Source organism: Lactobacillus sp. M0393 (assembly GCF_016102025.1).
In the GTDB taxonomy this organism is placed as follows: domain Bacteria; phylum Bacillota; class Bacilli; order Lactobacillales; family Lactobacillaceae; genus Lactobacillus; species Lactobacillus melliventris.
Genome location: NZ_JACFPK010000002.1, coordinates 202,569 through 260,239, shown reverse-complemented (window position 1 = coordinate 260,239; position 57,671 = coordinate 202,569). Strand labels below are relative to the sequence as shown.

Annotated in this window: 50 protein-coding genes and 1 other RNA gene (2 of these 51 cut by a window edge); 38 read left to right on the top strand and 13 right to left on the bottom strand. The window is 34.9% G+C overall.

Annotated elements, in window-relative coordinates; genetic code table 11:
- The 12 genes from pepT to H3R29_RS02525 all read left to right on the top strand — a co-directional run.
- A protein-coding gene (gene pepT, locus H3R29_RS02580) for a peptidase T (protein WP_198202501.1) crosses the window boundary here: on the top strand, positions 1–374 show its final stretch. It extends 868 nt beyond the left edge of the window; the window shows 374 of its 1,242 coding nt (coding positions 869–1,242); its start codon lies beyond the left edge, outside the window; its stop codon occupies positions 372–374.
- A 332-nt stretch (positions 375–706) separates the two neighbouring features.
- On the top strand, positions 707–1,594 hold the full coding sequence (locus H3R29_RS02575) for an ABC transporter ATP-binding protein (protein ID WP_198202500.1): 888 nt from the start codon (positions 707–709) through the stop codon (positions 1,592–1,594).
- A 5-nt stretch (positions 1,595–1,599) separates the two neighbouring features.
- Positions 1,600–2,355: an ABC transporter permease gene (locus H3R29_RS02570; protein ID WP_198202499.1), complete on the top strand. Its 756-nt coding sequence runs from the start codon at positions 1,600–1,602 to the stop codon at positions 2,353–2,355.
- A gap of 18 nt (positions 2,356–2,373) precedes the next feature.
- The gene (locus H3R29_RS02565) at positions 2,374–3,138 is read left to right on the top strand and encodes an ABC transporter permease (protein ID WP_198202498.1); all 765 of its coding nucleotides are present in this window, start codon (positions 2,374–2,376) and stop codon (positions 3,136–3,138) included.
- A gap of 76 nt (positions 3,139–3,214) precedes the next feature.
- A complete protein-coding gene (locus H3R29_RS02560; RefSeq protein WP_198202497.1) occupies positions 3,215–3,568 on the top strand; it encodes a GntR family transcriptional regulator in 354 nt (117 codons plus the stop codon).
- Positions 3,569–3,578: 10 nt separating this feature from the next.
- Positions 3,579–4,283 (top strand): ATP-binding cassette domain-containing protein, encoded by a 705-nt coding sequence (locus tag H3R29_RS02555; protein WP_198202496.1) that lies wholly within the window; start codon positions 3,579–3,581, stop codon positions 4,281–4,283.
- Positions 4,283–5,092, top strand: a complete 810-nt coding sequence (locus H3R29_RS02550) for a hypothetical protein (protein ID WP_198202495.1) — start codon at positions 4,283–4,285, stop codon at positions 5,090–5,092. The genes H3R29_RS02555 and H3R29_RS02550 overlap by 1 nt, the downstream gene beginning before the upstream one ends.
- A 43-nt stretch (positions 5,093–5,135) precedes the next feature.
- Positions 5,136–5,963, top strand: a complete 828-nt coding sequence (locus H3R29_RS02545; protein ID WP_198202494.1) for a hypothetical protein — start codon at positions 5,136–5,138, stop codon at positions 5,961–5,963.
- Positions 5,964–6,040: 77 nt separating this feature from the next.
- Positions 6,041–6,880, top strand: a complete 840-nt coding sequence (locus H3R29_RS02540) for a hypothetical protein (RefSeq protein WP_198202493.1) — start codon at positions 6,041–6,043, stop codon at positions 6,878–6,880.
- 140 nt (positions 6,881–7,020) lie between these two features.
- Positions 7,021–7,386, top strand: a complete 366-nt coding sequence (locus H3R29_RS02535; RefSeq protein ID WP_038522688.1) for a GntR family transcriptional regulator — start codon at positions 7,021–7,023, stop codon at positions 7,384–7,386.
- Positions 7,386–8,093 (top strand): ATP-binding cassette domain-containing protein, encoded by a 708-nt coding sequence (locus H3R29_RS02530; protein ID WP_198202492.1) that lies wholly within the window; start codon positions 7,386–7,388, stop codon positions 8,091–8,093. Before H3R29_RS02535 ends, H3R29_RS02530 begins: the two co-directional genes overlap by 1 nt.
- Positions 8,093–8,932, top strand: a complete 840-nt coding sequence (locus tag H3R29_RS02525) for a hypothetical protein (protein ID WP_198202491.1) — start codon at positions 8,093–8,095, stop codon at positions 8,930–8,932. Before H3R29_RS02530 ends, H3R29_RS02525 begins: the two co-directional genes overlap by 1 nt.
- Before the next feature lie 259 nt (positions 8,933–9,191).
- On the opposite strand, the gene H3R29_RS02520 is transcribed toward H3R29_RS02525, so the two are convergent.
- A complete protein-coding gene (locus tag H3R29_RS02520) occupies positions 9,192–9,383 on the bottom strand; it encodes an LBP_cg2779 family protein (RefSeq protein ID WP_046324857.1) in 192 nt (63 codons plus the stop codon).
- A gap of 62 nt (positions 9,384–9,445) precedes the next feature.
- Complete coding sequence (lepB, locus tag H3R29_RS02515) at positions 9,446–10,024, bottom strand: signal peptidase I (RefSeq protein ID WP_110446101.1); 579 nt, start codon at positions 10,022–10,024, stop codon at positions 9,446–9,448.
- A gap of 84 nt (positions 10,025–10,108) precedes the next feature.
- On the opposite strand from lepB, the gene H3R29_RS02510 reads away from it, so the two are divergent.
- Genes H3R29_RS02510 through H3R29_RS02495 form a run of 4 tightly spaced genes read left to right on the top strand, consistent with a single transcriptional unit; the run spans position 10,109 to position 13,998 of the window.
- Entirely contained in the window at positions 10,109–10,864 is a 756-nt protein-coding gene (locus tag H3R29_RS02510; RefSeq protein WP_198202490.1) for an SAM-dependent methyltransferase, read from the top strand.
- Entirely contained in the window at positions 10,854–11,819 is a 966-nt protein-coding gene (locus tag H3R29_RS02505; RefSeq protein ID WP_122026080.1) for a hypothetical protein, read from the top strand. Before H3R29_RS02510 ends, H3R29_RS02505 begins: the two co-directional genes overlap by 11 nt.
- Positions 11,812–13,197: an RsmB/NOP family class I SAM-dependent RNA methyltransferase gene (locus H3R29_RS02500; RefSeq protein ID WP_198202489.1), complete on the top strand. Its 1,386-nt coding sequence runs from the start codon at positions 11,812–11,814 to the stop codon at positions 13,195–13,197. The genes H3R29_RS02505 and H3R29_RS02500 overlap by 8 nt, the downstream gene beginning before the upstream one ends.
- 15 nt (positions 13,198–13,212) lie before the next feature.
- Positions 13,213–13,998: an HAD family hydrolase gene (locus tag H3R29_RS02495; protein WP_198202488.1), complete on the top strand. Its 786-nt coding sequence runs from the start codon at positions 13,213–13,215 to the stop codon at positions 13,996–13,998.
- Positions 13,999–14,062: 64 nt separating this feature from the next.
- Here the strand turns inward: H3R29_RS02495 and fni are convergent, their stop codons facing one another.
- From fni to mvk, 4 genes are read right to left on the bottom strand one after another with little or no spacing between them, the layout of a single operon-like run.
- Positions 14,063–15,079, bottom strand: a complete 1,017-nt coding sequence (fni, locus tag H3R29_RS02490; RefSeq protein ID WP_198202487.1) for a type 2 isopentenyl-diphosphate Delta-isomerase — start codon at positions 15,077–15,079, stop codon at positions 14,063–14,065.
- Between the two features lie 9 nt (positions 15,080–15,088).
- Positions 15,089–16,171 carry a phosphomevalonate kinase gene (locus H3R29_RS02485; protein ID WP_122026071.1) on the bottom strand — a complete coding sequence of 361 codons (1,083 nt, stop codon included), beginning with the start codon at positions 16,169–16,171 and terminating at the stop codon, positions 15,089–15,091.
- A 36-nt stretch (positions 16,172–16,207) separates the two neighbouring features.
- Positions 16,208–17,167 (bottom strand): diphosphomevalonate decarboxylase, encoded by a 960-nt coding sequence (gene mvaD / locus H3R29_RS02480; RefSeq protein ID WP_198202486.1) that lies wholly within the window; start codon positions 17,165–17,167, stop codon positions 16,208–16,210.
- 3 nt (positions 17,168–17,170) lie between these two features.
- Positions 17,171–18,079 carry a mevalonate kinase gene (gene mvk, locus H3R29_RS02475; RefSeq protein WP_198202485.1) on the bottom strand — a complete coding sequence of 303 codons (909 nt, stop codon included), beginning with the start codon at positions 18,077–18,079 and terminating at the stop codon, positions 17,171–17,173.
- A 75-nt stretch (positions 18,080–18,154) separates the two neighbouring features.
- Between mvk and H3R29_RS02470 the strand changes: the two genes are divergently transcribed.
- The 8 genes from H3R29_RS02470 to H3R29_RS02435 all read left to right on the top strand — a co-directional run bounded on the left by H3R29_RS02470 (position 18,155) and on the right by H3R29_RS02435 (position 31,528).
- Positions 18,155–21,628, top strand: a complete 3,474-nt coding sequence (locus H3R29_RS02470) for a PD-(D/E)XK nuclease family protein (RefSeq protein ID WP_198202484.1) — start codon at positions 18,155–18,157, stop codon at positions 21,626–21,628.
- 2 nt (positions 21,629–21,630) lie between these two features.
- On the top strand, positions 21,631–25,272 hold the full coding sequence (addA, locus tag H3R29_RS02465; protein WP_198202483.1) for a helicase-exonuclease AddAB subunit AddA: 3,642 nt from the start codon (positions 21,631–21,633) through the stop codon (positions 25,270–25,272).
- A 21-nt stretch (positions 25,273–25,293) separates the two neighbouring features.
- Entirely contained in the window at positions 25,294–28,083 is a 2,790-nt protein-coding gene (locus tag H3R29_RS02460; RefSeq protein ID WP_198202482.1) for a helicase C-terminal domain-containing protein, read from the top strand.
- Positions 28,070–28,552, top strand: coding sequence for a hypothetical protein (locus H3R29_RS02455; RefSeq protein WP_198202481.1), 483 nt, complete (start codon positions 28,070–28,072; stop codon positions 28,550–28,552). The genes H3R29_RS02460 and H3R29_RS02455 overlap by 14 nt, the downstream gene beginning before the upstream one ends.
- A 67-nt stretch (positions 28,553–28,619) precedes the next feature.
- Positions 28,620–29,918: an asparagine--tRNA ligase gene (gene asnS, locus H3R29_RS02450; protein ID WP_046324841.1), complete on the top strand. Its 1,299-nt coding sequence runs from the start codon at positions 28,620–28,622 to the stop codon at positions 29,916–29,918.
- Positions 29,919–29,991: 73 nt separating this feature from the next.
- Entirely contained in the window at positions 29,992–30,633 is a 642-nt protein-coding gene (locus tag H3R29_RS02445; RefSeq protein WP_046324840.1) for a DnaD domain protein, read from the top strand.
- Positions 30,634–31,263: an endonuclease III gene (gene nth, locus H3R29_RS02440; RefSeq protein ID WP_198202480.1), complete on the top strand. Its 630-nt coding sequence runs from the start codon at positions 30,634–30,636 to the stop codon at positions 31,261–31,263.
- Positions 31,264–31,327: 64 nt separating this feature from the next.
- The gene (locus tag H3R29_RS02435; protein ID WP_046324838.1) at positions 31,328–31,528 is read left to right on the top strand and encodes a DUF3923 family protein; all 201 of its coding nucleotides are present in this window, start codon (positions 31,328–31,330) and stop codon (positions 31,526–31,528) included.
- Between the two features lie 38 nt (positions 31,529–31,566).
- On the opposite strand, the gene H3R29_RS02430 is transcribed toward H3R29_RS02435, so the two are convergent.
- Together H3R29_RS02430 and recU are read right to left on the bottom strand one after the other, a co-directional pair.
- Complete coding sequence (locus H3R29_RS02430; protein WP_198202479.1) at positions 31,567–33,933, bottom strand: transglycosylase domain-containing protein; 2,367 nt, start codon at positions 33,931–33,933, stop codon at positions 31,567–31,569.
- Entirely contained in the window at positions 33,923–34,555 is a 633-nt protein-coding gene (recU, locus tag H3R29_RS02425; protein ID WP_046324836.1) for a Holliday junction resolvase RecU, read from the bottom strand. Before recU ends, H3R29_RS02430 begins: the two co-directional genes overlap by 11 nt.
- Positions 34,556–34,624: 69 nt before the next feature.
- Between recU and H3R29_RS02420 the strand changes: the two genes are divergently transcribed.
- The 10 genes from H3R29_RS02420 to H3R29_RS02375 all read left to right on the top strand — a co-directional run bounded on the left by H3R29_RS02420 (position 34,625) and on the right by H3R29_RS02375 (position 46,394).
- Positions 34,625–35,191, top strand: a complete 567-nt coding sequence (locus H3R29_RS02420) for a DUF1273 domain-containing protein (protein ID WP_046324835.1) — start codon at positions 34,625–34,627, stop codon at positions 35,189–35,191.
- 92 nt (positions 35,192–35,283) lie between these two features.
- The gene (locus tag H3R29_RS02415; RefSeq protein ID WP_046324834.1) at positions 35,284–35,724 is read left to right on the top strand and encodes a DivIVA domain-containing protein; all 441 of its coding nucleotides are present in this window, start codon (positions 35,284–35,286) and stop codon (positions 35,722–35,724) included.
- 26 nt (positions 35,725–35,750) lie between these two features.
- Positions 35,751–36,120, top strand: an RNA gene (rnpB, locus tag H3R29_RS02410) — RNase P RNA component class B.
- A 65-nt stretch (positions 36,121–36,185) separates the two neighbouring features.
- Complete coding sequence (locus H3R29_RS02405; protein WP_198202478.1) at positions 36,186–37,319, top strand: class I SAM-dependent RNA methyltransferase; 1,134 nt, start codon at positions 36,186–36,188, stop codon at positions 37,317–37,319.
- On the top strand, positions 37,306–38,535 hold the full coding sequence (locus H3R29_RS02400; RefSeq protein ID WP_198202477.1) for a metallophosphoesterase: 1,230 nt from the start codon (positions 37,306–37,308) through the stop codon (positions 38,533–38,535). Before H3R29_RS02405 ends, H3R29_RS02400 begins: the two co-directional genes overlap by 14 nt.
- A gap of 569 nt (positions 38,536–39,104) precedes the next feature.
- Positions 39,105–40,781 (top strand): formate--tetrahydrofolate ligase, encoded by a 1,677-nt coding sequence (locus H3R29_RS02395; protein WP_198202476.1) that lies wholly within the window; start codon positions 39,105–39,107, stop codon positions 40,779–40,781.
- A gap of 9 nt (positions 40,782–40,790) precedes the next feature.
- Positions 40,791–41,258, top strand: coding sequence for a signal peptidase II (lspA, locus tag H3R29_RS02390; protein ID WP_198202475.1), 468 nt, complete (start codon positions 40,791–40,793; stop codon positions 41,256–41,258).
- A complete protein-coding gene (locus H3R29_RS02385) occupies positions 41,248–42,159 on the top strand; it encodes an RluA family pseudouridine synthase (protein WP_122037578.1) in 912 nt (303 codons plus the stop codon). The genes lspA and H3R29_RS02385 overlap by 11 nt, the downstream gene beginning before the upstream one ends.
- Positions 42,160–43,215, top strand: a complete 1,056-nt coding sequence (locus H3R29_RS02380; protein ID WP_046324826.1) for a carbamoyl phosphate synthase small subunit — start codon at positions 42,160–42,162, stop codon at positions 43,213–43,215. It begins immediately after the preceding gene.
- Positions 43,216–43,217: 2 nt separating this feature from the next.
- Positions 43,218–46,394: a carbamoyl phosphate synthase large subunit gene (locus tag H3R29_RS02375; protein ID WP_198202474.1), complete on the top strand. Its 3,177-nt coding sequence runs from the start codon at positions 43,218–43,220 to the stop codon at positions 46,392–46,394.
- Positions 46,395–46,425: 31 nt separating this feature from the next.
- Here H3R29_RS02375 and H3R29_RS02370 read toward each other — a convergent pair whose 3' ends face one another.
- On the bottom strand, positions 46,426–48,114 hold the full coding sequence (locus tag H3R29_RS02370; RefSeq protein WP_198202473.1) for an NFACT family protein: 1,689 nt from the start codon (positions 48,112–48,114) through the stop codon (positions 46,426–46,428).
- Positions 48,115–48,452: 338 nt separating this feature from the next.
- Between H3R29_RS02370 and H3R29_RS02365 the strand changes: the two genes are divergently transcribed.
- From H3R29_RS02365 to H3R29_RS02355, 3 genes are all read left to right on the top strand, one after another.
- Positions 48,453–48,854, top strand: a complete 402-nt coding sequence (locus H3R29_RS02365; protein WP_198202472.1) for a MarR family winged helix-turn-helix transcriptional regulator — start codon at positions 48,453–48,455, stop codon at positions 48,852–48,854.
- Between the two features lie 88 nt (positions 48,855–48,942).
- Positions 48,943–49,821: a DegV family protein gene (locus tag H3R29_RS02360; RefSeq protein ID WP_198202471.1), complete on the top strand. Its 879-nt coding sequence runs from the start codon at positions 48,943–48,945 to the stop codon at positions 49,819–49,821.
- Positions 49,822–49,869: 48 nt separating this feature from the next.
- The gene (locus H3R29_RS02355) at positions 49,870–50,505 is read left to right on the top strand and encodes an NUDIX hydrolase N-terminal domain-containing protein (RefSeq protein ID WP_198202470.1); all 636 of its coding nucleotides are present in this window, start codon (positions 49,870–49,872) and stop codon (positions 50,503–50,505) included.
- 18 nt (positions 50,506–50,523) lie between these two features.
- Here H3R29_RS02355 and xerS read toward each other — a convergent pair whose 3' ends face one another.
- Entirely contained in the window at positions 50,524–51,609 is a 1,086-nt protein-coding gene (xerS, locus tag H3R29_RS02350; protein ID WP_198202469.1) for a tyrosine recombinase XerS, read from the bottom strand.
- Between the two features lie 1,515 nt (positions 51,610–53,124).
- Here xerS and H3R29_RS02345 point away from each other — a divergent pair.
- The gene (locus tag H3R29_RS02345; RefSeq protein WP_034979176.1) at positions 53,125–53,484 is read left to right on the top strand and encodes a helix-turn-helix domain-containing protein; all 360 of its coding nucleotides are present in this window, start codon (positions 53,125–53,127) and stop codon (positions 53,482–53,484) included.
- Positions 53,485–53,525: 41 nt separating this feature from the next.
- Here the strand turns inward: H3R29_RS02345 and H3R29_RS02340 are convergent, their stop codons facing one another.
- The 3 genes from H3R29_RS02340 to parC form a co-directional block, all read right to left on the bottom strand.
- Positions 53,526–54,455, bottom strand: a complete 930-nt coding sequence (locus tag H3R29_RS02340) for a manganese-dependent inorganic pyrophosphatase (RefSeq protein WP_046324819.1) — start codon at positions 54,453–54,455, stop codon at positions 53,526–53,528.
- A 128-nt stretch (positions 54,456–54,583) separates the two neighbouring features.
- On the bottom strand, positions 54,584–55,519 hold the full coding sequence (locus H3R29_RS02335) for a LysR family transcriptional regulator (RefSeq protein ID WP_198202468.1): 936 nt from the start codon (positions 55,517–55,519) through the stop codon (positions 54,584–54,586).
- A 139-nt stretch (positions 55,520–55,658) separates the two neighbouring features.
- On the bottom strand, positions 55,659–57,671 hold the 3' portion of the coding sequence (gene parC / locus H3R29_RS02330) for a DNA topoisomerase IV subunit A (protein WP_198202467.1). 441 nt of this gene lie beyond the right edge of the window; 2,013 of the gene's 2,454 nt are visible here — the last part of the coding sequence; the start codon falls outside the window, past its right edge; it ends in the stop codon at positions 55,659–55,661.

Below are 57,671 nucleotides of genomic sequence, written 5' to 3'. Positions count from 1 at the left end.
ATGGTCTGGAAGATCGTAAAAATAAAGTTAGATCTATTGTCAATCAAATGAATGAGGATTTCGGGACTGAGAGAATTAAGCTGAACATGAGAGATCAATATTACAATATGGCTGATATTCTTAAAGATCACATGGAAATTGTTAATTTAGCTAGAAAAGCATATAAAGCTGAAGGCTTAACAATTAATGAAGACCCTGTAAGGGGAGGGACAGATGGTTCACTTCTGACTTATAGAGGTTTACCTTGTCCGGATCTTTTCTCTGGTCAAGAAAACATGCATGGCAGGTTTGAATATACCGTTCTGGAGTCCATGGCAAAAGCAGTAGACGTCATGATAAAAATGGTACAAATGAATGCTGCCGCTAATAAGTAGTGAAACAAAAACGGCTCTTTTTAAGGCTGTTTATAAAAAGATTAAAAATTAAAAGCTTGTTCTGATAAAGGAATTTAAGCTTGTAAAAGGTTAGCAAAATTATGCACAGTTATTAAAAATATGCTAACGAGCACCTAAAATCATTATCAAAAATGGTTTTAGGTGCCTTTTTTATTTCTTGTAATATTAACAGGCAAGATGTGGAACATTTAAATTATTCTAAGACTTTTGATTAAAAATAAATTTGCAAAAAAATAAAATTTATTTTATTATACTAGTGTATTACTTATGTAGCTCACTAGTATAATAATTTTTAGTAAGGATGATTAAGAGTGAAAAATATTAATGCACTACAACTGGATAATGTTAGTACATTTGTTGGCAAAACTGTGCTAGTCAAAAATGCTACTTTTGAAGTTAAACCTGGTGAAATAATAGGCTTAATTGGACCAAATGGTGCTGGGAAAACCACCATTATGAAAACCATCTTGGGCTTAATGAAATTCAAAGGAAAAGTTGAAGTTAATGGGCAAGAAGTTTCTGAAAATGATCATCATGCTTTAAACAAGGCAGGTGCATTAATTGAACATCCTGCAATTTACCCATTTCTTACTGGTAAACAAAATTTAACTCTTTATGCTCATGACCAAAAAGATATGGCACATTTGATTTCCGAATTACAAATGGATTCGTATATTAATGATAAGGCAAAAGGGTATTCTCTTGGCATGAAGCAAAAATTAGGCATAGCAATCGCCTTACTAAATCAACCTCAAATTGTAATTCTTGATGAACCAATGAACGGATTGGATATTGAATCAACGATTCGAATAAGAAAATTAATCAAAAGATTTTCTGATCAAGGAACAGCTTTTTTAATCTCAAGTCATATTTTAAGTGAATTACAAAAAGTAATGACGAGAGTTGTCTTAATCTCTGGGGGACAAATTATTTTGAATAAAGAGGTTGCCGATTTTGAAAAAATTAGTCACCAAAAATACCATTTGACTACTGAAAATAATAAACTTGCAAAAAAGATTTTTGCTGCTTACCAGATCACGTTTAAAGCAAAAGAAAACTATTTGATAGTAAGCCAAAAGGATATATACAAAATAGAAGATCTGCTTTTTAACGAAGGTGTTCATTTAAAAGAAATTTTGCCGCTTGAAGCCAACCTTGAACGAATTGTAGTTGATGTCTTGGAAAAGAAAAGGGGATAGACAGAATGCTTATAAGCTTTAAACAGGAAATCTATAAATTAAGGCATGAAAACATTGCTCTGTATGGTCTGATTATTCTCATTGTAACAATGATTTACAACTTTTTTACTAATCCTATTACAAGCCAATCCCTTAGCTACGGATTTGGTGCAATTGAGTGGATTCCTTTAATAGTTATTACCGTAGCATCTGCAATTTTTTCAATGGAATACAAGAATAACACGATTATCATGCTGGAGTATAAGACTTCAAGCAAGTTTCAAATTTACTTTTCCAAGTTTTTGGTTGTATTAGTCTATAGTTTTCTCCTAACAGTGATTGCATTTCTACTTACCTTGATGTTAAGCGTGATCTTTAATACTGGCAGATATGATTGGTTAGCCGTTCATAATGGGCATACTCTTTTAAATGGTCTATTAGCTAACCTGGCAGGAGCATTGATTTATTCCTTTTTTAGCATTGGCTTATCCTTTATGCTCATTATGCTGGTTAAAAATAATTCCGTAGTAGTTTGTTTTGGAATTGGACTAGCATTTTTTGGTGCCAGCTTTTCCAAAGGATTAATGCAAACCTTTCCCCATTTTATAAGTACTATTAAATGGAACTTTTTAAATATGACTTTTATTTCTCAGCAATTATCAAAGCCAAGTCTTAGCTTAAAATCGAACTTATCAAGTCTTGAACTAATTATAGCCAATATCGTTTACGGCATAATTTTTATGGTCTTGGGATACTATCTATTCAAACATCGACGAGTATAAAGAGAGGAGATAACTAAAATGATTTATAGTATTAAACAAGAATTATATAAATTAGTACACCGCAAAATTAGCTGGATTGCAGCTATTATATTATTTTTTCTAATGCTTGTTACCGGTTTCGCTTTAGCAGATGAAAGTAAAAAGCTGATTTTAACATTAACTTTTGATTCTTCTGATTTTATCATGTTTATCCTAGTGATCGTAGGTGCCACATGTTTTTCAATGGAGTTTCAAAACAATACGATTTTGACACTTTTATATAAATCCTCAAATAAAATATATGTTTACTTATCAAAGTATATTGTTTTATTCTTATACAATGTTTTTCTGCATCTGCTAGCTCTTTTTTATACAATTTGTTTGCGCTATACCATATTTAATTACCAAGTTAACTGGTCAGCGTCATATCTATATCATCAGCCAGTATGGCTAAACATGATAACTGCTTCTCTAATAGATTTAGTTACTACAATGTTAATTATTGCTATTGTTTTTTTACTTTCGTGCCTAATTAATAGTAGTGCAATTGTAATTACAGCAAGCCTTCTAGTTACATTCATGGGTCAAAGTATTTCTTCAGACCTAATGAACGGAGGCAAACTGGTAAACATTATGAAATGGAACCCTTTTAATATGGTGGACTTAACCCGGCAATATGGTAATTATGGCATGTATGTTTTAACTACCCACCTTAACAACCAAGAACTTTTAGTAGGTAGTCTAATCTATATCTTTATTTTTATAATTGCTGGCTATTTTATTTTTCGCAGAAAAAGATTTTAAGTAAGTAATTGCATAACTTTTAAGTTTATTGTAATATTATAGTGTATTATAAATGTAATACAGTTAGAGGGGAAATATGAAGTTTAAAGATGATAGGCCGATATATGTTCAAATCCAAGAAAATTTATGTCGCCAAATAATTACCGGAAAACTTAAACCCAGTCAGAAAATTCCCTCTGTCCGTAATTTGGCAACCCATCTAATGGTCAACGTGAACACTATTCAAAAAGCGCTCAAACAAATGACTACATCAGGGCTTTTAATTACTAAAAGAGGAGAGGGTAATTTTGTGACTAATGATAAAAAATTACTGGAAAAAATTAAAAAAGACATTATCAAATCTGAACAAAGTAAATTTGTGCATAATATGAAGGCCTTAGGAGTTTCAGCTCGACAGCTTAATTTAATTTTAACTAAACACTTAAAGTAGGGAGTAAAAAATGGAAAATCTATTGGAAATAAGAGATTTAACTTACAAGAAAAATTTAAAAACAATTTTGGATAACATCAATTTAAATTTACAACCAGGAAAAATTGTAGCCCTTCTAGGTGAGAATGGTGCTGGGAAGACAACTTTAATGCGCATCATCAGTGGCATGGCCAAAAACTATCACGGGACAGTTAATATTTCAGGCGAGAATAATGTTGCAGAAAGAAAAGCACATCTGTCATTTACTGATGGATTAACAGGTTTTGCTAATTCAACGAAAATCAAAGAAATTGTTAAATTTTATGAGGTCATCTATCAAGACTTTGATCAAAATCAATTTGAACAGTTACGTCAGTTTATGAAATTAGATTCAGAGATGCGCTTATCTGAAATGTCCAAAGGAATGAAAGAAAAGTTAATCATTGCCCTGGCATTTTCGCGCAAAGTTGACCTTTATTTATTAGATGAGCCCTTTTCGGGGATAGATGCCATGGCGCGCAAAAAAATAATTAATTCGATCATTTTATGGAAACCGGAAAATTCAACGATTCTTGTTTCAGATCATTTTGTCAACGAAATAGCCAGTATGCTTGATGAAATCGTCATTATTAAAGACAAAACCATTTACACGCACAAATCTACTGAGGAGATCCGCGAGCATCATAAAAGTGTTGAAGATTATTATGAAGGTTTATACGATGCGGAGGAGGAATAATGAACGTTTTCAATCATTTGTTTGAAAAGTTACTGCAGAAAAAAGCCAAAAATGTTTATCTTTTAGTTATTCTGCAATTCATTAGTTCTCTAGCTTCAGCATTCTTTACTTATTTTAGTTTTTATTCTGGCAGATTTCACTTTAATTCGAACAATAATCTCGAGTTTTTACCAGGATGGATGGCACTGTTTGCATCATTAACTTTCTTGTTCGGACCGATTTTGTTCATTTTAACTGTAGTTGAAAATGAACGGTTAAATAGAAATCAAACCTGGCGTTTAGCACCAATCAGTGATGGCAAGTTTTATGTTGCCAATATCTTAAGTTCATTTGTTTCATTGGTTTATTTTGTGCTCTTAGATGTGTTAATTGCAATTTGTTTTTTATTTTTATCAATATTTACTAATTCTAAATTTGGCAAAAATTTACAGATTGAAGTTGATTTAAACAGTACTGCAATTTTTGATTTTATTGGCATTATGTTACTACTAATTCTTACTTGTCTTTTTCTTTACTTTTTGGTTAGTTTTCTTAACTTTTCCAGTCAAGCAATCTTAGACTTTTTACCACATGCATCAAGTCATATTCTAATTTCTTTCGTGCGCATATTTATAATTATCGTCTTGGTAGGATTACTAGTTAGGCTCTATAGTGTCTTTGCAAACTATATTATCAATATACTTTTACTAAGATCTACAGGTCTTGCGGGATTGGAATCCGTTGTATTAATGATGTTTATTATTGATTTAATAATATTTGGCATTAACGTCTTCTTAATCAATCACTTTTTTGAAGCAGGAGAGAAGTAAAACCTAATACTGTTTCATTGTTTTCAAAGGAGAAGGGAAAAGCATGACCTCTTTTAAAAATTTATTTGGCAGATTCTTTGTAGAAAAAGCCAAGAAAGTTTATTCATTTTTAATTATACAATTAGTTGGTGCCTTAGCATTTTCTGTTTTTGGGCTGCTGATTGGTACAGGTGAGTTTGGTGAATTTTTAAATCTTTACACTGAACTTTTACCTGATTGGCTAATGGGTTTTTGTCTATTGAGTGTCTTTTTTATCATTTTCTTTTTTATTTATATGGCTGTCAAAAATGAGCGAATTAATCGGAGTCAAACTTGGCGTTTAACTGCAATCACTGATGAAAAATTTTATATTGCTAATAGTTTAAGCTCGTTTATTACTTTTTTCTATTTCATTTTTCTTGACATTATTGTTGCAGGGATCTTACTAATTGTTTCATTTTTTATGGACAAGGCTTTTCGTAAATCATGCGAAAGAATGTTTAAGCAATTTAGACCAAATTTTGATCTGAATACAATTCGTTTAATTTTTGATATCATGTTACTCTTACTTTTATGTTGCCTTTTCATTTCGTTATTGATCAGCTTTTTAAATTTTTCCAGTAAAGCGATCATGGATTATCTTCCTGTAGCTTCAAACGGATTAATTGTCAAACTATTACATATTTTTATTGTTATCGTAATAGCCTGGCTTTTTACCAAAGTAGAAAAAATTTTTGTCGACCAATTTTTAGGCAGCCTTTTGCATTTTTTAAACTTAAATCCGGCTTACAACAACACTTTACCCTATCTTAATTTAATTGTTGTAGTTGTTAATTTAATAATGTACGTTATTAATATCTGTTTATTTAAGTATTTCTTTGAAGCAGAGTAAATAAAGTAGAGGCATAGTACCAATTTATATCAGTGACAATTTGTCATCGAGCAAAAATAAAAAATAAGGGGTCCCAAATGACAGAATTTAGCAGACTATTTAATAGACTATTTAAAATTAAAATTAAAAAATTACACATATTACTTTTTTTCCAGATAATTGCAGCTCTTGCATGTGCCTTTTTTACATATTATGAAGTAATCAATTGGCATATCCGCAAAAATCCCCAAAACAATGTCGGAATTTTACCGGAATGGGCATTATATTTTGTCTTCTTGGCCTTTTTTGTTATCTTTTTTGTTTATTTTATTACGCCATTACAGAGCGAGAAATTTAACCGCAGTCAAACTTGGCGCTTAGCAGCCATAAGCGATGGGCAATTTTATCTTGTTAATGTATTAAGCACGTTCGTATCTTTTATTTACTTTATTGTACTTGAATTCGTCACAGTAATGATATTACTGTTTTCATCGTATCTGACCGATAAGCCTGTTGTATACTTTTTCCGCGATTTATTAAAAAGAATTCAACGCAATCTTGACATTAATGTATTCTGGATAATACTTGGTACGATCGTTTTAGCTATTTTAAGTTGTTTCTTTTTATATTTTGTTATCAGTTTCTTTAATTTTGCCAGCCGCGCAATACTAGATTTTGTCCCTGCAAACATTAATGGCGCAGTTGTGAAAGTATTACACATAGTCATAATCTTCGGCTTAATCTGGTTTTTCTTTAAAATCCAAAATATCTTTGTTTACCAAGTTCTTTTATCAGTGATTCATCCGACTAATTATGGACTTAATCTTTCTAGTAGTTTACCTTTTGCAATTTTGGCAAACGCAATTAGCGATCTTATTTTATTAGGCAGCAATATTTTCCTAATTAATCATTTTTATGAAGCAACTGAACATAAGTAGGGTTACTAATAAAAAGTAGAAACTTACCAACTATTTACAAAAAGTAGTTTAACTACAAATGTTAAAAGGTTTGCGGAAAAAATCAATCTAGTTTATGATAGTGTATTATAGGTGTATTACGGCCAAAGGATGGTGGACCTGTGGAATTTAAAGATAACATTCCCATTTACTTACAAATTAAGCAATACCTATATCGACAAATAATTACCGGTAAATTAAAGCCAGGTAAAAAAATCCCTTCTGTACGTGAACTGGCAGTGCAACTCACTGTTAATGTCAACACGGTGCAACGTGCTTTACAACAGATGAATTTTGAAGGTATTTTGTACACCAAGAGGGGAGAAGGTAATTTTGTCACTGAAGATACTACTTTACTTGATAAAACAAAAAGGGAACTAATTAATGCGGAACTAGATAAGTTTGTACATAGTATGAATTCTTTAGGAGTATCTGACGAACAAATTCTCAAATCTTTATCTGAATATCTTAAAGAGGAGCGTGAATAATGGCAAACCCTTTAGAAATAACCGATTTGGTTTACAAAAAGAACCAGAAAAAAATTATTACTGATTTAAATTTAACACTCAAACCGGGAAAAATTGTCGCTCTTTTGGGCGAAAACGGTGCAGGTAAAACCACATTGATGAGAATTATCAGCGGAGTTGCCAAAAATTACCATGGCACGGTAAAAGTTGCAGGCTTTGCTAAGGAGGCTGAAAGAAAGGAACATCTTTCTTTTACTGACGGTTTAACTGGATTTTCTAACTCCGTTAAAATTAATGAAATCGTCAAGTTTTACCAAATTCTATACCATGATTTTAGTCTAAAGCAATTTGAGCAGTTAAGAAAATTCATGAATTTAGCTTCTGATCTGCGCTTATCTGAATTATCAAAGGGTATGAAAGAGAAGTTGGTTATTGCTCTAACTTTTTCCAGAAAAACCGATTTATATCTTCTGGATGAGCCTTTTTCCGGCATTGATGCTATGGCTCGCAAAAAAATTATCAAATCGATCATCTTATGGAAGCAGGAAAAGTCTACTATTTTAATTTCTGATCATTTTGTCAATGAGATTGCGGCGGTTCTCGATGAAGTTGTCATTATCAAAAATAAGACAATTTGTATGCAAAAGTCTACTGAAGAAATTAGAGCGGATAACCAAACAGTAGAAGATTTTTATGAAAGCTTTTACCAGAGAGAGGAGGAGGAATAATGGCAATTTTTAATCGTTATTTTACCGTACTCTTTAGGTTAAAAACTAAATGGATTTCTCTTCTGTTAATTATCCAGACTGTTGCCTCATTTGCGATGACTTTTTTCAATTTTAATAACGGCCACGTTTATATCAACAGACACATTTTTTCTAACTTTTTTACATTATGGCTAGCTATTTTTATTGTACAAGCATGGCTGTTCACTGGAATCTTTTATTTAACTACCTGTTTTCAAAATGAAAGGGTGAGTGGTAACCAGACTTGGCGCTTAATACCAATTGATGATAAAAAGTTCTACTTTGATAACATTTTAAGTTCATTTGCTGCTTTACTTTTCTTTGTGATATTAGAAATTATCTGCACATTAATTTTAAGTGTTGTAACTTTCACTTTTGATAGTCAGTTTCATAGCTCCCTAATCGAATTGTTTGCTGATATTGGCAGACATTTGCAACAAGTTGACTTGGAGATTATGTTTAATTTCTTTGGTGCACTTATGATGGTTATTCTTTGCGCATTTTTTGGTTACTTCATTATCAGCTTTTTAAATTATTCCAGTCGTGCACTTTTAGACTATCTACCGCAAGCGCTCAGCAAAGCTTATTTTCGAATAATTGCCGTTTTAGTCATTATTTTAGTTGCCTGGCTTGCAATCAAAGCCAGTAACATTGGCCTACAAATAATTTCGTTTCCGTTTAGGTTTATGATGGGAGAAACCACAGGTACAAATGATGATTTAGCTATAGCATTATTATTAATGCTTATAATTAACATATTTTTTTGGTTTTTTGACACCATTCTTTTCAGTAAGTTTTTTGAGGCAAGGGAAGGTAAATAAAAATAGGCATACTAAAAAATTTTTTAGCGTCTTTTTAACAGCCAAAAAAGAAACCATGAGACAAATAATAAAAATGTTAAACCAGATAAAAGACAAAAAACGATGAAAGTCAAAGCAGCAATGCTTTTAGTTATTAAAGTTGTCAAAAGTAGAATAATTACTACAACTAGTCCTATAATGAGCATTCTTCTAAATTTACTAAAAATAAAAGCCTGCAGTTAACTAAGACGAATTGCAGGCTATATTTATAACAAACTTTTCAATGATTCGCAGCAAGGTAATCATACAGCTGATTGATTTCTTCAGGAGTAAATTCACCTTCACCAGTTTTCATCGCATGAATCTTTTCAACTGACAAATGACTAGCAAAAGCTAAATCCGTATCAGTAACATGATGTTTGACTTGAAAGTCAATAATTGCATCGGATAATTCCTCTAACTGCTGATTCATATTAAATTCTCCTTTACAATTTATTTTAACGGAAAAATACTAAAATTCAAAGAAAATTAAAGTTAAAAACCTTGAATTTTATTAAATGGCCAATACCTGAATTTGACTTTACCAATCAGATTCTGTCTTTTAACAGGTCCAAACATATGCGAATCCTTAGATATATCGCGGTGATCACCCATTACCCAATAATAACCCTTAGGGACTTTATAAGTAAAATTGGTCGTATACGTCTGTCCTTGAGCATTATTAGCTTTTTTAAAATGATTTTCTAGATAAGGCTCAGGTAAGAGCTTACCATTGACGTACATCTTATCATTCTTGGAAACCAGCTTATCACCCGGTAAACCAATGATGCGTTTGATGTAATAAGCACCAGGGGTATCATTTGCAGCTTTTGGAGCAAGCAGCACTACCACGTCATTGCGCTTGGGAGTGAAATGGCGGACAGCGATTAAACGATCATTATCTTCAAACGTTGGTTGCATCGATGGCCCTGAAACTCTATCATTAGAAAGTACGAAATGGAATAAAACAAAGAAAACTCCCAAAATTACTGCCATCATTATGACAACATCAAGAATAAATTTGCCTAAGCTTTCTTCCTCTTCGTCTTGGTTTTTTGTAACTTTTTTTGCCATAAAATATTCTCCTTTTTCATGTTACTCTTTATTATAACTGAAATCTGGTCGTTTGAATGTTAAAATCATTATAGGTATTTGATAATGACAGATTTTTTAAGTAAAATTAACCAATTAGATGCCAGACTTATTATTGAGTCTGTGCATCAACAAGTAGAGGAAATTAATAATGTTGTTGCTACCATAAGGCAAAAGCAGGTTTTAAAAAGAGCACCAGAAAAGCTGGGATTTTTACCCGATATTGCTGAGGAAATTTGCCACAAATTTAATTCTAGGGATCAAATAGAAGATTTTAAAACGATTAATCAGCTGCTAAATAATACCCGGCAATTTTTAGCAATTAAGTTTGGCCTATGGTCAATTCCAAATCTAGAAACAGCCCGAGTAATTAAAGATCAGCTAAAAGTTAACACTGGGTTAGAAATAATGGCAGGTAACGGCTATTGGAGTAAAGCTTTGTCACAAGTAGGCGTTAAAATGACGGTCACGGATAATTTTAATTGGTCAAAGACTTCAAACACTGGCGTTAAAGCATTTGTGCCTGTTAGTAATTATGATGCAGTAACAGCTGTAAATCAATTTAATGATGTCGATTTAATAATTTGCTCCTGGGCACCTAATTTTGGCAACAGTGATGAAAAAGTCGTTAACGCTTGGCAAAAATTAAATTCTGCCACACATTTATTGTTTGTAGGTGAAAGAAATGGTGTGACCAACTCTGCAAGTTTTTGGCAAAAGGAGCCATTTCTTCATTCAAAGGAACTAAGGCTAATCAACCAGACATTTACAAGTTTTGATTTTATTGATGAACAAATTTTTGAGATAGCACATGAAATTTAAAAAAATAATTTTAGTTATTATTATATTTTTATCGTTTCTAGGAATTGGCAGTATGCTGTCAAACGTTCAGTCACGAGAAGCGGATCAACTACTTGAGGCATATGGTCTAAGTAATAATACCCGCTACATTGAAATAAAAAATAAGCAAAATGTTAGATCTTTTTTGCTATTTTTGCAAAAAAAATATCCCCGTAACAAAATTCAAGTTCATATGACTTGCAAATCTAAGAAAAATCAAACTCTGGTGTGGTCAAATCATGATGTATTAAACCTACCGACTGAATCTGGCAGATATTTTACCAAAGATGACTTTAAAGGGCGGGTTTCTTTTGCTGTACTGGGATTAAATGCTAAAGTCCCTACATATAAGGTGCAAGGAAACGAATATGTTTATTTGAATAAGAAATATTACACGGTTGTGGGTACTTTAAAACATTATCGCCAAATGAAGCAGGATAGTTATTATCTTAGTACTAGTCCCAAACAGCCAACTGGAAAATTCAAATTACGTGATTATCAAATTATAATAGATAGTTCAAATAAAGTAATTCGCCAAATTGCCAAACATTATGGGGTTAAGGCTAAAATACCGCTTTTTGTGAAAAACCACCAAATACATCAGTTTTCAATCATTAGGGAAATTACATTTATCATAATCTTCTTGTTAATTGCTTCATTTAGCAATTTAGTTTTAGCTTTTATAGATTGGAAAACGGTTAAGTCAACTCACTTAAAGGGCAATTTATTGCGTAATTGGTTAATAAATCACGGGATCAGAATTTTATTGATTGAAGTATTGGTAACTATAAGTGCATATTTCTTCTTGATATGGCGAACATTTTTATCAAAGCCGCAGCACTTAATCTGGCTCCTTACAGGCTGCTGGATCATCATTTCTATTATATACAGCATATGCATCTTGCATTTATCACGAAAGGATCAAAATAATGCCTAAACTGCCTGAGGATTTTAAGGAAAAATATACTAGGTTATTAGGAAAAAGTAGAGCACAGCAGTTTTTCAATTCAATTAATGATAGTCCCAAAAGTGCATTTCGCGTTAATTCATTAAAAGAAAACCACTGTCTTTCTTGTGATCCAAAAAAAGAAGTTTCAGGCATACCCCAAGCCTATTATGGTAAAATCAGTGGTCAAGATCCAGCCTGGGTAAGTGGAGCTGTTTATTCACAGGAACCCACGGCAATGTTTCCAGCATTATTTGTTGAAGCGCGTCCGGGACAAAAAGTACTTGATTTATGTGCCGCACCAGGTGGCAAGAGTACTGCAATTAGCGAACAACTAAAAGGTGAAGGGCTTTTGGTCGCAAATGAAATTTCACACACCAGAGCAAAAGTATTGCGCGAAAATCTTGAACGTTGGGGCACAACAAATTCTTTAATTGTCAGCGAAAAGCCAGAAAAATTAGCACAGTGTTTTCCTCATTATTTTGATAAAATTTTAGTTGATGCGCCTTGTAGTGGCGAGGGCATGTTTCGTAAAAATTCTCAGGCTATTAAATATTGGTCACAAAATTACGTCCTGCTTTGTCAAAAACGGCAAAAGGAAATTTTGAATGCTGCTGTCCAAATGTTAAAGCCAGAAGGAGAAATAGTCTATTCAACCTGTACATATTCTCCAGAGGAAAATGAACAAATAGTTTCGTGGCTAAGCCAAAAATTTAATTTGACTATTATGTCACTAGCCGTAAAAACGCACGCTATTGCTCATGGACACCCTGAATGGGCTGATAATAACCCTAATTTAATTAAAACATTACGATTTTGGCCTACGGCTGACCTAGGTGAAGGGCAATTTGCTGCAAAATTAAAATTATCGCCCCAAGTGGAGATTCAAGGCAAAATCTCGCCAAATCAAAAAGCGAAGAAAAAACGAAAGCCTCAAAAAGAAGCCCTAACTAAATCTGAAATTCAATTAATAGCAGAAGTACTAGATAAATTTAATTTGCCAGCTGCAATAAAAAATTGGCGGTTAAATAGTCGAGTACGTAATAATCACGTTTTTATACCGGCATTATCAGATAGTGCGAATCTTCATTTGCAGATAATAGCAAATGGCGTTGAACTGGGTGTGTTAAAGAAAAATCGTTTTGAACCCGGACATCAATTAGCCATGGTGTTAGCAGAACAGAAACAAAACAGAGTAGTTGAACTAAGCAGGGAAAGCTATTTAAAGTATTTACACGGAGAAACATTAAGAACGCAAGCTAACGAAACAGGCTTTGTTTTAGTCAGTTGCCAAAATTTCATTTTAGGTTTTGGTAAAATCAGCAATCATATTATTAAGAATTATTATCCTAAGGGACTACGAGTTTAATAGAAAGAAAAAAGAATGATTAAACTAATCGCTACAGATATGGACGGAACTTGGTTAACAGATCAGAAAACGTATGACCAGGAATTGTTTTTGCAAGAATTTCAGATTATGCAAAAAAAGGGAATTAAGTTTGTTGTTGCCAGCGGAAATCAGTTTGAAAATTTATATTCGCGATTTCCACAAGTGGCCAATCAACTATTCTACATAGCGGAGAATGGGGCACTAGTAGCACAAGGCAAGCAGGTAATTCACGTTGATTGTCTTTCTGAAAAGGACTGGCGGACAATTATGAAGATAATTCAGGAAAGTAATGAAAAAGTCACAGTTTCGGGTCTTGCCAGCGCTTATATTTTAAAAAAAGATGGACCTGAGTACGGTAAAGAACTAAAAAAGTACTATGAAAAACTAACAGTTGTTGAGAATTTTAATGATCTTGATGATCAAATTTTCAAGGTTACGTTTGATGTTCCTGAAAATAAAATGCCGCATCTTTTAGAAAAATTAAGACGTAATTATCCTGAAATTGACTTTGTTTCTGGCTCTTCTTCATCTATAGATATGTCAACAAAAGGTATGAATAAGGCAAAGGGCTTACAGTTTTTAAGTAGTAAATTCAAAATTAATCCTAAAGAAATGGTAACTTTTGGTGATAGCGGCAATGATGTGGGGATGCTAAAATATGCTGGCACCAGTTATGCCACAGGAACAGCACTTCCCGTGGCTAAGAAGGCTGCTACTCACATTATCGGCTCAAGCAACGACAGCGCTGTTCAGAAAGAGATATGGCGTTTATTAAATTAAAAAAACAAAAAAACAAATAACTAATCTTATGTAAGACAATAGTTATTTGTTTTTTTATAAGAACCTATAATAGCTGATCAATGGCTGTTTCCAATGGTAAATCATAATATTTTTTAATCTCGGTTAACTTTTTTAAATCATTTTGACCATAAAGGGCTAGCAAGTTAGCAAGTTCTTCTTGCCATTCTAAAATAAGATTTTGCAAATAATTAACATCGTGTTTGATTAAAGCTTGTAGAAAAACATTTGATATACCAACAGCTTTTCCACCTAGACATAATCCCTTAAAAACGTCCAAAGGATTACGCACGCCACCTGAAACAATAAAATCAACCTGCTGTTTAGCAGCCATTAAGCTTGAAATGACAGTGGGTAAGCCGATATCTTTCAGATAAGAAACATCACTGGTATTACGAGCATTTTCTATCTGGGCAAAATTTGTGCCCCCACTGCCAGCAACATCAAAAAATTGGAAGCCTTCATTTTTCAACAAATGAATTGTTCTTTCATCTAAACCAAAGCCGACTTCTTTAATGATAATTGGCACGGTTACTTTTTGACGTAATTCTTTTAAATTATTTAGCCAATAGAAATCACGGTCTCCTTCAGGCATGGCAATTTCTTGCACCGCGTTCAAGTGAACTTGGAGAGCGTCAGCATTTAATTCTGTAACTATTTTTTGTGCTTGTTCGGCCGCAGTTTTAGCATTTACATTTGCAATTAAAACGCCAGTGGGGTTTTGCTGGCGTGCAATCAAAAAGCTGTCACTAAGAGAAGGCTCTTTCGTCAAAATGCTGGCTGAGCCAAGTGCCAGAGCAATATTGGTTTTAGCGGCAACTTGTCCTAATTTCTTATTAATCAAATAGGATTTATGAGAACCACCGGTCATTGCATTAATAAAAAAGGGGGCTGCCACTTTTTTGCCAAACATTGTCGTTTGTATGGCTTTGACACTTACTTCAGTTTCTGGTAAAGCCGGCCGCACCAAATGCATCTGATCAAAACTATTTTGTTTATTATCTTGATAAAATCTTTCTGCTAAAACCAAATGTTCTTCTTTACGATTAGATCTAAGTGACATGTTCTTCCTCTAGTCTGCAACCCGAATTTGGTGAACGCGAAAGTCTAGCGGCATTATACCGTTTTGGCGCCATTTATCTTCAAGATAGGCAGTATCTGTATTTGCATCAGCGATTACAATACCGCAGTCGCCATTACCGGCACCGGAAGTTTTAGCAGCTCCTCCAAATGATTCGGCGATATTGATCAGTTGGGAAAGTCGCGGAATTTCAATTGCAATTTGATTTATTTGTGCAAAATGCTGCAACAATTTTCGGTTAACTCGAATTTGCTTTTTTATTAACTGAATATCTTGTTGTTCAAATCCGGCAATCATCTTTAGTACGCATTTACGCGAAAGCCTGAGAAATTCTTGATATTGTCCGTTTAAGGCGGCCTTATTGGCATTAGTTTCATCAACAAGCCGCGAAGTGGAGGCAGGCTTTTGACTCCAGCCAATCATCAGTTTTAAGCCGGCGGGAGGGGTTAAAAGTTGTATCTTCAAACCAGGCCAGGCTTCATTGACCACTTCCGATAATGTTTTATGAGCCAGTTCATTAGCAAGCCATTGTTTATCAAAAGTCTGATAGGCAATCCAGCCACCATAAACACTGGCTGCAATGTCACCAGCCGAACCGTTTCCTTGAACTGAGTAATGAGAAATGGCTGATAATTTATAAACTAATTCATTACTAAAAGCAACATTATAAAAACGCAAGATTGCTTTGACTGTGGCTACTGTAACTGCAGCACTGGAGCCCAAACCATATTTTTTCCCATCCGAAGAATCAAGATCTGAATTGACATATAAGTCATAGACTTTCATCTTGACTTTTTGTTCCAAGCAGAAACGTTCCGTGTATGAAATTGCAGCCAAAATATATTCGAATGGATTATCACGATTGTCAATAACCATTTTTGCCCCATTTCTAACCCAATGAATGGAGCTTTGAGAATATTGTTTAGAGTGGATTAAACCAGTTTTTGATTTCGACTTAATGATTGAAACACGAATAAATTGATTGACTGCGACTAAAATTGCAGGACAATCTTGTTCTAATACTGCGTACTCGCCAGCTATGTATAATTTTCCGGGTGCTTGTTCTGTTATCAAAAGAATTAAATCTCCTAATCAATTAATTTACATTAACTAGTTCAGACATGAAATACCTGGACCAAAACTTGCATTTATTATGTTAACATTATGGAATTCGGATACAAACCTCTTAGTAATATCTTTTACATTTTTTAATTGACTTAAGATTTTTATATTAGGTCCGGCATCTATTGTGAAGTAACATTCTATACCAAGCCTGCGCAAATCAGCTACTAATTTGATTGCTTTAATAGTTGCAGGATCAAAATATGTAAAACCCGGTTGGGCAGTTAAATTAACAGCATGCATTTCACAGGCATTTAATTCTGCTAAACTACCCAGTTTTGAAAAATCATTTGCTTTGATAGCAGCAACCATCTGGGCCAACTCAGCTTGATTACGCTCAAGCCACGGCCTGAAAAAAGGAGAGGTTTGTGCTTGTTTCATGCCCTGAGTAGAGGATAATTCTTTAGGGTTTTTATTCAATTCAACCACTAATAGTTGTAGATCCATTTGGGGTTTTTCATCTAAAGCATAAGCATAGGATGATTCATTATCAGTACCTTTTTGCCAAATCGCAAAGCCGCCATATATTGACCTGCTGGCTGAACCTGAACCCCAACGAGCCAGACGGGAAAGTTCAACTGCTGACAGATTAATACCATAGTGCACGCAAAAGGCTCCGGCTAAGGCCGCAAAAGCAGAACTGGAAGAGGCCAGGCCTGCAGCTGTAGGAACGTGATTAACTGACTCAACCTTTAAATTACCCTTAACGTCAAATTTTTCTTGTAACAGTTTTAAAAAAGAAAAAACCCTTTGGTAACTGTGTCCGCTTTGTTCAACGCCATTTAACCAAAACTGGTTTTTAGGACCTGCAGAAACTTTAGTATCAGTATAAAATTGATCAAGTGTCATAGACAAACTGGACATTAGTGGTAAACGCAGGCTTTGGTTTGCTTTTCCCCAATATTTGATCAGGGCAATATTGGTATGAGCACGAACTGTTTTTTCCATAAATTAAATTTCCTCAATCCAACTATGTGCCACAATATTTTGACATTTATGGGCTATTTTAAAAGCATCATCCTCATTGCGACACAAAGCAATCACGATGCCGCCCAGTCCACTGCCAGACAATTTAAAACCCAAGGCCTCATTTGCGAGAGCTATTTTTTGCAATTGATCAATCTTACCAGTTGAAAGGTTAAATGAATGCAATATTTCTTGAGCCCGATTAAAATATGAGCCTACTATCGCTGCATCTTTATTTAACCAGGCAGTTTTAGTTTCATCAGCTAATCTACCTAATTGCTCAAGATTGTTTTGCGCTGTCGGGGATTCATTTAGAAGCTTATGAACTTGAGTGACAGCTTTTTTCGTACTACCCAAATCACCTGTATCCATGATAAGTAAGGTAGCTTGTAATTTCGACTTTAGCGGCTTGGGACCATCTTTTTGATTAAAAAAGATGAGGCAATCAGAATTAACAGTGGCAGCATCAAGACCCGATGCTTTACCATGGTTGATCATTTCTGCGTGGTTAGTTATATTAATAATTTCAGTTTCAGTTAAATTTAAGTGGAAATAATCATTCATTGCGCGCGTAGTCGCCAGTGCCACGGTTGCACTAGAACCTAAACCGCGTTCAATTGGAATCTCTCCCGTATAGGTTATTTTAAGAGCTGCTTGACTTGCGGCTTTTTTCAACATTGTTTTAACTACATATTTTAAGCCATCATATTCATCCGGAGCCATAAAAAAAGGCCCCTGATAATGAGCCGTATCCATCCACATTTTTTCAGATGGTTCTACAGTTGTTTTAATATGCAAAGAAGTGATTGGCAATGCCAAAGCATCATAGCCATAAACTACTGAATGTTCACCAATTAAAATAACTTTTCCGTGTCCTAAAAAACTTGATTTCATTTTATTTAAGATCCTTATTGTTTTTAAAAATTTTTAGTTCCTATGCTAAAATAATGGCAAAGGAGCGCAGAACAGATGATTAAAATTTTACTAGGTCGGCAAACCGATCCCATGCAGGAAAAAGTTTTACAGGAAGCAATAGAAAATTATCAGCGTTTTCCTAATCATAAAACTTTTGTCATCGTTCCTAATCACATTAAGTTTACCACAGAAGTCAGGGCAATTAACAGGCTAGCTGTTAGTAAAAACCAGACAGAGCAATCAGTGAAAAATTTACAAGTTTTATCTTTTTCCAGGTTGGCCTGGTTCTTCTTAAAAGATGCCAAGCAGGGCTTACCAACAGAGCTGGATGGTGCTGCAGCGGCTATGCTTTTAGCAAAAATCATTGAGCAAAAAAAAGAGCAGCTGCATCTCTTTCAAACCACCAATTTAAATCCCGGCTTGCTCAAACAATTGTATGACACAATTTTGCAAATACGCGAAGGTAACTTGGACCTTAACGAGATTGATCTGGATACTCTTGATCTTGAAACCAAAAACAAAGTTGCAGATTTGAATATTTTATATTCTGCTTTCATTGAGGCTATTAAAGGTAAATTTTCTACTTCAAATGAAATTCAATTGCAATTAAATGAATATCTGGCTGACTGCAAGGGACTAAGCACAACCGACTTTTACTTCAGTGATTTTTCCCATTTTTCACTGCAAGAATGCTTAACCGTTAAATTGCTGATGGCTAAAGCTCATAGTGTCACTTTGGCATTCAAAACCAAAGAGGGTGAAATTAATTCTACCCCGGAGCCGGGAGACTATGATTACGTTATTCAAACTACCATCAATAAACTACTGCAGTATATTCAAACCCGTAATTTGCCTCATCAAATATCAACGACAATTATTAATCCCAAACCTACCAAAAGAGAGTTACTCAATGAATTTTGGACGGGGACGGTTAGTGATATTGGTGAACTGGATCAGGTGCAGCTTGTGCGTGCTGACAATAGATACGCTGAAGCTTATTACGTTGCTCATACCATTTATCAGCAGGTTGCTTTAAGGCATTATCGTTACCAGGATTTTTTGGTTTTGGCACCTAATTTACATGAATACGAAACCTATTTAACTCCAATTTTAAGGCAGAATCAAATTCCGTTTTTTAATGACTTGCAGCAGGAAATGAAATATCACCCTCTGGTTGTTTTGATTGAAAATATTGCGCAGTTGCTGAATAGACCATTTCAAACGCAAAATATGCTGGCAATCATGAAAACTAGGCTTATTATCCCGAAGTGGTATCAAGATGAATCTGCTTATATATACGATGTTGATCAGCTGGAAAATTTTGTTCTGGCACACGGCATTAACCATAATCTTTGGCGCAGAAGTTTCACTGAATATATGGCTGCAGAGGTAATTAATTTAGACAAGGTACCAGAAGAAGTTAACAAAATAGATAAACTAAAGGATTTTTTTGTTAAACAAATTACCAAGTTGTTCCAAAGCTTAAAAGATGAGACAGATACCCAAAAAGCAGTTACGACCTTTTTCGACTTTTTAACTCGAAACGGTGTGAATAATATTTTAGAAAAGTGGCGTGCTGATGCTCAAGAGAGTGGAGCCTTGCAAGAAGCGCGTCAGTCTGAGCAGGTGTGGGACTTATTGATCAACCTTTTACATGATTATTTACTGATTAATCCGGACAGTTTTGACCTTAAGAGCTTTTTTGATGTACTGATCAATGGTTTTAAGGAAGCTACCTTTTCGCAAATTCCGGCCACACTTGATGCAGTCAATTTATCTGAAATGGGGATTGTTCAAGTTAGTGGCTATAAACAAGTTTTTATTTTGGGCGCAACGGTTAATGGGCTGCCGCAGATACAAAACACTCCCGGGTTTTTAAGTCCAGAAAACCTAGCAGAACTGAAAAAGGATTTTGGTGAAGACTCATATATTGAAGACAGACAAGAATTAAGCAACTGGGATCAAAATTACCAGTTTGGTATTTGTCTGGCTTTAGCACAGGATAAGATTTATTTATCATATTCTTTAGCAACTGATGAGGGTAGTACTGTTCAGCCTTCAATTTATTATGAAAGGTTTAAGAACGCTGGTGCAGCAGAATTTTCGCAGCATAATCTGCCAGAAGAAACGAGTCAGCTACTGTCTTTTATTACTAATGCCCAAGCAAGTTTAGGCTACTTAGGTTACCTTAATAAGGCTGAAAAAAATATTGGCGTAAAAGAATTATTAAAGCTAACTCGTGATCTCTTACCACAAAAGACGACTAAAGTTATCACCGCAAGCCAATTTATTAATGAACCCCAAAACATTGGGCCTGACTTGGCGCAAAAATTATACGGCAGTAACCTTAATTCTTCGGTTTCTCAGCTAGAAACATTCTATGAAAATTCATATGAATATTTTCTAACTTATGGCTTGCATCTGCATAAAAGATTTGAAAATGAACTTGATACCATCCAGGCCGGAAACTACTTTCATGAAACTTTTGACAGGTTAGTTAAAGAATTAAATGAACGCTCACTCGATTTAGAAGAAATTGATGGCCCAACACTTAATGAGCTCCTCAAAGTGGCGCGCACTAAAATGCAGAGTGAAGCCCGGTATAAGCAGCTTTTGAACGATCCCTTTAACGAATTTTTATTTAAATGTCTTGACCAAACCACTACTAAAGTTGCTACTAACTGGCACAAGGCAGTCACTAAAACGCCGTTACGTGCTAAATATTCAGAACTTAGTTTTGGTAATGGTGAACTGGTCAAGGGACTTAACTTGAAAATTCCTAATCTCTCTGGCAGACATTACGTCAATTTAAGGGGCAAAATGGATCGAGTAGATTTAGCTCGGGTTGCTGATCAGAATGAATTACTAGCTCAAGTAATTGACTATAAGTCTTCCGCTAAGAAATTTAATTTAGGATTATTTTATCATGGTATCTCTTTACAAATGGTTTCCTATTTGGATGTCTTGCTGCAAAATAAAAAGTTTTTTGCAGGGTCTACACCTTTTTCACTTTTAGGTGCTTTTTACCAAACTGTCACAAGGCAAACGGATAGACTAAATGGCAAAGATTTATATAGTAATAATTTGCAGGTCAAAAAAGCCAATTTAGATGGTCAAGTTAAGCTTAAATATACCGGTTTGATCAATAACGACCAATTATTAATGCTGGAAGCTGAGCCTGATTTAAAACAGCCAAGCTATTCATCTTCTCTTTATACCGGGGTCAGATCCAAAAAAGATGGCACTTTAAAATTTAGTGGCAGTTCTTTTAAAGATGATGAACTTGACTTGCTGCTCAAATATGACGAAGAACTGATTAAAGAAGCCTCCAGTCAAATTTTATCAGGGCAAATAAAATTAAACCCTTATAAATACGGCAATGGTATCAATGCCTTATCATATTCAGATTACCGCGACATTTTCTTTTTTGATGCCATGCTGAAAGAAAATAAATATCATAAAATTGGTAATATTAAAAAGGAAGAATTACTTGAAAAAATCAAAAAACGGCTAAAGGAGAACGAATAAGAATGTCCCTAGGAGAAAAACGGTTTACACCAGTTCAGCAAAAAGCAATTAATGATCATGGCCGTGATATTTTGGTATCAGCTTCCGCTGGAAGTGGGAAAACAACGGTATTAGTGCAGCGTTTAATAAACGAAATACTTGCCGGAACCAGTGTTGACAAGCTACTGGTAGTGACTTTTACTAAAGCTGCTGCTTCCGAAATGAAGAAAAGAATTAAAACAGCATTATTATCGGAGTTACAAAAAGCTTCCTCCAAATCATACCTGCGTCAACAGCTTAACTTGGTCGACTCTGCTAATATTTCGACAGTTGATGCTTTTTGCCTGGATGTAATACATCATTTTTATTACGTGATTGACGTTGATCCCAGTTTCAGTATTTTGACTGATGATTCTCAAGCTGAGCTAATGCGCGAGCGAGCATTAAAAGATATAGAAGGAGAGTTTTTAGAAAATAAAGACGCTGATTTTGTTGCTTTCTATGATAATTTTGCTGGTGACAGGGATGCACAGACGCCACAGAATTTATTACTAGATTTGTATAATTATGCCATGACTAAGCCTGATTATCGTGACTGGCTTAAAGAATTACCGCAAAAATATCAATGCGGACCTGAAGTGGTTAAATCTTCATTATGGCAAAAGGCAATCAAACCGTATTTATTAGATCTTTTTCAGAGTTTAGCTGACAATATTGCGCAACTTTGTCAAAGTACTACCATGGCTACCAAGCAGTTAAATAAAGTCAAAGAAAATTTTGACTTATTTGCAAAATGTCTTGCCAATTATCTGGCTGCTCTCAAAAATGATGCCGACTATGATGACCAAAGAGAAAAACTACGTGACTGTATTTTTCGTGGAAGTATGCATAAATCTGCGAAGTGGGATGAAGATGTCATTGCCTTTTATGATGAATGTCATAGCGTAAAAGAAGCAGCAGCGGAACAGATTTTTACCTCTTTTACTTCTTTTTATGCCACGGACGAGCAAGAACAATTGGCTTTAATGCAAAAGGGTAAGCAGATCATGTCAGCAATTGTAAAAGCTGAGCTGGCATTGATTGATCATTTTACTCAGTTAAAAAGAGCAGAGAATCTTCTTGATTTCAGCGACATGGAACAATTAGCTTATCAAATCCTCAGTCAGGATACTTCTGCATCCCAGATGGCGCGGTCTTTTTATCAAAATAAATACAGTGAGATATTGGTTGATGAGTATCAGGATATCAATCCCCTGCAAGAGAAAATTTTACAGCTGGTTAAAAAAGACGGTCAAAATAATATTTTTATGGTGGGTGACATCAAACAGTCAATTTATGGTTTTAGGCAAGCTGAACCGAGTTTGTTCTTGCATAAATATCAGGAAGCAGCGCTTAAAGAAAATGAACAAAAAGAAGAACGAATTTTATTATCTGATAATTTCCGCTCAACTAAGCCAGTAATTGCTATTGTCAATCAAGTTTTTAAAAATGTTCTTACCACAGATTTTGGTGGGATTGACTATCAAGCTGAAAGCCAGCTGGTCTACGGAGCGAGCTATTATCCTGAGAACTTACCAGCTGCAACAGAAATACTTTTTCATGAAAAAGACAATGATGAAAATACTGCTCAGGATGATACTGCTGATGATATCGATTCAGCTGAAATCGCCATGGTTATTAACCGCATTAAAAAATTCTCAGAGGAAAACTTCTTAGTTTATGACAAGTCTTCAACTAATGATAATCATTTAAGACCTTTCAAATACAGCGATATTGTGATTTTAACCAGAAGCCGGAGCAACAACCTTGAGATCATGCAGGAATTCGCAAAGAATAATATCCCAATCATGGTTACGGATGCTAAAAATTACTTTCAAACTCTGGAATTAACTATCATTATGAATTACCTACGCATAATTGATAATCCGGACCAAGATATTCCACTGGTAGCCGTCTTAAGATCACCCTTATTTAATTTTAAAGAGCCCGATTTAAGTCTTATTAGAATTCATACCCCCAAAGCTAGTTTTTACAATGCTTTGACTTCATATGTGGCAGTTGGTGATGAGCTCAGTCAGAGAGTGAAGGACTTTTTGAACCAGCTTGAAGATTTGCGCAAATTTGCGGCAACGCACAGAATCTCAGAATTAATTTGGAGTATTTATGAAAGGACCAGCTTACTGGAAATTATGACGTCGCTACCTAACGGCAAGCAGCGCAGAGTTAACTTGGAAGCTTTGTATGAAAGAGCTGCATCCTATGAAAGTGCGGGCTTTAAGGGATTATACCAATTCATTAATTTCATCGAAAGAATGCGGCGTAGCCAGAAAGACCTGGCTCAACCACTGTTAACTAAAGAAGCAGGAAATTCAGTGCGCTTAATGACAGTTCACGGCTCCAAAGGACTTGAATTTCCCATTGTGTTCTATTTAGGTTTGCAGCACCTCTTTCAAATGCGGGATTTAAGTAATAACTATATTATCAATAGCAAGTCAGTAGGTCTTACTATTAAAGAGACCCAGTATCGGGCTGATACACTTATCAAAGCAATTGATAATGTCACCAAAAAAAGACAGCTTTTAGAAGAAGAAGCACGTATCCTTTATGTCGGAATGACGCGTGCAAAGCAAAAGTTGATCTTAGTGGCGGATTTAAAGAATTTGCCCAAAACGATTAAAAAATGGCAAGATCAAGTTAATCTACATGGTCAGATAACTCTTAGCAGTAAACTTAATGCTACTAACCCCATGAGTTTCATCGGTCCTGCAATTGACTGGCAAAAACTACTAAGTCAAAAAATCACAGATATAAACTTAGCTGCAGAAACAAGTCAAAAACTGCTTTATCTGCAATATCAAGGTGAAAATATCAATTTAAAAGAGCAAGCAGTTCCAGAAAAAGCTGAAAAAGATAATGTGTCAGCGTTAACAGAATATGCCAAAAAATTATACAACTTCAGTTATCCTTTTCAAGACGCAAGTCACACAACAGCTTATCAGTCTGTATCTGAAATTAAAAAAGCTTTTAATGACCCTCTTGATGCTGAACTTGAAAACGCGCACCTGATTTCTTCTACCAACCGTTATTTGCAACCGATTGATACTAAACCTGACTTTTTGTATCAGACAAAATTTACCGGGGCGGAAATTGGGACGGCAATGCACCTTCTCCTGCAATACTATGATTATCATGGCTCAGGCAAAGCAGAGCAGGTTGAAGAAGAAGTGCAGCAGTTAGTAAAACAAAATAAGCTCAACAGTAAAATTGTTGCCAGTTTAAATTTGCAACAAATAAATTGGTTTGTTCATAGTGATTTTGCCCAAAAATTTTGGAAAAATCCTGCAAATTTGCAGCGCGAAATTGAATTTTCAAGTCTGTTGCCAGCTGACGTTCTATTTGGTAATTTCAGTGATCCGGATGCAAAAATTTTAATTCATGGTACAATAGACGGTTATTTTAGTGAAAAAGATGGCATAATATTGTTTGATTATAAAACTGATCATATCGATCACAGCCACTTAGAATTAGCTATCGCCAAAATTAAGCAAAAGTATGCGGGGCAATTGCGTTTATATGAAAGAGCTTTAAATTCTTTTTCCGACCAAAAAGTTAAAGCCAAATATTTAATCTTATTAGATGCATGCCAAATTGTTGAAGTTAAGTAAAGAAAGGAGGGCTATTGCAGAATGAAATCATTTGAGCAGACCGTTTTTGCAGTTGTTGATCTGGAAACTACCGGAACACAGCGAGAAGATAACAATCATATTATCCAGTTTGGCTGCGCCATTATTAAAAATATGAAAGTTGTCAAAACATATTCGTTTATGATTAACCCCCACCGTGAAATTCCAATAGCGGTTCAAAATCTGACTCATATACATAATAAGGATGTGGCTCATGCAAAAGATTTTTCTTTTTATGCACCAAAGATTGTAAAAATTTTAAAAGATACTGTTTTCGTTGCTCATAACGTCAATTTTGATTTGCCGTTTTTAAATTATGAATTAGTACAACATGGTTATGAGCCCTTAACCAATCGTGCAATTGACACCGTGGAACTGGCCAAAATTGCTTTTCCTACGGAACCATCATATAAATTGAGCGATTTAACGGCATTATTGCACATTAAACATTTAAACCCCCATAAAGCTGACTCTGATGCATATGGCACTGCAGTTTTACTAATAAAAATTATTGAGCGGCTCGAAAGTTTACCCCAATCTACTCTTAACACGTTAAGCTCTTTGGCGCACGGTTTAATCCGTGACACCTCTTGGATCTTTACGACTATTGCTGATGATGCACGTAAAGAGAAACGTCCTTTATCTTCTGCATACCAACAAGTACGACAAATAATCTTGCGTAAGCAGGAAAAAGTAGCAATCACCGCAGGTCAGTCGTCAACTACTTTTCCGAAAAGTGATAGCGCAAAAAAGAAGCTGTTTCAAAATAAAATTAATTACCGGCAACCGCAGGTAGACCTAATTAATCGCATTGAACAGTTTTTAAGCGCCTCAAAGCAAAGGACACTATTAGTTGAAGCTCCTAATGGTACCGGTAAGACTTTTTCTTATTTATTTGCTTATTCCTATCATTTATATACCAATAGAAAATTAGTAATTGCTACGCCTACAAAAGTTTTGCAAAGACAGATTATTAATCATGAAATACCCCAATTATTGAACGTTACCAAGTTGGACTTAAAAGCCGAAGAAGTCAAAGCCAGCAGTCATTACCTTGATCTAGATGGCTTTTATCAGAGTTTATATCAAGGTACTCCTAATAAGTTGACTTTAGTTTTGCAAATGCGTATTTTAGTATGGTTAACCGAAACCAAGACCGGCGATTTAGACGAACTGCAGCTCACTAGCTATCGTGCACCTTTATTTACTCAAATTGCCCATCCTGGAGATGCTCGCGTTGGTAGCATTTTTGCGGGCGTTGATTTTTGGAACTTGGCTAGACAAAGGCAAGAGCAGGCTGACATTTTAGTGACCAATCACGCCTATTTAGCCAATCATTATAACGATACTATTTGGGGACAAAATCCGTATCTTGTTATTGATGAGGCTCACCGCTTTGTAGACAATGTTATCAGTTCTAGAAACGATTCGTTTCAGTTCGAATCATTATGGGGAGCTCTCAACCATCTGCGTAATTTGCTTTATTATGCCGATGACAGTGTGTTTAATCAATACGGTAATGACGTTCAGTTTAATTTTTTATTGGAAAAGCTGGATCCGGCAATCCTTGAATTAATTAAGGTAATAAATCATTTGCAGCGTTTACTCTGTTCTAAAAAGAAAAAGGCTGTCAGCCAAAATACTTTGGCTAATGGTAATTTGCTACTTAGCTTTAGAGGAAGGGATTTATTTCCCAAAAATAGTCATTTTTTAGTCAAACTGACGGAGCTGCAGCGGAAGCTGGAAGACATCAGGCAAAATACCAATCAAATTTTATTTAAGATGTACAATGAAACTGACAATTCAAATATTGACCGGGATGCAATTTTAAGTGAAACTTCAGGCCAAATAGATCAACTGGATGATTTTATTACAAAAAGCTATCAGTTATCTGATTTGCTTCGTAAAAAGGCTTATGTTGAATCAGAAGGCTTCATTGTGACTTTAACTAATCCTCAAGATCCTTTGAGTGCCAATTTAAGCTGGCTGATGCTTGACGCAACGCCAGAGTTGCAGAAAATATACGCTCGCTTCGATCACATTTCATTTGTAAGTGCAACTTTGACTAGTGAAAATGGTTTTGATTTTATAATTAAACTTTTGGGTTTAACCGACTTAGCACCACAAAAATACATCGGAACAAGCACATTTAAATTAGCAAAACATCTTGAGGTTTTATCTGTAACTGATTTTCCAGATATCAATGATCCTACCTACGAAAAAAAGCTAACACAAATTATTGAAAATGACTTGGCAAATAAAAATCACGTTTTAATACTAATGACAAATTTAGAACAAATTAAAAAAACATTTAGTGCTATTATCAATTCGCCCAACTTACGTGATTTTGAAATTTTGGCTCAGGGTGTTTCTGGGTCAAATAATCGTATTATTAAAAGATTCGCCATTGCTAAAAAAGCTCTGATACTTGGTGCAGATAGTTTTTGGGAAGGAATTGATTTTCACGAATGTGGTGTAGATTTGGTAATAGCAACAAAATTGCCATTTGAAGCCCCCGATTTACCTGAAGTTAAGTTGCGCCAAAGACAGCTCGTTGACAGAGGAATTGACGTTTTTCATTCTGACACGATGCCTCGGGCGGTTATTCGATTTAAGCAGGGAATGGGCAGGCTAATACGTGGAGAGCAGGATAGAGGGCAATTTTTAATATTAGATTCGAGAATTTGGTCTCAGGATTATGGTCCTATCTTTCTGGCTGCGGTTCCCGTTAAAGTTAAAAAAATATCTTTGAATGATTTACAAGAAAAGCTAGAAAACTATGATACAAGATGATACTAAACAAACATTTAAATTTTTAGCATGGGTATTCTTAATACTGGTATTGTTATACTTTGCTTTTATAATAATTTTTTATAAAGCTGGTAATCCTGAAAGAGCAGAAACCCGCGAGCTTAACAAAATTGCCCTACAAAAGACTCCGATCAAGTACACCGAAAAGACCTATCATTTGAATCGTGGCATTAACAGCTATTCTTTAAAAGGCCTGACTAAAAATCATAAGACCTATTATTTTATTTATTTGCCTGGGTCTAAAAAAGCATATTTATATCCAGCAAGTAAGGGTGTTAATGAAGCAGTTATCCGCAACAAATACAGTGCTAAAAGGCCAACTGCAAAAATTACTGAGGTAAATCTAGGCTGGTATCAGAATAAGCCAGTTTGGGAAGTAAGTGCTAAAAATGATGCGGGGGAATATCATTATCAACTTTTTGATTTTAAAAATGGAAAATTAATAGGTTAAGTCGCTAAATTGCTCAAACTTTGGTATTATTAATTTGATTATGATAAGGAAAGTGGAATAAAAGTTTATGACAGAATTAATTTCTATAGCAGATTGTCGCAATCATGTCGACCAGGAAGTGCAAATGCACGTTTGGCTGACGGATAAACGTTCAAGTGGCAAGATAGTTTTCTTACAATTACGTGATGGTACAGCATTTTTCCAAGGCGTTGTTCGTAAAAATGCTGTTTCAGATGAAGTTTTTGAGACAGCAAAATCACTGCATCAAGAAGCAAGTTTCTACATCAAGGGGACTGTTCATCAAGACGAACGTTCTCACTTTGGTTATGAAATTCAGATTTCGGATTTGAAGCTTATTACTAATAATGAAGGCTATCCTATCGGTAATAAAGAACACGGTATTGAATTTCTTCTTGATCACAGGCATTTGTGGTTAAGAAGCAAGCGCCCATTTGCGATCATGCGAATCAGAAACGTCATTTTCAAAGCAACTGTTGACTTCTTTGAAAATGAAGGTTTTATAAAATTTGATGCTCCGATCTTTATGCATTCTGCTCCCGAAGGAACTACGGAATTATTCCATACTGAATATTTCGGTGGGGATGCATACCTTTCTCAATCTGGTCAACTTTATGGTGAAGTAGGGGCTGAAGCATTCGGAAAAATTTTTACGTTTGGCCCAACTTTTAGAGCAGAGGAGTCAAAAACTCGTCGTCATTTAACCGAGTTCTGGATGATGGAGCCGGAAATGGCCTGGATGCATCAAGCTGAATCTCTTGCTTTGCAGGAACGGTTCTTGTCATATGTTACTGGACAAGTTTTACAAAATTGCCAATATGAACTGGAAATTTTGGGAAGAGATCCTAAGAAGCTTGAGCCAGCTTCTCAGGGCAATTATACCCGCTTGTCTTATGATGATGCAGTAAAAATGTTGCAGGATGATGGACGAGACTTTAAATGGGGGGATGATTTTGGCGCACCTGATGAAGCTTTTATTTCTGAACAATTTGATCGTCCGTTCTTCATTGTAAATTATCCAACCGCTATTAAACCTTTTTATATGAAGAAGAATCCTGAGAACCCTAAGGAATATCTATGTGCAGACGTTCTAGCACCTGAAGGTTATGGCGAGATAATGGGTGGTTCTGAACGTGAAAGTGATTACGATACCTTACTTAAACAAATTCATGAAGCTGGCTTAAATGAAAATGATTATAGCTGGTACCTTGATTTGCGTAAATATGGTAGCGTACCTCATTCTGGCTTTGGCATGGGATTTGAACGGGTAATTGCTTGGATTTGTAATTTAGACCATGTTCGTGAAGCTATCCCATTCCCAAGAATGATTAACAGACTTGAGCCTTAATAATAAAATCAATAAGATAATTAAAAGTTGAACTAAAATTACTTTAGTTCAACTTTTTTAAAGGAGAAAAATCATGCAATATAATGATTACCGTGCTTTAGGTGTAACTCTGTTATCAAACGGTTTGCTAGCTTATTATCCCCAGCTAAAAATCGATGACGCTGAAATGATGGTCATTTTGCAACTGGAAATGTTTGCTCAAAAAGGAGACTTTTTTCCAACTAATGAAGAAATTGCGGCCAACACTAATTTTTCCGTTGCAGAAATTGGATCCTTATTGCAAAAATTAATTGAACAAAATTTTTTGGTAATTGATCAAGTAACTGATCAAAAGGGCATGATTGGAAATAAATATAACCTTAACCAGCTGTACGACAAACTGGATAAATTGTTGGCAGGAAAAACTGATAGTACCCTCAATAAAAATGGCAAAGATAATTCAACCTCTGTAATTGACAACAGTCCTCTAAATCAATTAGTTCGCCAATTTGAAATTGAATTTGGCCGCTACTTAAGCCCAATCGAACGCGAAGAAATTGCTGCTTGGCTAAACGTTGACCATTATGATCCTGCTATTATCAGGCTGGCTTTGCGGGAAGCTGTTTTATCTCAGGCATATAGTTTAAAGTACATCGATCGCATTCTGTTAAATTGGCAAAGGCATAATTTAAAAACAGTGAGTGAGGTCCAAAAGTTTTTGAGGAGGAATCGCTAAATGGAAACAGAAAAAATTCTTAGTGCTAAAGAAGCCAGAAAAGTTTTAGAATGTATCAACAAAATGTATCCTGACGCAAAAAGTGAATTGGTGTGGGATAATAAATTTCATTTATTATGCGCGGTTTTAATGAGCGCTCAAACCACTGATAAAATGGTAAATCGAGTAATGCCTAAATTTATGAAAGACTATCCTGAACCAAAAAATTTAGCAACAGCAACGATTCCGGAAATAGAAAAACATATCTCTCAAATTGGACTTTATCATTCTAAAGCTAAACACTTAAAAGCAACTGCTGAAATTTTAGTTTCAAAATATGATAGTAAAATTCCTCATGACAAAAAGAGTTTGCTTTCTTTACCCGGAGTCGGAGAGAAAACCGCCAATGTTGTTTTAGCTGAAGGATATGGCATACCTGCGATAGCGGTTGATACTCATGTGTCGCGGATTTCTAAGCGTTTTCATATAGTACCGCAAAATGCTAAGCCACTGGAAGTAGAAAAGAGATTAGAGGAAATTTTACCTAAAAGTGAATGGATTCATACACATCACGCTATGATTTTATTTGGTCGCTACTCAATGACAGCACGGGACAAGAATGACCCTTATACTTATTTAAAAGAAAAATAGTGCTAAAAAACTAAAAAATTTAGTATAATTCCTTTAACAAATTAATTAAAAGGGGTTTTAAAACATGAGTAGGTGGCGCATAACTAACATTATTTTAGTTGTTTTATTTGCAAGTTTGGCATTATTTCTCTGGCTGCGTCCCTATGATGGCACGGGTACAGCTAATACAATGAATGTCAAACTCATTTCCTTAGCTGTTTTAATAGTCTTTTTTGCTTTTATTGGCCTAATAGAACTAATAGTTTATTTATTTGTGAAAAAATAATAAAAGAACCGCTGAAATTTTTTCAGCGGTTCTTTTAATTAATGATGATTCTCGTCATTGGCCGAGTTATTACTTTCGCCCCCAGGCTTGTTCGGCTTTTGTTCATGGTGCGGGTTATTTTCAGAATTGGAATTATTTGCATCATTATTTTGACTAGAATCAGATGAATTGTCTTTACCAGTATTACCTGTTTGCGGCTTATCTTTTAAATTCTTATCTTTCTTTTCATTTTTATTGTTTTTGGTCGTTGAACCATTTTCGTGATGAACTGAATTTCTTTCTTGAGTATTGCTGGTAGAAGATGAATTATTTGTATTAGTTTTTTCATCGTCTTCATCATAGTCGCTGCTATCATCAACTATACCAACAGGAGAATGTCCACGAACAAACAGTTGCCATTCCCCAGTAGAAGAAACCTCTGGAGGATTCGAATTTTTAGCAATTCTAGCCCTAATCACCGAATCGGGCTTTTGCCAGTCAACATTTTCTTTATTTCTCATTAAATAGGTCATCATGTTTTTATAAAAAAGCTGCGCTGACTGCTGTCCGATGCCGGAAATAGTACCATCTTTTAGATTATCGTAACCGGTCCAAACACCAATTGCATAACGAGGTGTGTAGCCAACAAACCAGGAATCCTTTGGCGTAGCTGCGTACCCCGGATAACGTGCTAAATCTTGTTCAGAATATTTAACGGATCCGGTTTTACCGGCATGATACAAACCATTAATCTGGGCATTTCTGCCGGAACCATGTTTTATAACACCTTTTAACATATCCGTAATTATGTAAGCTGTGGCTTTACTCATAACACGAATACCCTCAGAATCATAATTTCTGGTTAATCCATCAGGAGTTTCAATTTTTGAAACAAATTGCGGTTTATGATAAATACCCATCGTTGCAAATGCACTAAAGGCTCCCGCCATTTGTAAACTGGAAGCATTCGCACCAATGGCTACAGACAGTCCGGAATCTTTCGGAATATCAATGTCCATTTTGCCGGCAAACTTTCTCGCACGAGGTATGCCGACTTCTCTTAACGTTTTTACTGCAGGAACATTACGTGATTGTTCCAATGCATACCGCATTGTCATCATACCATCATATTTATTGTCCCAGTCGTATAATTGAACGTTGGTTCCCGGATAGACGTATTTGCTATCATCTAGCATTTTAGCTGTTGACCAATTAAGGTATTCAATGGCAGGGCCATAATCTAGAACAGGCTTAATTGAAGATCCAGTTGAACGAGTAGTTTGCACAGCCCGATCTAAGCCTAGCTGGACTGAAGAAGGCAGATGCCTGCCGCCCAATATAGCTACCACATGACCATTGCTAGGATCAACTACGGAAGCACCAATCTGCATTTTATCGTTAGTAAAGGGAACCTGCCCATTATTAGCCAATTGATATAGTTTCTTTTGAGCTTTCTGATCCATATTAATCGTAATTTTTAAATTATCACGGAAAGGATCAAAACCCTTTGCCCGAACTTCGGCAATTGCTTCTTTAACATATGGATCATTAATTTTACGTAAGTTTGACTGTTTGCGCTGATTATGTGGTTTTAAACCCTTTTTAATGCTTTCCTTGCTGGCCTCATCATATTGTTCTTGCGAGATTTTCTTATTCTTCAACATCGCCTTTAAAACGATATCACGGCGGTATTTGGCATATTGCGGGTAGGTATAAGGATTATAAACAGTCGGCCTGTTAGGCATACCTGCCAGCATCGCTGTTTGAGCTAAGTCTAGGTCTCCAATTTTTTTACCATAATAAAAATTAGCCGCGGTGCCAATTCCAGTATTGCCATAATTCATGTAAACTTTATTAATGTAGAATTCTAAGATTTCATCATGACTGTATTCTCGCTGCACCCTCATGGCCAGCCAGGCTTCTTGAGCCTTTCTGCGTAAAGTCCGTTGGGAAGCAGCTGTTGAAAATTTTGTCAGCTTAACTAATTGCTGGGTGATGGTAGATCCGCCGGCAGAGATACTTTTACTCTTGGCATTAGTTAACATTGATCCTACAATTCGAATCGGATCAATTCCCAACTTATCCTTATAAAAGCGTTTATCTTCAACCGACACGATAGCATCTTTTAACAGTTGCAAATCTTTGCTGTCCTTGACGTATTGTCGCTTTTCGGTACCTAAAGACATTACAAATTTACCATTTGTATTATATAATCCTGAAGAGCCGCCACTTTCAAGGTCAGCGCGACTAATATTGGGAGCATCCTTAGCGTAAAATGCAAATAGACCAACGCCGGCTACCAGAAATAGAAAAATAACCAAAAACGTCCACTTAAGTATGCGGCGCCACAATGGTTTAGGTAAACTTTGGCGGTAGTTTTTACGTGATTCACGTCCATTATTTGAGTTGAAATTTTTATTTGTCATCGTGTATTTTCCTATCCGAGATAAAAGAATCTACAGCTTTCAAATACGGAAGTGTTGGTTGAAAACCGTTCTTAATCTCTATTGACCAATCCTCGACTTCTTTTAATGTTAATGAACTTTTGTTTTTTGTCCACCAAGCTTTGATAATTGCGCTTGCGGGAGTAACAAAATAGCGGTTTAAGCTTGTAAATCCTATTATTGTAAAGCATATTCCTTTTTGCTTCAAGCATTCTGCTAAATGAACTATTTGATGTTCGTGGAAATTTTTTAAGGGAAAATTAGTTTTGTTTTTGGTTTCTTTAGCTTCAAAATCCAAATAGTAACCTTTATATACACCATTATAATCTGTGGTCGATTCCTGGCGAAAGTATGCTTCTTTTATTACTGCACGTGATCTTTTAGGGTAGTCTACCTTAACAATTTGAACAGGCGTAGGTTTTTTATGTACCACGGCTATTTCTTTAGTACGATAATATTTATTAGATTCATTAATCATCTGTTCAAGGTTCATCCCTCGATCGGAAAAATTAATATTTTTATGTTTTCTTCTTTTATGTGAAGCTTGGGGCTTATCATTTAAGTTGCGAAAAGCGGCAGAACTGCCGGTTGGATATTTGACCATAAATATCACTCCTGCTAGCATTATAGCAATAAAGAAAAAGTTTTTGAACAAGGAGCCATTTGTTTCATTATGCAAAGACTATGGGTAACTGGGTACCGTAACTACGAATTAAATACATTCGGAGATAAGGATCCCAAAATCAAAATCATAAAATTAGTTTTAAAAAAACATATGTTAAATTTATTGGAGAATAACCAGCTAGATTGGGTAATAACTGGAGCAAATCTGGGAGTAGAGCAATGGGCCAGTGAAGTGGCCGTTTCCTTGCGGGAAAAATATCCTTTAAGAACATCTATTATTGTGCCCTATGAAGACTTTGCCGGCAGATGGAATGAAAGCAATCAAGAAAAGTATCTTAATTTAAAAAGTCAAGTTGACTTTTTTGCTTCTACATCTAAAGAACCGTATCAAAACCCAGTTCAACTGCGCAATTACCAGAATTTTATGCTACTACATACAGATAGAGCCTTAATGCTTTATGACCCTGAAAATCCAGGTAAACCCAAGTTTGATTATAATTTAATCAAGAAATATCAAGAAACAAAAGAATATCCGCTTGAATTAATTGATTTTTATGATCTACAAGATGAAGCTGAGGAGTATCAAGAAAATCAAGAAGATAATTATAAAGAATAAGGATAACTTTATTTTAAAATTAACATTTTTGTTTTAAGCATGGCTAGTTTTTGCTAGAATAAAAGTGATAAAAAAAGGAGTTGTATATTATCATGGCAGATTTAAATGATATTCAACTATCCACACAGGATATTTTAAAAAAACAATTTAGGACAAAAGTTAAAGGCTTAGACCCTGATGAAGTTGACGCTTTTTTAGATAAAGTAATTGCAGATTATGACACCTTTGAGCAAATAATTGAAGACCTTTACGGCCAAATTGGCAAGCTGCAAGGTGAATTAATGGATGACCATCATAAAGAGCAAGCTCTTGATTCACAAAAAACAAGGAGAATAACTCCAGTAACATCTGCGGAAAGTATCAAGACATATACCCCTAATCATGAACGTTCAACGCAGAGCTTCAATCCAATTAATAAATCAGATACACAAACTGAAAATTCCACTAATATGGCCATTATTCAACGAATTTCTACTCTTGAACGCAAAGTTTATAATCTTGAACAACGAGTTTATGGGTTACAAAAAGAGTAAGCTTTGATATAATTCTTAATGGTGCAATTTTTGAGCAGTCGCGGTTTGATCTGAAAGAGGTCAGGCTGAGGAAAGTCCACGCACGCACGAGCTGAGATGCTTGTAGTGTTCGTATTTAGCCCAATAAGCTAAAGAATTTTAAGTTACGGCGAAAAAAGTGCTAAGTCATTCTAATGATATGCATGAATATTCTGAAAAGTGCCACAGTGACGAAGCAGAAGTGGAAACACTTTTGGTGGAACGAGGTAAACCCTGCGAGCGTGCAACCCAAACTTGGTGGGGGCGTTCAATCTAAGAAAATGAACTAAAGATTGGATTGCTACTAATATAGCAAAGATAGATGGCTGCTACAGGTATTTATGCCACAAATACTTGAACAGAACGTGGCTTACAGAAATTTGCATTGGCAGCGTTGAGCTTTTCAAAGGGCTCAACGCTTTTTTTAAAGGAAAGAATAAAAGATGAGAAAATATCAGTTATATACAACTATGGGTGTCGGCTTTGAAAGCGTTGTTGCAAGAGAACTACAAACGCTGGGATATCAAACCCATACGGAGAATGGTAGAGTATTTTTTGAGGGCGATCAAAAAGATATTGTCAAAACCAATCTATGGTTGAGAACAGCAGACCGCGTTAAAATTTTACTTAAGGAGTTCAAGGCGACCGATTTTGATACACTTTTTAATCAGGTTTATGATATTGATTGGGCTGAGCTATTACCAGTTGACGCTAAGTTTCCTGTTAAAGGCCGGTCAGTCAGATCAAAGTTGCACTCTGAACCTGGTATTCAATCAATTGTAAAAAAGGCGATTGTAAATAAAATGTCCGATCAGTATCATCGTCGTGGCTTTTTACCAGAAAATGGTAATGAATATCCTCTTGATATTCATATTAATAAAGACATTGCCCGCATATCGCTAGACACTACTGGTGCCAGTTTATTTAAGAGAGGCTATCGGATTGAACATGGTGGAGCACCGCTGAAAGAAAATTTTGCGGCAGGATTATTAAAACTAACTCCATATGATGGCAGCCATCCTTTGATTGACCCCATGACAGGTTCAGGTACTTTAGCTATTGAAGCAGCTCTAATAGGGAAAAATGTTGCCCCTGGGATTTGGCGGCAATTTGCTTTTGATGGTTTTGATTGGTTTGACAGCTCTATTCATGATGAATTGGTAGCGCAAGCTAAAAGTGAAATTAAGCCTCTTGACCAGCCAATATGGGCCTGTGATATCGACCAATCCATTTTAGAAATTGCCAAATTAAACGCCAACAATGCTGGTGTTTTACAGGATATTTACTTTAAGCAGGTTGCAGTAAAGGATTTTGCCACAGACTTAGAAAATGGGGTTATAATCGCTAATCCGCCTTATGGTAAAAGGCTGAAAGATCGGGAATCAGCTGAGGTAATTTATAAACAAATGGGTGAGTCACTTTTAAAATATGACACATTCAGCCAGTATTATTTGGTTGGCGATCCAGCATTTGAAAAATTTTTCGGTAAAAAAGCGACCAAAAAGCGCAAACTATTTAATGGCAACTTAAGAGTTGATTTCTACCAATATTGGGCAAGAAAAAATGATTACAAATAAAGCGAATACCGAATTTTGGGTGATTACAGATACGCATTTAATTGCAGATAGCTTGCATGATGATGGTCAAGCGTTTCAACGTATTCAAGATACCAGTCAGGGTAAAGACCTGGTATATCAAGAAACAGCTTTGAGGGCTCTTACTGCTTTTGCTAATGAAAAAAAGCCGGCAGCTATTATTGTTACTGGTGACGTTACTTTTAACGGTGAGCTTATTTCGGCACAAAAATTTGCAGAAATATTTCGTAATTTAAGTGAAACTAAATTACTGGTTTTGCCAGGAAACCACGACATATATGATGGGTGGGCCAGAGCTTTTCAAGGTCCTAATCAGCTTTATGCCCATCAAATAAGTCCCACTGATTGGCAAGGAATTTTTAAAAGCTCATATGATTGTGCTCAAAGTATTGATCCCAATTCATTGGCATACAGCGTACAATTAAATAAAGAATACCTCTTACTATTACTTGATTCCAACATTTATGGTGAACATGAAGCTAGTGGAGCTCCCTCTACTGAAGGGCAAATAAGCGAAGAGCAAATTGTCTGGTTAGAAAAGCAGTTAGAAAGTGCCAAGATGAGGCACCTTAAACCACTTTTATTCATGCACCATAATCTTTATGTTCATAATCCAGCGGTTAATCGCGGCTTTGTTTTAAACAATGCACAAACATTATGCCGTTTATGCCAGGATTATAAGGTTAAAGTGGCTTTTTCCGGCCACATTCATGCTCAAAATATCGTCGAGCCACAGGCAAAAACACCCACTACAGAAATTGTTACTTCAAGTTTTTGTTCATACGATCAAGGATATGGCATAGTCAAAGTAAGACCGGATCACATTGAATATCAGCGACATACATTTGATATGAAACCTTTTTTAACTAAAGAAGAACGGCTAGATCCGAATCTGGTTCACTTTCACAGCTACTTAAAGAACATTCAAATAAGAAATTTAACTGGTAATTCAAATAGAAAAGATCACTTAAACGATGATCAATCTAGATTGCTACAAAGGGTAAACCGTCTTTTTATTGAAATGAATTATCAATATTTTACGGGTCATAATCATATCGCAAAAAAGCAACTAAAAAATTTATACTCGTCTAAAGAATTTAACATCTTAGTTAGTCAAAGGCCGCGATTTAGCGACTATATGAAAACTTTATTCGACACTACTAATCACAGTAACCTCAATGCAGAAGTTTGGTATTAACAGGGATTTTTATGAAAAAAAAGCATTTTATTATTTTAGGTCGTAGTGGATTAATATATTTTTGCTGGATCTTAATTGTATTTTTCTTGAGTCTGATATTTTTATATGAAAGCACTAAAGTTTTTAATTGGCCAGCACTTATTTGTGCTTTAATTTTCCTTATTTTATTGCTCTATACTTATTTTAATTCTTATTGGGATACGAGCATATTCAAACTCCCATTTCGTTCTAGGACCAAAATGTCATCTAAGCCAACTATTTTACTGCAATGGCATTTTTTAAAAATTTATGAAATTAAATTGGACGAATTTGGCCACTATTATTTGTTAAGATTTGAAAAATAAAATAGTTAAACTAGAATAATTTTGGCAAAAGTAGCTATTTTATTTATAGAAGAAAATTTAGCTTTATTCATAATTTATAGCAGGTTATGCATAAAAAATGCTTAATGTTTGATATAATGACAATTGATTAAAGAAAAGGTGGGACCTAAATTCTAATATGAAAAGGATATTACTTAAGATGGATGTTTAGTTATTAAATTTTATATACAGAAAGAGGCATGCGCAATGAAATCAGATATTCAAATTGCACAAGAAGCACACGCATTACCCATTAACGAAATTGCTGCTAAGGTTGGCTTAAGCAGTACAGATATTGAGCCATATGGCAATGATAAGGCCAAGATCAATTGGCAGGCAATTAAAAAGACATTGGCAAACAAGCACCTTGGTAAACTGATTCTGGTTACTTCAATTTCTCCAACTCCAGCTGGAGAAGGTAAATCAACAATGACTATTGGTCTGGGAGATGCCATTAACAATCAATTACACCAGAAAACGATGATTGCCTTGCGCGAACCTTCAATGGGCCCAGTTTTTGGCTTAAAAGGCGGAGCAACTGGTGGTGGACAAGCCCAGGTAATTCCAATGGAAGACATTAACCTCCATTTTACGGGAGATATGCATGCCTTGACAGCTGCTATTGACACTTTGGCAGCCTTAGTAGACAACTACATTTATCAGGGAAATGAACTTGGACTAGATCCTGACCGGATTCTCTTGAAACGAGGAATTGACGTAAATGATCGCAGTTTAAGAAATATCACTGTAGGACAAGGTTCAAAGTTCAACGGAATTGAGCATAAATCCAGTTTTGCAATCACAGTTGCCAATGAACTAATGGCCATTTTGTGTTTGGCTACCGACATTAATGATTTAAAAAAGAGAATTGGTCTAATGCTCGTGGGCTACACTAAAGATGATAAGCCTGTGTATGTCAAGGATTTGGGATTTGAGGGTGCAATTGCAGCCTTGCTTTCTAACGCCTTAAAGCCAAATCTAGTGCAAACAATTGAACATACACCCGCTCTTGTACACGGTGGACCTTTTGCCAATATTGCCCACGGTGCCAATACCGTTATGGCAACTAATTTAGCATTGCATTTAAGTGATTATGTTTTAACTGAAGCAGGATTCGGCAGCGACTTAGGTGGTCAAAAATTCATGGACTTTGTATCTGAGCATTTGGATAAAAAGCCTGATGCCAGCGTGGTCGTGGCGACCGTACGTGCCTTAAAATATCAAGCAGAAGGTACTACTGAAAACTTAAGTAAAGAAAATCTGTCTGCTTTACGTAGCGGTTTTGCAAATCTTAAGAGACATATGAACAATATGCGTAATTATGGTATTCCTGTGATTGTTTTAATTAATCATTTTGCAACTGACAGCGAAAATGAACTTTCGCTTTTACAGCAATTGATTAAAGAAGAAGGAATTGATTCTGTTGTCGTTGATTATCATGAACAGGGCTCAAAAGGCGGAATAGAAGCTGCGAAAGCTGTCCTTGATTTAGCAAATTCAGCAGCTGGCAAGCTGGTACCCACTTATCAAAAAGATGATAAGGTAAAAACTAAAATTGCTAAAATAGCACAAAAAATTTATCATGCAGCTAAAGTAGAATATACTGAAAAAGCCGAAAATGATATTCATGAACTTGAGAAAATGGGGAAGGATAGGCTGCCAGTCATTATTGCCAAGACACAGTACTCATTTACTGATAATCAAAAACTATTAGGAGCACCAACAAATTTTACTTTGCATGTGAAGGGCGCCAGTCTGAAAAATGGAGCTGGATTTATTGTTATCACCACTGGACATGTTTTAGATATGCCAGGATTACCTAAACACCCAGCAGCATTAGATATTGACGTTGACAATAATGGTAAAATTAGTGGCTTATTTTAAAAAGTATCAATGCAATTCTTATATTTAATTATTTCATTATTTATTGTACTTCTTGATCAAGGGTTGAAATCCTTTATTGCCGGTAATTACCGGCTGGGAGAAACGCAGCAGATTATTCCCCACGTTTTTTCATTTACTTATGTACAAAATGACGGAGCTGCTTGGAATATTTTGCCCGGTCAAATGGGACTTTTTTACCTGATTAGTATTATCGCTATCGTAATTTGTTTATATTACCTGTTACGAAACAATTTTCACAGTAAGCTTTTTGATTCTGGTGTAGCACTGGTTTTAGGCGGAATTATTGGCAATTTAATTGACCGTATTCATTTAAAGTATGTTATTGATATGATTCAAGTTGACTTTATTCACTTCAATATTTTTAATATTGCTGACTCTGCCATTACAATTGGCATAATATTGGTATTTATTTATCTACTCTTTTTTGACGAAAGCGAAAAAAACGATGTTAAATAAATACCAGCTTGTTATCCATGATGAAAAGGGCAGAATAGACAAAGTTCTGGCAAACGCAATTCCTTCTTTATCACGTTCGCGAATTCAGGAATTGCTCCATGATCAAAATATCCTGGTTAACCAAAAAATAGTTAAGTCGTCCTATAAGGTTCAAAAAAATGACTTAATTACGGTTATTGTTCCAAAATTAAAGCCACTGGCTCTAGTCCCAGAAGATATTCCATTAGACATAGTTTATGAAGATCAAGACGTTATAGTAGTTAACAAGCCACAGGGTATGGTAGTCCATCCAGCTGCTGGACACCCAGATCACACACTCGTTAATGCATTATTGTTTCATACGAAAAATCTGGCTAAAAGCCCTGAAGGATTTCGTCCGGGCATTGTCCATCGCATTGACAAGGATACATCTGGTTTATTAATGGTGGCCAAAAATGCTTTGGCGCGTGAAAGTTTAGAAGAACAATTGGCCACAAAAACTAATAAAAGACTGTATTTAGCAATAGTACACGGCAATTTTTCTGAAAAGCAAGGAACAATAGAAGCTCCAATTGGACGCGATCATTATAATCGTAAAAAAATGGCTGTAGTAGCAAACGGCAAAGAAGCCATTACACATTTTACTGTTCTTGAACAATTTCAAAATTACAGTTTACTCAGATGTCAACTTGAAACAGGTCGGACTCATCAAATCAGGGTACACCTTGCTTATATTGGACATCCTGTTGCAGGGGACCCATTATACGGACCGCATCATACCTTAAAGGGAAATGGTCAATTTTTGCATGCTCAAGTATTAGGGTTCAGACAGCCAACAACTGGTAAATGGCTCGAATTTGCAGTAAAACCTCCACGAATTTTTTTGCAAAGACTGACTGAATTGAGAGAAAAAAGTGATTAAATGAAACGATATTTGATTCTGGAAAATGGTCAATCTTTTCCAGGAGAAGGATTAGGAGCTTCAATAATTTCTACCGGTGAGTTAGCAATTCAAACGGGTAATTTTGGTTATCAAGAAGCACTGACTGACCCAACCAATACAGGTAAAATTCTCGTATTTACTGCCCCAATGATTGGTGGCAACGGTATTAATGCTATTGACTATGAAAGCATTAATCCGACAGTAAAAGGAATAATCGCCAATGATGTTGCACAAAATATTTCCGAAAGTGGCAACTTTCAGGATTTAGCTTCTTTTTTAAAAGAAAAAAATATACCAGCAATTTTTAATGTCGATACCAGAGCCTTAGTTCATCTTTTGAATAAGGAGAAAACAATCAAAGCGTCGATTATGGACACAAATGATGAACATGCTTTTGACCAAATTAAAGCCTTGGTATTGCCCAAAAACAAATCTGCAGCTGTTTCTACTAAGAATGCCTATGCAGTACCGAATGTAGGGAAAACTGTAGCTATAATTGATCTGGGTTTAAAGCATTCCATGCTTAGAGAATTATCTTTAAGAAAGGTTAATGCTACAGTTTTACCATATAATGTTGCTGTGCCCGATATTGAAAATTTGCGACCGCAAGGAATTATCATCTCGGGAGGGCCTGGCAGGCCAAATGAATTGATGCCAGACCTAGAACCAATTCTCTCAGCATTTTATGGTCAAATTCCCATTTGGGGAATTGGCTTAGGGTTTTTAACATTAAGCGATTTTTTGAATTTTGAACTTGTCGACTTACCACAACCATATAATGGTATTAATTACCCTGTAATTGATCAAAATACAAACAAGATTTGGCAAGTGGCTATGAATATTGATCAACTGGTTCTGCCAAACAGCGTTCAATTCAAAATGGAAAGAGAATTTTACGATCTTCACAGTGAATTACTTGCCGGTTACAGCAATAAAACCAATAAGGTAATTGGTACAGCTTTCAATGCCGAAGGAGCACCAGGAAGTCTAGATGCTCTTCCCATTTTTGATAACTTTGTAAAGATGATGGTGTAAACATGCCTTTAGATAATGATTTAGATAAAGTATTAATCATCGGATCAGGTCCAACTTTAGTCGGTAAAGTATCCGAAACTGATTTATTAGTTGAAGACGCTATTAATGCACTTTTTGAAGAAGATATTCAAGTTGTTTTAGTCAATCCTAACCCTGCAACTATTTCTACTGATAAAAAGCCCGGCTTAACCGTATATCTTGAGCCAATGACCTTGGAATTTCTCAAAAGAATAATTCGCATGGAAGAACCAAATGCCATTATCTCTGCTTACGGCTCTACAACTGGTTTAAAAGTTACCCGGGAACTTGTTCAAGATGGTATTCTGAGTCAAATGGGAGTGCGCTTGTTAACTTTAAACAAACGCACTTTGGCAATTGACAATCATCAAAAAATGAACGCTTTTCTGACAGAAAATCAGATTGAGGCCAGCAAATATTGGAATCTAACTGATTTCGATGCAATTAATTTGCAAAAACAACTGGAAGAGTCCGTTCACTTTCCTGTGATGCTTATCAAACAAAATGATTCAGCGCTTAACCAAAAAATTATTTTTAATAATATTACTGATTTAAACGAATATTTACAAAAAGAAAAACGACTGGAAAATTTTTCGTTTGGCAATTATCACTTAGCAGAAGACTTATCTTCTTGGGACGAAATAATTGCCAATATTATTCGTGATGGCTCAGGGAATACACTTTTTACTAATCTAGCAGATACTATTGAGTCTGTAGCTATTAATGCCGGTGATTCTGCGGCTGTAATGCCAGCCTTGACCCTTAACAATGACCAAGTACAAAGGATTCGGACAATTGCCAAAAAAATAGCAGACAGTCTGCAAATAGTAGGAATTCTTAATATACATTTCGCCGTTAAACACGAAGGTACTAAATTTGCTGTCAAAGTTTTATCGATAAAGCCCAGACTAACGCGTAGTGCTATTTGGTCTAAGAGGATAGGACTGTATAGTTTGGGTTATATTGTTTGTAAAATTGCACTCGGTTATCGTTTAGATGAAATTAAAGATCCTTTATCAGGACTTAATGCTGCAATCGAACCAACCTTAGACAAAGTAGCCATTAGGATGCCATTTTGGTCATTGACGCAATCTGGTAGCAATCATTACAAATTAGGCAGCAGAATGCAGGCGAGTGGAGAAGCTATTGGTTTAGGTACGAATTTTGAATCTGCTTTTTTAAAAGGTCTGGCTTCAACAGTAAATATAAAAATGTCACTAAGCGTTTTGCAGGCGGAAAAAGCTAAGGATAAATCAGAAATTATTTCTGATCTAAAACAACCTGATGAGTTACATTTACTTAAGCTACTCGCTGCAATTGCAAAAGGTTTTAGTTATCAAGAATTACATGAAATTGTTCATATTCATCCAGTATATTTCCAAAAGCTGTTTCATATAGTTGAAATTGGTCATAAATTAGTAAATGAGCACTTAACCGATGAATTATTAATTGAAGCCAAAAAGAGGGGGTTTCGTAATCTTTTAATTGCTAACTTATCTATGATCAGTGTGGATGCAATTGAAAAAAGACTTGTAAAAATACATTTAAAACCCGCCTTCCAGCAAATTGATGGCACTGCGGGAACCATTAAGCCATTAGTTAAAGCATATTATGGTTCATTTGGAGTTCAAGACGAAAGCCGAGTTTTGACTGCCTCTAAAAAGGTTTTAATAATTGGAATGCTGCCATCACAAGTGTCAGTTACGAGTGAATTCGACTACATGATCAGTCATGCAATTGATACTTTACATAATAATAATTATGACATTATTTTACTTTCAAATAACGATGAATCAGTTGCTATTAGCTACAAAAGAGTAGCTAAAGTTTATTTTGAGCCAATTACAGTTGAAAGTATTCTTCAAATTGCCAAGAAAGAAAAAATCAAAGATGTTTTAATACAGTTTTCTGGTAAAGAAATGAATGCTCTGCGTAAGAAACTTATCGAAAACGGTCTCAATATTTTAGGTAACAAGGATGTTAATCCTAAAGATCGCATAAAACAGGCGTTAAATAAACCAGTAAAAAATTTAAGTCAAAACAAACTCCTAACGACTGTTAATAAAAGTGCTGCTCAGAAGTTCATTAAAGAACACGGATTTCCAATTTTAATTGGTGGTTTTAATAATTTGGGAGTAAAGCAAAAATCGGCTGTCGTTTATGATTTACCAGCCTTAAAAAAATATTTAAAAGAAAATCAGCTTTCTAAGGTAAGCTTATCTCATTTTATTGAGGGAAATAAATATGAGATAACTGCCATTTCAGATGGAAAAAATGTAACCCTTCCAGGTATCATTGAGCACTTGGAACAAACAGGTTCACATGCGTCAGATTCAATAGCTGTTTTTAAACCACAAAACTTATCCAAAACGGCCAAGAAATTATTAACTGAATTTACTATTGCACTAGTTAAGCGTATCAATATGCGTGGTATTTTTACTTTACATTTCTTAATTGTTGATAAAAAAGTATATTTATTACAAATTAAGCCTTATGCCGGCCATAATATTGCTTTTCTTTCCAAGGCTCTTGGTAAGGATATTACCAAATGTGCGACAGAAGTTTTAATCGGAAAGTCTTTGCCTGAATTAGGATACAAAAGTGGATTATGGCGTTCAAATAGCTTTATATTTGTTAAAATGCCAGTCTTTTCTTATATTAATTATCAAAGCGAAAATACGTTCGATTCTAAAATGAAGTCTTCTGGTTCTGTTATGGGCAGGGATACGGAACTCGCAAAGGCCTTATACAAAGGGTATGAAGCTAGTGGTTTAAAAATACCAAATTATGGAATAATTTTTATATCGGTGCGCGACGAAGACAAGAAAAAAGTTACAGAATTGGCTCAAAGATTTTATCGGTTAGGCTTTAAAATAATTGCAACCGAGGGCACGGCTAATGAACTGGCAGAAGCCGGTATTACAACTGGAATAGTGTCAAAAATTAGTCATGGCTCTCGCAGCTTATTAGACAAGATTCGCCAGCATAAGATTGATATGGTAATAAATATTACAAATTTATCTGATTCCGCTAGTGATGATGCAACTAGAATACGCGATGAGGCTTTGAATCAGAACATACCAGTGTTTTCAAGTATCGAAACTACTGAACTTATTTTAAGTGTTTTAGAGTCTTTATCATTAACCACTCAGCCGATTTAAAAAGCGAGGATGATTTCTTCATCCTCGTTTTCTAATTTATTCTCTTCGATAATACCCTGGTTTTTTCAGGGGTTACTTCAATTGAATTTTGACCAGTATAAATTACAAAGCCTGGTTTTGCTCCATTTGGTTTTTTGACACGTTTATCTTGAACATAATCGACTTGTACGTGCGCAGAATTTTTAGCTTTAGAGAAATATGCGGCAATTTCAGCTGTTTCTCGAATGTCCTCATCTGTCGCCTCAGCTGATTGCAAAATCACGTGTGAGCCCGGAATATTTTTAACATGAAACCAAATATCAGTTTTATTGGCCTTTTTTAAAGTTAGCCAGTCATTTTGCAAATTATTCTTGCCAACTAAAACAGTTTTACCCGAAGATATACGAAATTTATTCAGATTTTTTTCGGTAATTTTCTTTTTCCGTTTTGGTTTTTGGGGCTTCTTCAAATATCCCTGGTTCATTAACTCTTCAGTAATTTGATCGATATCTTGCGGTTCAGCATTATCAATTGCAGTCTGAACAGAATCAAAATAATCTAAGTTATCCTTAGCAATAGATATTTGCTCTTTAACGTGTTTAATAGAATCACGTAATTTTTTATATTTAGTGAAATATTTCTGCGCATTACGGGCCGGAGAAAGGGCAACATCAAGTTTAATTTTTAGTGGGCGATTATTATCATAATAATTTGGCAAAGAAACCTCTGCCATCCCTGGCTTAACTTGCGATAAATTTGCGTTAAGTATTTCTCCTTGTATCCTGTATCCTTCAGAATTTTCTGCCTGTTCTAGCTGCTTTTTGAGCTTAACAATTTTTTTGGTTAATTTTTTGTACTCATTTTTGATTAGCCGCTCAATTTGAGCTGACTTTTGCCGTACCCAATCTTGATTTGACTGATACTCGTAAAACTCATTTAAAGCATGATTAATATCCGGATCAGCACTTTCTTTTGTCAGGTTAAGATGGTAGGGTAGGTAGGGAAAAATCTTACGTTTATTTTTTGGCGTTTTTAATATAAAAGCGCCTTTTTTATTAAACTGATCCATAAAAGTTTTAAAGGACGAATAAGAAAAATCATCTTCCAAATAACCAGTGAGCTCCTGACGATCGTCACGATCCAGGCCACCAATTTGACTGGCAAAATCTACTGGATCAGAATGCATAGTTTTTTCTCTAAACTCTTTTTCTGTTACTTCAAAGCCATTTATTCCAGATATTAAGGGCGGTAATTCATATTTTGCTTTAGGTAAAAGCAGCCGCACTCTGTTTTCATCTGGATTAATCCGTTTAAGCAAATCGATTATATGTCCACTTTTTTGATCATAAAGTATGACATTACTATGTCGTCCCATTAATTCTAAAGATAAAACTAACTGAACTTGATCTCTCAGCTCATTACGATTACTAAAATTAAAATTTACTATGCGGTCCACACCCAGCTGTTCAATCTCTTTTAATACTGAGCCTTCCAAATATTTGCGCAGTACCATGACAAAAGTAGGAGCCTTATCAGGATTGGCAATAGTCTGGCTAGTTATGTAAAACCGAGGGTATTGCGCATTTGCCGATAGTAACAACTGAATATTTTTGCGCTCTTTTCTAAAAGTTAATACTAAATCTTGTTCAAATGGTTGGTATATTTTTGAAAGCCGACCATTGATTATTTTTGGCTTAACACTATTTAAAAGACTATGTATGAATAAGCCGTCAAAAGCCATAATTATCACCTCAAAACACGCTTACTATTATATCAATTATTAAACAATTTGTATTCGCTTTAGGCAGATTTTATGATTAAATCTTAAAAAAGAGTACTACTAATCATATATTAATTATAAATCTACTTTTTAAAGCAGCTATTGCAAAAAACTGATATACTGGTAATATAGATTTAAAGTTATTAATATAAATATTTATAAGCAAAAAATAATAGTAAATAATATTACTATACAGGTAACCCAATTGTTTCACAAACTAATTTTCTTTGGGAAAACATATGGACTTTTTAAATACATGCTTATAAGTTATTTTGGTTTTTATCAGAAAAGGTAGTTAAATGGATGTTTTATCTTTTAGCACAATTGCGGGAAATATAAAAAACGAAATAAATAGAAAATGTGGCTTAAATTTATCACAAACTAGAATTTTGCTATATTTCGATCAAAATAACAATACAGCTTTAAAAATGGGAGATTTAGCTGACAATTTAAAAATTTCGTTATCTACATTGAGTAGACAATTACAGCAGAAGAAAACAGTTAGTTTTATTACAGTTAAAAGATCTGAGAAAGATTCAAGCAAAATTGTTTTGTTAAATGAAACAGGACTTCAAAAAATTATCCAATTAAAACAAGTATTAAAAGAGATAGAAGAATCCTTGTTGCAAGGTCTTAGCAAACAAGAAGTAGCAACTTTTAACCGCATCTTCAGTGAGTTATTACAAAGAAGTGAAAAATAATTTGTTCTACTAGTTGATGGTCGAAACACTTATTTTTTTATGCTATAATTCTCGTATGTTGTACAGACAAAAGCGAAAGGTAAGTTAGATGAAGATTGCTTTAGTTACTGATAGTACTAGCGCCATAACAAAACAAGAGGCGGAAAAAAACAATATTATTGTTATATCTATTCCCATAATCATAGGTCAAAAAGAGTACTTAGAAAATGTTGATATTACTTCTGATCAGCTTTTTAAAATGCAAAGAGAGGGAGCTGATTTTCCTAAGACTTCTCAACCAAGTAGTGGTGATTTAATTCGTCTTTTTGATCGCTTACATGACGAAGGGTATGAAGCTATTATCGCAATTACACTTTCAAGCGGAATTTCAGGTTTTTATCAGACACTTTGTAATATATCGGAAAACAATCCCAAATATAATCTACATGCTATAGATTCAAGGATGACAGTTCGTCTGCAGGGAAATTTGGTTTTAGCTGCAGCCAGAATGATAAAGAATGGTCTTGACCTTGATACCATTCTGGTAAAATTAGATAAAATCAAATCAACCATTGATGAGATTTTTGTCGTCAATGATTTAAAAAATCTGAGTCGTGGGGGACGTTTAAGCAATGCCACTGCTTTTATCGGATCCATGCTGAACATCAAGCCACTGCTTACTTTTAAAGATGGCGATATTGTGGCATTTGATAAGATTCGATCAATGAAACGGGCTTTTATCAAAATTAAAAGTTTAACAGTGGAAAAGATTGATAAGTTGCCTTATAAAGACCAAATTAAACTTTTTATCATTGATTCTAATGATAAAAGTCAAGCTGAAGAAGCAGAGGACTTTTTAAAGGAGAAATTTCCCAAGCAAAATATTTCAGTAACGAAGTTTAGTCCCGTTATTGCGACACATTTGGGAGAAAAATCTTTTGCTATTGGCTGGATGATAGATATTGATAAAATTGATTTAACAAAGTAAGAGCAACCTTTGAAAGGTTGCTCTTTTGCTAAGAAATTGGGGCTTTTTATGAAAAAATTAGACCAACTTTCAAGGTGGGCAATAGAACTACAAAGTATTGCTCAAGATGGCATTGAATACGGCCACGATCGTTTTGATAGAGAAAGATACCAGCAGATAAGAGAAATTGCCACAAAGATGATGGCTGCTAAAACTGGTGAGCCGATTGATGTGATTAAGGGGTTATTTAGTAGTGATGACGGTTATCAGACACCTAAAGTATCTACCAGAGCAGCAATTTTTAATAACCAAAAAATTTTGCTGGTGAAAGAGTCTACCGACAATTTATGGTCAATGCCAGGCGGGTGGTGTGAACCAAATATGACGGTTAAAGCAAATTGTATAAAGGAGGCAGAAGAGGAGTCTGGTCATAAGATCGCGGTTGAGCAAATCATTGCCATAAATAACCATTCAACTAACATTCATGATAATAAACGAGTTGAACGCGCTATCAATGTGTGCAATGTTATTTTTCTCTGCAGAGATTTAGGAGGAAAGTTTGTCAATAATACTGAAACTGAAAAATGCTCGTTCTTTGACTTTGATAATCTGCCACCTTTGTCAGTACCACGAAACTCTTTTGCAGAAATAAAAATGTGCTTTGAGGCTAATCAAAGTTCAAATTGGCAGACAAGATTCGAATAACCAAAAAAGCAAGCACTATTATGCTTGCTTTTTACTATTGTTTTTATCAGCTTCAGTAATCTCATTCAAGGCAGCTCTTTGCTTTTTTTGATCGACGTGAGTATATAAATCAGTTGCTGAAGTTCCTTTTTGTCCCAGCTGCTGGGCAACCAAAACCTGGTCTTTAGTCACATCATATAATTCAGAAGCCACAGTATGGCGCAATTTATGAGGGGTAAGTGGATGTCCAAAGGCAGCTGAATATTTATTAACCATCTTTTCAATTGCACTGGCAGTAATTCTTCTTGTTTTATTGTGCCACCGTGTAAGAAAAAATGCTACATCTTTTTTTGAGGCTGAATAGCGTTCCTGGCGAATCTTTTTATATCCTTTGATATAAATTATTGTCCATTCGGCAATTGGAACGCTGTCTCTTTGACCACCTTTACGTGTTACGTCCAACGTAGCCTTTCTAAAATTAATGTCAGAAACATCAATTCCTGCACATTCTGAGACCCTTATCCCTGTTCCCAAAATTAATGCAATAATTGCCATATCACGTTCTTTATTAACTTTAAAACCCGGTAGAGCATGTTTATTGCATTGAAGTTCGTATTTAGTAGCAATAAAGTCTAGAAACTGGTATTTTAATTTGCCGGTATACATGTGTGATTCAAGGACATGTGCACGGTAGTTCAGCGTTTCTGTATTATTGAGGGAATCAATTTTAAGCATTACATTTCGTTCAAAATATGGCTGACCATTAATATTATCAGCGGTTATGGTTAAAAACTTAAACAAGGACCTTAACGCATTTATGGAACGATTGATAGTAGTGGGGGAGTTAAGATTACCCTGCTTATTTTTGACGTGACCCAAATAGTTAATATAAAGCATAATGTCATTGCGCTGCAGTTTGGCCAAAGTTTCGGTTTCAATTTTTTGATTATTTTTAGCCTGTGAAATGCCTTCTTGGCGCAGCCAGTCAAAGAAACGTCTGATTTCTGTTAAATATTGATAGGATGTAGCTAAAGAATGACTGGTACCAAAGTTATAATCTTTGACAAAATCCGGCATTTTTTTCAATTCATCATCGATTAGATCTAAGTATCTTTTTGTTTCCACGTAGCAAAATTCTCCTGACTGAAATAATTATGTATTCTATTATAAAGCAAAATCAGAATGTATGTTTGTCTTTTTTATTCTTGGTTACCCTAAAGAAAGGGGAAAAATCAAACAGATAGTCGCTCAAGTACATTTATCGCACAGATTATTGAACTGCGGTTTAATTTGCTAGAAATTAAGAGGGTGATTTGATAAATATTATTTAGTTGTTTAAGCCTGATAATTAATTGCTAAAAATAGAGTGTTCAGATCAAAATTATAGAGCATTAGGAGAGAAAACCAGGTAATTGGAGCTAGCTGCAGCGTACTTTAAAAGAGGGGAAACAGCTTTATTTTTAAGCTATACATTAACATATTTAAAGCAACAATTTAAAATATCTCGTTTAAAAACTTACGCGCTAATTGCTAACTTTGTGTGAGCCATAGAGTCTGATATAAAGAAAATTTTGACTGCAATACTTCCTTTATTTGCTTTCATTAAAACTATAATTTTAATGAAAGCAATAAAATAAATGTAACACCAAATTACTATTTCCAGTAAATCGCACACTTTCTTTATACCAATTAAAAAGACACTAAACTTACCACTTACATTAACGATTCATACTTATGATGATTTGCCACTTAATACATAAACTTTTACGATTTAGAACTAGTTGTTTCTATATTAAATTTTGTGAATTCAAAGATGGAAATCTGTCTATGTAAGAAAAATTTAAATTACTACTGAGATAATTAATTGCTGTTAAATGATCAGTTAAGCGGTTTTTGAATTTTAAAAGACTCTAAATACTTGTGTCAACATAAATATTTTAACCAAGGTATTTGTTGATTAACCCTCTATCCTGAATTTTTGATATAACTTTACATAATATATATTATACGAAGTTGTATATTACTACTGCAGTATGATGAAATATATCAAACCTAAATCACCCGCTTGAACTCAAGCAAAAATTACTTGATATTCAAAAGTTGCTAAAAGTTTTCTGATAAAGATTGACAGTGTATTTTTATGATTTAGATAGAAATTTTAGTTTTAAATTTAATTTACAATATAAAAATTATGCGAACAGATATAAAATACTACCCCAAAAAATAGTTAAACTATACGTCATTAATTTCTATATTCAAAATAACTAGCATAAATATGGAAAAATATAAATAAAAGCGCTTTCTAGGCTTTATAAATATATAAACCCAATTAGTTGTTCTCTTTTTTAAACAAGCGCCTTTCTACTCGCAGACCTGGCAAGCGAAAGCAGTCTTTGATATAATATTTGCCACTCTTTCCTTTTTCACTTTAAGGTTATTAATTGGTGCTTTTTTATTTTATTTTCTCAAAAAATAGCTTACAATACTATGTGGGGTATAGTTTAAAACATTTAGTTTGAGTTTAATTTTGCTAAAAGCAAGTGTTTTATTCATTATTTTTTTATTTTAATGTTTAATTCTATAATTAATCTGTTATTATAGAATATGGATTTATTTTTTTGAAAGGGTTGAATTTATTCCATGAGTATAAATTTAGGAAAAGAAATATGTCGCAGGCGACGTGAACAGAAATTAACCCAGGAGGATCTCGCTGAATTAAGCGATTTATCGGTCAATTTTATTTCCCGTCTTGAGCGTACCAAAAACCAGAATATTAGTATTCAAAAGCTTGACTCCATTGCCAGAGCCTTAAATACAACTACACCAGATATTATTATGAATGCCTATCGCTTTAAAGAAGTTAAAGTTGAAAATCATCAAGATAATACTCCAGTATTTATTAAGAAGGTTCTTAATGAACTTAGAAAAATGTCACCTGACAAAGCTGAAAGAGTATGCAAATCATTCATCATTTTGGCTAAGGAAATTAACAAAGATTAAAAAAACACGAAATAGATTTTCTCTATTTCGTGTTTTTTAAATTACTTAAAAGCTTCAGTTAACGGTGGCACAACCTGTTTCTTTCTTGAAACAACACCTGGCAAGCTAATTTCAGAATCCTTAACCTCACCAAATGCCTTTTCAAATGAAGCCAAAGCCTCATCTGAACCTATAACTAATGCAGTTGAATCTGAGTCAAGTACATTAGTTATAAGCAGCATGAATAAATCGTAGCCTTCAGACTTGGCTGAATCGCTCATTGTCTTTAAGAAAGCCTCTTTACGTTCCAAAGCCTCTGGTAAGTCAACTACATTGATTTGAGCAACCCGAACGTTCTTACCGTTCAAATCAAATGATTTAGCATCTAAATCAATTAATTCTTCTTCCGATTTACTTGCTATATTAGTACCAGCCTTCAATTCTTCCAAACCATATTTTTGGTAATCCACATTAGCAATTTCTGCAAGTTCTTGAACGGCCTTTTTATCTCTCTCAGTAGTAGTGGGCGATTTTAGCAATAATGTGTCTGATATTATTGCAGAGAGCATAATTCCAGCAATATTTTGAGGAATTTCCACCTTAAAATGCTTGTACAGTCCAAACATAATCGTACTGGTGCAACCTACAGGTTCTGCAAGATAAAACAGAGGCATACTTGTATTAAAATTCATAATTCTATGATGGTCAACCACATGAGTTACAGTTACTTTATCAATATCGGAAACGCTTTGCTGCGGTTCATTATGATCGACTAGCATTACCTTCTGCACTTCATTAGCAGCTGTTTTAATAACTCTTGGTGCTTCAAAACCAAATTTCTTTAACGCAAAGGCTGTCTCATCGTTAGGCTCACCTAAAGCAACCGCTTCTGTATTGTAGCCTAATTTATTTTGCAAATATGAATAAGCAATTGCAGTTCCTATGGCATCTGTATCTGGATTTTGATGACCAAAAACTAATTCTTTTTCCATTTAACTTTCCCCTGTTTCTTTTAAATTTTTTACTTATCTTCTAGTTTACCTAATAAAACCTTTTCTTCCCAGTAAAATGTAAATTTTAGTTTAAATAATTTATTATGTCTTAGCACATGTATGAAGAATTATGCTTGCAAAAACTTTTTAAATTCGGCTAAAAAGTTTTCAATCCGAGGAACTTCTTTCTTACCCTTGCGATAAATAATTGATGTTGTAAATTTGGGAACACCTTTTAAAAATACTGGTGTTAAATCAATTTCGTCTTGGTGGAGCTGATAATATGATTCACCTACAACTGTCTCATAATCAGTTTCCTGCGCTGTATCAACCATTTGCTTGGTTGAAGTAAAGGTTAAAGGAACATTTAACCCGTTTTTAGCATTTAATTTAGAGCCTAATTTATCTTTTAACAATTGAGTTAAGTAAAAACTATCCGGATAAAGTACCCAATTTTTTCCTAAGAATTTGGAAACTGGGTATGCCTTTTTTGCCTTAAATTTAGAATTGTGTGTCAAAATTGTCAATCTCTCTTGTGTGACTTTCATTCGTTCATACTGATTCTGAATATTGGATTGACTTTTCCTAGCAGTTTCAGGAACATAAAGCAACCCTAAATCAATTAAATTATTATCAAGATTATACCAAAGATCTTTCCGGTTAAAATAAGAGACACTAATAGTTATATTCGGAAACTTTTGGTTAAACTCAATCAAAAACCGTCTGAGAAGATCAGAATCAACACTTTCTAAAACACCGATTGCAATATTACCCTTATCAGCCTGAGTAAATTCTTGAATATCACTAACCACAGAATTAATGGTTCCAAGCAATTGAATCGCTCCAGTTTGCAATTGCTTACCCGCTTCCGTTAGGTAAAGCTTTTTGCCCATCTGCCCAAATAACGGTGTTCCAATTGCATGCTCGATTTTCTTAATTTGTTGAGTTAAAGCCGGTTGAGTAATGCCCAGGATCTGGGCTGCCTGGGTATAATTCATAGTATCAATTAATTGCAAAAAATAATGTAAGGACTTGGTTGAGAGTATTGTATCTGTTTTAGGCATAAAATTATTCCTTCTATCTTAACAAGAATATGGCTCTATATATATGCTATTATCAATCAAAAACCCCTTTGTGTCAAAGTATTATTGTAATTCAATAAAGCACTTTCACAATTTATTGATATCATTAAATAAACTAAAATTAATTATTGCTTAATGGCCTACTTAGTTTTATATTAACTGGCTCCCCGTCACTAGTAGTATCAATCACAAATGAACCATTCGAATATCTATCACCTAACGGATAAGCACTAGTTAAGATCTTTATGTGCCTCTTACTCTTAGTGGTTACAATTAAAGTATGGTCTTGCCCATAAGACGTAACCGCAACAATGCGGTGAGGTTTAGTTTTAAGTTCTCTTAATACAAGTACTCCTCGTTTAGCCCGTGATACTTTATTTACTAAATCAGCTTTAAATTGTTTAAATGCCCCCCTTTGTGTAATTATTCCAACATGAACCAGGTCAAGATAGTCAGGATTTATTAAGATATATGAAATGACATAGTCCGCAGGCTTCAGATTGACAGACTTTACTCCAAACGATTTGGCGCCAGATTCTGGAATTTCTGCCAAATTATAGCGAATAGCATATGCGTTATGAGTAAATAAAATTATTTCGTCATTACTGTTACTCTTAACTAAATCAACGCGGACGACCATACTGTCTGGTTTTTTCATTTTTAGCGCTGTAATTGCTCGTGAACGATAAGTTCTTGTAGGTTGCAAATTACTTAATTGTAATTGTTTGATATAGCCATCGTTGGTAGCAAGTAAAAAGTTGACACTTTGCTTTAAATTGTCAAAGTCAAATACACGAATAATGTTTTCATCCTCATTTAAACCAATTTCTTGAGACAAATGTTGGCCAGTTTCCTTCCACTTTGCCTCAACTAGTTCATTTACTGGACGGTAAATGACATTTCCCCGACTGGTAAAAAGATATAAATTGGTTAAAGTAGATACTGTTTTTTCAAATACTACATCATCCCCGCTTGGCAAGCCGTTATCCTCATCATCACTTGACTGCCAGGAACGAATAGAAGATCTTTTCAAGTAGCCATCGCGACTTATCAACACACGTACCTGTTCATCGGCTACTAGAGCTTTTTCATCAATTTGGATCTTAGCATTTGCAGAAGAAATTTCGGTCCTTCTCGGATTACCAAATTCTTTTTTAACAAGTGATAGTTCTTTAACTATTTCCTTTTCCAAAGTTTTGTTATTAGATAAAAGCTCCTTAAAACGAGCTATCTTTTCGCTTAATTCCGTTTGCTCTTTAACTAAAGCATCTACATCGGTATTAGTAAGTCTATATAGTTGCAAAGAAACAATTGCTTCTGCTTGTCGAGCTGAAAATTCAAATTCATTAGACAAATTTTTCTTAGCTTCGGTCTTATTCTTTGATGCCCGAATGACTTTGATAACTTGATCTAAAATGTCCATGGCATGAATCAAGCCCTGGATAATTTCCAGATGTTCTTCAGCTTTATTTAAATCATACTTAGTTCTTTTGGTAACTACTTCTTTTTCATGTTCTAAGTATGAAGACAAGATGTGCTTTAAACCAACCTGCATTGGCGTCATGTGATCAATTGCAACCATATTGAAATTATAGGAAACCTGCAGTTCAGTATTTTTAAAGAGATAATTTAAAATATTTTGTGCATCGGCGCCCTTTTTCAATTCGACTACAATTGACAAACCATGACGGTCAGTTTCATCCCGAACCTCAGCTATACCATCAATTTCTCTGTTAAGCCGAATCTCATCCATTTTTTTAACTAACAGGGCTTTATTAACAGCAAAAGGAATTTCCGTAATTACAATTTCCTCACGGTGCCCTCTTATTTCTTGAATAGAAGATTTAGCTCTTACCTGAATACGGCCACGTCCTGTTTCATAAGCTTCACGTAAGCCTTTTTCACCCAGAACGATGGCACCAGTTGGAAAATCAGGACCTTTGACAAATTGCATCAGATCGTCAAGAGTGGCATTAGGATTTTTTAAAAAATAGATAGTGGCATCAATTACTTCGGTTAAATTATGTGGTGGTATTTCCGTGGCGTAACCTGCTGAAATACCGGTAGAACCATTAACTAGTAAATTGGGAAAACGTACCGGTAAAACGGTGGGCTCATACTCGGTATCGTCAAA

Coding starts and splice junctions, on each gene's coding strand:
- H3R29_RS02400 (WP_198202477.1), top strand. CDS start 37,306: ATGATTACAAATAAAGCGAATACCGAATTTTGGGTGATTACAGATACG.
- H3R29_RS02335 (WP_198202468.1), bottom strand. CDS start 55,519: ATGCCTAAAACAGATACAATACTCTCAACCAAGTCCTTACATTATTTT.
- nth (WP_198202480.1), top strand. CDS start 30,634: ATGGAAACAGAAAAAATTCTTAGTGCTAAAGAAGCCAGAAAAGTTTTA.
- H3R29_RS02445 (WP_046324840.1), top strand. CDS start 29,992: ATGCAATATAATGATTACCGTGCTTTAGGTGTAACTCTGTTATCAAAC.
- H3R29_RS02365 (WP_198202472.1), top strand. CDS start 48,453: ATGGATGTTTTATCTTTTAGCACAATTGCGGGAAATATAAAAAACGAA.
- H3R29_RS02500 (WP_198202489.1), top strand. CDS start 11,812: ATGCCTAAACTGCCTGAGGATTTTAAGGAAAAATATACTAGGTTATTA.
- H3R29_RS02395 (WP_198202476.1), top strand. CDS start 39,105: ATGAAATCAGATATTCAAATTGCACAAGAAGCACACGCATTACCCATT.
- H3R29_RS02470 (WP_198202484.1), top strand. CDS start 18,155: ATGATTAAAATTTTACTAGGTCGGCAAACCGATCCCATGCAGGAAAAA.
- H3R29_RS02360 (WP_198202471.1), top strand. CDS start 48,943: ATGAAGATTGCTTTAGTTACTGATAGTACTAGCGCCATAACAAAACAA.
- lspA (WP_198202475.1), top strand. CDS start 40,791: ATGCAATTCTTATATTTAATTATTTCATTATTTATTGTACTTCTTGAT.
- H3R29_RS02560 (WP_198202497.1), top strand. CDS start 3,215: ATGAAGTTTAAAGATGATAGGCCGATATATGTTCAAATCCAAGAAAAT.
- H3R29_RS02385 (WP_122037578.1), top strand. CDS start 41,248: ATGTTAAATAAATACCAGCTTGTTATCCATGATGAAAAGGGCAGAATA.
- H3R29_RS02340 (WP_046324819.1), bottom strand. CDS start 54,455: ATGGAAAAAGAATTAGTTTTTGGTCATCAAAATCCAGATACAGATGCC.
- asnS (WP_046324841.1), top strand. CDS start 28,620: ATGACAGAATTAATTTCTATAGCAGATTGTCGCAATCATGTCGACCAG.
- mvk (WP_198202485.1), bottom strand. CDS start 18,079: ATGAAATCAAGTTTTTTAGGACACGGAAAAGTTATTTTAATTGGTGAA.
- H3R29_RS02565 (WP_198202498.1), top strand. CDS start 2,374: ATGATTTATAGTATTAAACAAGAATTATATAAATTAGTACACCGCAAA.
- H3R29_RS02570 (WP_198202499.1), top strand. CDS start 1,600: ATGCTTATAAGCTTTAAACAGGAAATCTATAAATTAAGGCATGAAAAC.
- H3R29_RS02545 (WP_198202494.1), top strand. CDS start 5,136: ATGACCTCTTTTAAAAATTTATTTGGCAGATTCTTTGTAGAAAAAGCC.
- H3R29_RS02355 (WP_198202470.1), top strand. CDS start 49,870: ATGAAAAAATTAGACCAACTTTCAAGGTGGGCAATAGAACTACAAAGT.
- H3R29_RS02345 (WP_034979176.1), top strand. CDS start 53,125: ATGAGTATAAATTTAGGAAAAGAAATATGTCGCAGGCGACGTGAACAG.
- recU (WP_046324836.1), bottom strand. CDS start 34,555: ATGGTCAAATATCCAACCGGCAGTTCTGCCGCTTTTCGCAACTTAAAT.
- H3R29_RS02510 (WP_198202490.1), top strand. CDS start 10,109: ATGACAGATTTTTTAAGTAAAATTAACCAATTAGATGCCAGACTTATT.
- lepB (WP_110446101.1), bottom strand. CDS start 10,024: ATGGCAAAAAAAGTTACAAAAAACCAAGACGAAGAGGAAGAAAGCTTA.
- mvaD (WP_198202486.1), bottom strand. CDS start 17,167: ATGGAAAAAACAGTTCGTGCTCATACCAATATTGCCCTGATCAAATAT.
- addA (WP_198202483.1), top strand. CDS start 21,631: ATGTCCCTAGGAGAAAAACGGTTTACACCAGTTCAGCAAAAAGCAATT.
- H3R29_RS02420 (WP_046324835.1), top strand. CDS start 34,625: ATGCAAAGACTATGGGTAACTGGGTACCGTAACTACGAATTAAATACA.
- H3R29_RS02540 (WP_198202493.1), top strand. CDS start 6,041: ATGACAGAATTTAGCAGACTATTTAATAGACTATTTAAAATTAAAATT.
- H3R29_RS02455 (WP_198202481.1), top strand. CDS start 28,070: ATGATACAAGATGATACTAAACAAACATTTAAATTTTTAGCATGGGTA.
- H3R29_RS02430 (WP_198202479.1), bottom strand. CDS start 33,933: ATGACAAATAAAAATTTCAACTCAAATAATGGACGTGAATCACGTAAA.
- H3R29_RS02370 (WP_198202473.1), bottom strand. CDS start 48,114: ATGGCTTTTGACGGCTTATTCATACATAGTCTTTTAAATAGTGTTAAG.
- H3R29_RS02495 (WP_198202488.1), top strand. CDS start 13,213: ATGATTAAACTAATCGCTACAGATATGGACGGAACTTGGTTAACAGAT.
- H3R29_RS02380 (WP_046324826.1), top strand. CDS start 42,160: ATGAAACGATATTTGATTCTGGAAAATGGTCAATCTTTTCCAGGAGAA.
- H3R29_RS02505 (WP_122026080.1), top strand. CDS start 10,854: ATGAAATTTAAAAAAATAATTTTAGTTATTATTATATTTTTATCGTTT.
- H3R29_RS02405 (WP_198202478.1), top strand. CDS start 36,186: ATGAGAAAATATCAGTTATATACAACTATGGGTGTCGGCTTTGAAAGC.
- H3R29_RS02460 (WP_198202482.1), top strand. CDS start 25,294: ATGAAATCATTTGAGCAGACCGTTTTTGCAGTTGTTGATCTGGAAACT.
- H3R29_RS02555 (WP_198202496.1), top strand. CDS start 3,579: ATGGAAAATCTATTGGAAATAAGAGATTTAACTTACAAGAAAAATTTA.
- H3R29_RS02520 (WP_046324857.1), bottom strand. CDS start 9,383: ATGAATCAGCAGTTAGAGGAATTATCCGATGCAATTATTGACTTTCAA.
- H3R29_RS02375 (WP_198202474.1), top strand. CDS start 43,218: ATGCCTTTAGATAATGATTTAGATAAAGTATTAATCATCGGATCAGGT.
- H3R29_RS02525 (WP_198202491.1), top strand. CDS start 8,093: ATGGCAATTTTTAATCGTTATTTTACCGTACTCTTTAGGTTAAAAACT.
- fni (WP_198202487.1), bottom strand. CDS start 15,079: ATGTCACTTAGATCTAATCGTAAAGAAGAACATTTGGTTTTAGCAGAA.
- H3R29_RS02550 (WP_198202495.1), top strand. CDS start 4,283: ATGAACGTTTTCAATCATTTGTTTGAAAAGTTACTGCAGAAAAAAGCC.
- H3R29_RS02435 (WP_046324838.1), top strand. CDS start 31,328: ATGAGTAGGTGGCGCATAACTAACATTATTTTAGTTGTTTTATTTGCA.
- H3R29_RS02415 (WP_046324834.1), top strand. CDS start 35,284: ATGGCAGATTTAAATGATATTCAACTATCCACACAGGATATTTTAAAA.
- H3R29_RS02530 (WP_198202492.1), top strand. CDS start 7,386: ATGGCAAACCCTTTAGAAATAACCGATTTGGTTTACAAAAAGAACCAG.